Annotated in this window: 60 protein-coding genes (1 of these 60 only partly in view); 25 read left to right on the forward strand and 35 right to left on the reverse strand. The window is 43.9% G+C overall.

All coding sequences use genetic code 11. The features are described from left to right. Nucleotides 1-686 precede the first annotated feature (686 nt). The 7 genes from hscB to P2W76_RS12355 form a co-directional block, all read right to left on the reverse strand. Nucleotides 687-1,229 carry a Fe-S protein assembly co-chaperone HscB gene (gene hscB, locus P2W76_RS12325; protein WP_276348129.1) on the reverse strand — a complete coding sequence of 181 codons (543 nt, stop codon included), beginning with the start codon at nt 1,227-1,229 and terminating at the stop codon, nt 687-689. Nucleotides 1,230-1,374: 145 nt separating this feature from the next. Further along, complete coding sequence (gene rseP, locus P2W76_RS12330) at nt 1,375-2,703, reverse strand: RIP metalloprotease RseP (protein WP_276348130.1); 1,329 nt, start codon at nt 2,701-2,703, stop codon at nt 1,375-1,377. A gap of 30 nt (nt 2,704-2,733) precedes the next feature. After that, on the reverse strand, nt 2,734-3,912 hold the full coding sequence (locus P2W76_RS12335; RefSeq protein WP_276348131.1) for a 1-deoxy-D-xylulose-5-phosphate reductoisomerase: 1,179 nt from the start codon (nt 3,910-3,912) through the stop codon (nt 2,734-2,736). Nucleotides 3,913-3,914: 2 nt separating this feature from the next. Beyond that, nucleotides 3,915-5,435: a GH3 auxin-responsive promoter family protein gene (locus P2W76_RS12340; RefSeq protein ID WP_276348376.1), complete on the reverse strand. Its 1,521-nt coding sequence runs from the start codon at nt 5,433-5,435 to the stop codon at nt 3,915-3,917. Beyond that, entirely contained in the window at nt 5,425-6,180 is a 756-nt protein-coding gene (locus P2W76_RS12345; RefSeq protein ID WP_276348132.1) for a DUF975 family protein, read from the reverse strand. Before P2W76_RS12345 ends, P2W76_RS12340 begins: the two co-directional genes overlap by 11 nt. 2 nt (nt 6,181-6,182) lie before the next feature. Next, the gene (locus P2W76_RS12350; RefSeq protein ID WP_276348133.1) at nt 6,183-7,151 is read right to left on the reverse strand and encodes a glycosyltransferase; all 969 of its coding nucleotides are present in this window, start codon (nt 7,149-7,151) and stop codon (nt 6,183-6,185) included. A gap of 15 nt (nt 7,152-7,166) precedes the next feature. Beyond that, a complete protein-coding gene (locus P2W76_RS12355; RefSeq protein ID WP_276348134.1) occupies nt 7,167-8,120 on the reverse strand; it encodes a glycosyltransferase family 2 protein in 954 nt (317 codons plus the stop codon). Between the two features lie 230 nt (nt 8,121-8,350). Here P2W76_RS12355 and P2W76_RS12360 point away from each other — a divergent pair, with 230 nt between their 5' ends. After that, nucleotides 8,351-8,761: a response regulator gene (locus tag P2W76_RS12360; RefSeq protein WP_276348135.1), complete on the forward strand. Its 411-nt coding sequence runs from the start codon at nt 8,351-8,353 to the stop codon at nt 8,759-8,761. A gap of 100 nt (nt 8,762-8,861) precedes the next feature. Here P2W76_RS12360 and P2W76_RS12365 read toward each other — a convergent pair whose 3' ends face one another. Genes P2W76_RS12365 through P2W76_RS12380 form a run of 4 tightly spaced genes read right to left on the reverse strand, consistent with a single transcriptional unit; the run spans nt 8,862 to nt 13,457 of the window. Continuing rightward, nucleotides 8,862-9,434, reverse strand: a complete 573-nt coding sequence (locus P2W76_RS12365) for a DUF4199 domain-containing protein (RefSeq protein ID WP_276348136.1) — start codon at nt 9,432-9,434, stop codon at nt 8,862-8,864. Between the two features lie 26 nt (nt 9,435-9,460). Further along, entirely contained in the window at nt 9,461-10,132 is a 672-nt protein-coding gene (locus tag P2W76_RS12370; RefSeq protein WP_276348137.1) for a hypothetical protein, read from the reverse strand. A gap of 9 nt (nt 10,133-10,141) precedes the next feature. After that, the gene (locus P2W76_RS12375) at nt 10,142-11,407 is read right to left on the reverse strand and encodes a dihydroorotase (protein WP_276348138.1); all 1,266 of its coding nucleotides are present in this window, start codon (nt 11,405-11,407) and stop codon (nt 10,142-10,144) included. Beyond that, on the reverse strand, nt 11,400-13,457 hold the full coding sequence (locus P2W76_RS12380) for a VWA domain-containing protein (RefSeq protein WP_276348139.1): 2,058 nt from the start codon (nt 13,455-13,457) through the stop codon (nt 11,400-11,402). The genes P2W76_RS12375 and P2W76_RS12380 overlap by 8 nt, the downstream gene beginning before the upstream one ends. Nucleotides 13,458-13,863: 406 nt before the next feature. On the opposite strand from P2W76_RS12380, the gene hisG reads away from it, so the two are divergent. The 9 genes from hisG to P2W76_RS12425 all read left to right on the forward strand — a co-directional run bounded on the left by hisG (nt 13,864) and on the right by P2W76_RS12425 (nt 22,040). Beyond that, nucleotides 13,864-14,715 carry an ATP phosphoribosyltransferase gene (gene hisG / locus P2W76_RS12385; RefSeq protein ID WP_276348140.1) on the forward strand — a complete coding sequence of 284 codons (852 nt, stop codon included), beginning with the start codon at nt 13,864-13,866 and terminating at the stop codon, nt 14,713-14,715. 19 nt (nt 14,716-14,734) lie between these two features. After that, nucleotides 14,735-16,021: a histidinol dehydrogenase gene (gene hisD, locus P2W76_RS12390; RefSeq protein ID WP_276348141.1), complete on the forward strand. Its 1,287-nt coding sequence runs from the start codon at nt 14,735-14,737 to the stop codon at nt 16,019-16,021. 80 nt (nt 16,022-16,101) lie between these two features. After that, nucleotides 16,102-17,157: a histidinol-phosphate transaminase gene (gene hisC, locus P2W76_RS12395; RefSeq protein WP_276348142.1), complete on the forward strand. Its 1,056-nt coding sequence runs from the start codon at nt 16,102-16,104 to the stop codon at nt 17,155-17,157. Next, nucleotides 17,154-18,245 carry a bifunctional histidinol-phosphatase/imidazoleglycerol-phosphate dehydratase HisB gene (hisB, locus tag P2W76_RS12400; protein ID WP_276348143.1) on the forward strand — a complete coding sequence of 364 codons (1,092 nt, stop codon included), beginning with the start codon at nt 17,154-17,156 and terminating at the stop codon, nt 18,243-18,245. The genes hisC and hisB overlap by 4 nt, the downstream gene beginning before the upstream one ends. Further along, nucleotides 18,242-18,835 carry an imidazole glycerol phosphate synthase subunit HisH gene (hisH, locus tag P2W76_RS12405; RefSeq protein WP_276348144.1) on the forward strand — a complete coding sequence of 198 codons (594 nt, stop codon included), beginning with the start codon at nt 18,242-18,244 and terminating at the stop codon, nt 18,833-18,835. Before hisB ends, hisH begins: the two co-directional genes overlap by 4 nt. 4 nt (nt 18,836-18,839) lie before the next feature. Further along, entirely contained in the window at nt 18,840-19,589 is a 750-nt protein-coding gene (gene hisA, locus P2W76_RS12410; RefSeq protein ID WP_276348145.1) for a 1-(5-phosphoribosyl)-5-[(5-phosphoribosylamino)methylideneamino]imidazole-4-carboxamide isomerase, read from the forward strand. Between the two features lie 15 nt (nt 19,590-19,604). After that, the gene (gene hisF, locus P2W76_RS12415; RefSeq protein ID WP_276348146.1) at nt 19,605-20,405 is read left to right on the forward strand and encodes an imidazole glycerol phosphate synthase subunit HisF; all 801 of its coding nucleotides are present in this window, start codon (nt 19,605-19,607) and stop codon (nt 20,403-20,405) included. Between the two features lie 6 nt (nt 20,406-20,411). Beyond that, the gene (hisIE, locus tag P2W76_RS12420) at nt 20,412-20,999 is read left to right on the forward strand and encodes a bifunctional phosphoribosyl-AMP cyclohydrolase/phosphoribosyl-ATP diphosphatase HisIE (protein ID WP_276348147.1); all 588 of its coding nucleotides are present in this window, start codon (nt 20,412-20,414) and stop codon (nt 20,997-20,999) included. Nucleotides 21,000-21,131: 132 nt separating this feature from the next. After that, the gene (locus P2W76_RS12425; protein WP_276348148.1) at nt 21,132-22,040 is read left to right on the forward strand and encodes a WD40 repeat domain-containing protein; all 909 of its coding nucleotides are present in this window, start codon (nt 21,132-21,134) and stop codon (nt 22,038-22,040) included. 106 nt (nt 22,041-22,146) lie between these two features. Here the strand turns inward: P2W76_RS12425 and P2W76_RS12430 are convergent, their stop codons facing one another. Continuing rightward, a complete protein-coding gene (locus P2W76_RS12430; protein WP_276348149.1) occupies nt 22,147-22,929 on the reverse strand; it encodes a C40 family peptidase in 783 nt (260 codons plus the stop codon). Between the two features lie 127 nt (nt 22,930-23,056). Here P2W76_RS12430 and P2W76_RS12435 point away from each other — a divergent pair, with 127 nt between their 5' ends. Further along, the gene (locus tag P2W76_RS12435) at nt 23,057-23,527 is read left to right on the forward strand and encodes a universal stress protein (protein WP_276348150.1); all 471 of its coding nucleotides are present in this window, start codon (nt 23,057-23,059) and stop codon (nt 23,525-23,527) included. A gap of 145 nt (nt 23,528-23,672) precedes the next feature. Here P2W76_RS12435 and P2W76_RS12440 read toward each other — a convergent pair whose 3' ends face one another. Then, entirely contained in the window at nt 23,673-24,023 is a 351-nt protein-coding gene (locus P2W76_RS12440; RefSeq protein WP_276348151.1) for a 4Fe-4S dicluster domain-containing protein, read from the reverse strand. Between the two features lie 100 nt (nt 24,024-24,123). Here P2W76_RS12440 and P2W76_RS12445 point away from each other — a divergent pair, with 100 nt between their 5' ends. From P2W76_RS12445 to P2W76_RS12490, 10 genes are all read left to right on the forward strand, one after another. After that, on the forward strand, nt 24,124-25,149 hold the full coding sequence (locus tag P2W76_RS12445) for an acyl-CoA reductase (RefSeq protein WP_276348152.1): 1,026 nt from the start codon (nt 24,124-24,126) through the stop codon (nt 25,147-25,149). Nucleotides 25,150-25,239: 90 nt separating this feature from the next. After that, entirely contained in the window at nt 25,240-25,443 is a 204-nt protein-coding gene (locus tag P2W76_RS12450; RefSeq protein WP_276348153.1) for a fructose-6-phosphate aldolase, read from the forward strand. A gap of 2 nt (nt 25,444-25,445) precedes the next feature. Further along, nucleotides 25,446-26,132, forward strand: coding sequence for an ATP-binding cassette domain-containing protein (locus P2W76_RS12455; protein ID WP_276348154.1), 687 nt, complete (start codon nt 25,446-25,448; stop codon nt 26,130-26,132). Nucleotides 26,133-26,174: 42 nt separating this feature from the next. Next, nucleotides 26,175-26,801, forward strand: a complete 627-nt coding sequence (locus tag P2W76_RS12460) for a nucleotide exchange factor GrpE (protein WP_276348155.1) — start codon at nt 26,175-26,177, stop codon at nt 26,799-26,801. A gap of 67 nt (nt 26,802-26,868) precedes the next feature. Beyond that, nucleotides 26,869-28,035: a molecular chaperone DnaJ gene (dnaJ, locus tag P2W76_RS12465; protein ID WP_276348156.1), complete on the forward strand. Its 1,167-nt coding sequence runs from the start codon at nt 26,869-26,871 to the stop codon at nt 28,033-28,035. Nucleotides 28,036-28,249: 214 nt separating this feature from the next. Continuing rightward, nucleotides 28,250-30,337, forward strand: a complete 2,088-nt coding sequence (locus P2W76_RS12470; RefSeq protein ID WP_276348157.1) for a TonB-dependent receptor — start codon at nt 28,250-28,252, stop codon at nt 30,335-30,337. A 166-nt stretch (nt 30,338-30,503) separates the two neighbouring features. Then, nucleotides 30,504-31,613 (forward strand): AI-2E family transporter, encoded by a 1,110-nt coding sequence (locus tag P2W76_RS12475; protein WP_276348158.1) that lies wholly within the window; start codon nt 30,504-30,506, stop codon nt 31,611-31,613. A gap of 118 nt (nt 31,614-31,731) precedes the next feature. Next, complete coding sequence (locus P2W76_RS12480; RefSeq protein WP_276348159.1) at nt 31,732-32,628, forward strand: ABC transporter ATP-binding protein; 897 nt, start codon at nt 31,732-31,734, stop codon at nt 32,626-32,628. Between the two features lie 3 nt (nt 32,629-32,631). Beyond that, nucleotides 32,632-33,930, forward strand: a complete 1,299-nt coding sequence (locus tag P2W76_RS12485; RefSeq protein ID WP_276348160.1) for an ABC transporter permease — start codon at nt 32,632-32,634, stop codon at nt 33,928-33,930. A gap of 5 nt (nt 33,931-33,935) precedes the next feature. Beyond that, nucleotides 33,936-34,850: an exopolyphosphatase gene (locus tag P2W76_RS12490; RefSeq protein WP_276348161.1), complete on the forward strand. Its 915-nt coding sequence runs from the start codon at nt 33,936-33,938 to the stop codon at nt 34,848-34,850. On the opposite strand, the gene P2W76_RS12495 is transcribed toward P2W76_RS12490, so the two are convergent. From P2W76_RS12495 to P2W76_RS12580, 18 genes are all read right to left on the reverse strand, one after another. Continuing rightward, nucleotides 34,808-35,527 (reverse strand): hypothetical protein, encoded by a 720-nt coding sequence (locus tag P2W76_RS12495; protein ID WP_276348162.1) that lies wholly within the window; start codon nt 35,525-35,527, stop codon nt 34,808-34,810. The two genes, P2W76_RS12490 and P2W76_RS12495, sit on opposite strands and share 43 nt — an antisense overlap. Nucleotides 35,528-35,605: 78 nt before the next feature. Continuing rightward, on the reverse strand, nt 35,606-36,178 hold the full coding sequence (locus tag P2W76_RS12500) for a Maf family nucleotide pyrophosphatase (RefSeq protein ID WP_276348163.1): 573 nt from the start codon (nt 36,176-36,178) through the stop codon (nt 35,606-35,608). 70 nt (nt 36,179-36,248) lie between these two features. Continuing rightward, complete coding sequence (locus tag P2W76_RS12505; protein ID WP_276348164.1) at nt 36,249-36,614, reverse strand: hypothetical protein; 366 nt, start codon at nt 36,612-36,614, stop codon at nt 36,249-36,251. 61 nt (nt 36,615-36,675) lie between these two features. Further along, nucleotides 36,676-37,206, reverse strand: a complete 531-nt coding sequence (locus P2W76_RS12510; RefSeq protein WP_276348165.1) for an HAD hydrolase family protein — start codon at nt 37,204-37,206, stop codon at nt 36,676-36,678. Nucleotides 37,207-37,286: 80 nt separating this feature from the next. Beyond that, entirely contained in the window at nt 37,287-37,529 is a 243-nt protein-coding gene (iscX, locus tag P2W76_RS12515; protein ID WP_276348166.1) for a Fe-S cluster assembly protein IscX, read from the reverse strand. A 19-nt stretch (nt 37,530-37,548) separates the two neighbouring features. Next, nucleotides 37,549-37,881, reverse strand: coding sequence for a 2Fe-2S iron-sulfur cluster-binding protein (locus P2W76_RS12520; RefSeq protein ID WP_276348167.1), 333 nt, complete (start codon nt 37,879-37,881; stop codon nt 37,549-37,551). A gap of 24 nt (nt 37,882-37,905) precedes the next feature. Beyond that, a complete protein-coding gene (locus tag P2W76_RS12525) occupies nt 37,906-38,682 on the reverse strand; it encodes a Rossmann-like and DUF2520 domain-containing protein (RefSeq protein WP_276348168.1) in 777 nt (258 codons plus the stop codon). Next, a complete protein-coding gene (gene ccsA, locus P2W76_RS12530; protein WP_276348169.1) occupies nt 38,679-41,144 on the reverse strand; it encodes a cytochrome c biogenesis protein CcsA in 2,466 nt (821 codons plus the stop codon). The genes P2W76_RS12525 and ccsA (P2W76_RS12530) overlap by 4 nt, the downstream gene beginning before the upstream one ends. 7 nt (nt 41,145-41,151) lie before the next feature. Then, nucleotides 41,152-41,562: a cytochrome c maturation protein CcmE gene (locus P2W76_RS12535; protein ID WP_276348170.1), complete on the reverse strand. Its 411-nt coding sequence runs from the start codon at nt 41,560-41,562 to the stop codon at nt 41,152-41,154. A 402-nt stretch (nt 41,563-41,964) separates the two neighbouring features. Continuing rightward, nucleotides 41,965-43,401, reverse strand: coding sequence for a Glu/Leu/Phe/Val dehydrogenase (locus P2W76_RS12540; protein WP_276348171.1), 1,437 nt, complete (start codon nt 43,399-43,401; stop codon nt 41,965-41,967). A gap of 145 nt (nt 43,402-43,546) precedes the next feature. After that, complete coding sequence (locus P2W76_RS12545) at nt 43,547-43,762, reverse strand: CcmD family protein (protein WP_276348172.1); 216 nt, start codon at nt 43,760-43,762, stop codon at nt 43,547-43,549. A 116-nt stretch (nt 43,763-43,878) separates the two neighbouring features. Further along, nucleotides 43,879-44,535 carry a cytochrome c biogenesis protein CcsA gene (gene ccsA, locus P2W76_RS12550; RefSeq protein ID WP_276348173.1) on the reverse strand — a complete coding sequence of 219 codons (657 nt, stop codon included), beginning with the start codon at nt 44,533-44,535 and terminating at the stop codon, nt 43,879-43,881. A 69-nt stretch (nt 44,536-44,604) separates the two neighbouring features. Next, nucleotides 44,605-45,267 (reverse strand): heme exporter protein CcmB, encoded by a 663-nt coding sequence (locus tag P2W76_RS12555; protein ID WP_276348174.1) that lies wholly within the window; start codon nt 45,265-45,267, stop codon nt 44,605-44,607. Between the two features lie 14 nt (nt 45,268-45,281). Then, complete coding sequence (locus tag P2W76_RS12560) at nt 45,282-45,716, reverse strand: hypothetical protein (RefSeq protein ID WP_276348175.1); 435 nt, start codon at nt 45,714-45,716, stop codon at nt 45,282-45,284. A gap of 8 nt (nt 45,717-45,724) precedes the next feature. Further along, complete coding sequence (gldC, locus tag P2W76_RS12565; RefSeq protein ID WP_276348176.1) at nt 45,725-46,084, reverse strand: gliding motility protein GldC; 360 nt, start codon at nt 46,082-46,084, stop codon at nt 45,725-45,727. A 63-nt stretch (nt 46,085-46,147) separates the two neighbouring features. Further along, nucleotides 46,148-46,408: a hypothetical protein gene (locus P2W76_RS12570; RefSeq protein WP_276348177.1), complete on the reverse strand. Its 261-nt coding sequence runs from the start codon at nt 46,406-46,408 to the stop codon at nt 46,148-46,150. Next, complete coding sequence (locus tag P2W76_RS12575; RefSeq protein WP_276348178.1) at nt 46,409-47,788, reverse strand: DEAD/DEAH box helicase; 1,380 nt, start codon at nt 47,786-47,788, stop codon at nt 46,409-46,411. Between the two features lie 125 nt (nt 47,789-47,913). Further along, complete coding sequence (locus tag P2W76_RS12580) at nt 47,914-48,531, reverse strand: outer membrane beta-barrel protein (RefSeq protein ID WP_276348179.1); 618 nt, start codon at nt 48,529-48,531, stop codon at nt 47,914-47,916. Between the two features lie 311 nt (nt 48,532-48,842). Here P2W76_RS12580 and P2W76_RS12585 point away from each other — a divergent pair, with 311 nt between their 5' ends. From P2W76_RS12585 to hscA, 3 genes are all read left to right on the forward strand, one after another. After that, a complete protein-coding gene (locus tag P2W76_RS12585; protein WP_276348180.1) occupies nt 48,843-49,442 on the forward strand; it encodes a TetR/AcrR family transcriptional regulator in 600 nt (199 codons plus the stop codon). Between the two features lie 54 nt (nt 49,443-49,496). Then, complete coding sequence (locus tag P2W76_RS12590) at nt 49,497-50,831, forward strand: dihydroorotase (protein WP_276348181.1); 1,335 nt, start codon at nt 49,497-49,499, stop codon at nt 50,829-50,831. A gap of 166 nt (nt 50,832-50,997) precedes the next feature. Next, complete coding sequence (gene hscA / locus P2W76_RS12595; RefSeq protein WP_276348182.1) at nt 50,998-52,848, forward strand: Fe-S protein assembly chaperone HscA; 1,851 nt, start codon at nt 50,998-51,000, stop codon at nt 52,846-52,848. A gap of 215 nt (nt 52,849-53,063) precedes the next feature. Here hscA and P2W76_RS12600 read toward each other — a convergent pair whose 3' ends face one another. The 4 genes from P2W76_RS12600 to P2W76_RS12615 all read right to left on the reverse strand — a co-directional run bounded on the left by P2W76_RS12600 (nt 53,064) and on the right by P2W76_RS12615 (nt 56,592). Further along, a complete protein-coding gene (locus P2W76_RS12600; RefSeq protein ID WP_276348183.1) occupies nt 53,064-53,360 on the reverse strand; it encodes a hypothetical protein in 297 nt (98 codons plus the stop codon). Between the two features lie 71 nt (nt 53,361-53,431). Then, entirely contained in the window at nt 53,432-54,016 is a 585-nt protein-coding gene (locus P2W76_RS12605; protein ID WP_276348184.1) for a riboflavin synthase, read from the reverse strand. Nucleotides 54,017-54,025: 9 nt separating this feature from the next. Then, entirely contained in the window at nt 54,026-55,510 is a 1,485-nt protein-coding gene (gene accC / locus P2W76_RS12610; RefSeq protein WP_276348185.1) for an acetyl-CoA carboxylase biotin carboxylase subunit, read from the reverse strand. Nucleotides 55,511-55,557: 47 nt separating this feature from the next. After that, nucleotides 55,558-56,592 (reverse strand): GntG family PLP-dependent aldolase, encoded by a 1,035-nt coding sequence (locus P2W76_RS12615; protein WP_276348186.1) that lies wholly within the window; start codon nt 56,590-56,592, stop codon nt 55,558-55,560. A gap of 195 nt (nt 56,593-56,787) precedes the next feature. Between P2W76_RS12615 and P2W76_RS12620 the strand changes: the two genes are divergently transcribed. Further along, nucleotides 56,788-57,671 carry the 5' end (the start) of a bifunctional alpha,alpha-trehalose-phosphate synthase (UDP-forming)/trehalose-phosphatase gene (locus P2W76_RS12620; protein WP_276348187.1) on the forward strand. 1,351 nt of this gene lie beyond the right edge of the window, so 884 of the gene's 2,235 nt are visible here — the first part of the coding sequence; its start codon is at nt 56,788-56,790; its stop codon lies beyond the right edge, outside the window.

A 57,671-nucleotide genomic window follows, 5' to 3' on the forward strand; every position in this document is an offset into this window, starting at 1 on the left:
GTAATCCCGGATTACCTGCTCAGGTCTAAAAATTTAGTGTTTGAGACCGACACGTCCACCATCCCGATAGCTATCGGGACCGCCAGCTGGGCATTTAATTGGTCATACTCATATATTACAGATAAGCCCAACGAGCTACAAACATCATAAAATTTTAACTATTAATAACCTCCGGATATTTCTGAGTGACCCGCAAATTTACCGTATTGCCTCCCGGTGGCTCAGGAATAATCCACGGATTACCTGCTCAGGTCTAAAAATTTAGTGTTTGAGACCGACGCGTCCACCATCCCGATAGCTATCGGGACCGCCAGCTGGGCATTTAATTGGTCATACTCACATATTACAGATAAGCCCAACGAGCTACAAACATCATAAAATTTTAACTATTAATAACCCCGGATATTTCTGAGTGACCCGCAAATTTACCGTATTGCCTCCCGGTGGCTCAGGAATAATCCCGGATTACCTGCTCAGGTCTAAAAATTTAGTGTTTGAGACCGACGCGTCTACCATCCCGATAGCTATCGGGACCGCCAGCTGGGCTTTTTGAGTTGTAAGTTATAAGTATTACGTTATAAGTTACTAACCAGTCGTTGACTGTTTAACGGGATGCAAACTTATATATTTTTTTGAAATAATTGAAGCTCGAAGCAAGATTATTATTGGCTGAGCTCGCTAAATTCTTAATTCTTATTCCTCAATTTATCAATGCTGGTTCGGATACGCTGCAGGTACTTCTGACGGTACCAGATGTCCTTGATTTTTAGCAGGATGCCGTTGGGGTCGGAGTTGTTTTTTGCATCAAACTCGTCAGTTAATTTTTTTAGCTCATCGAAGAGGGAGGCTTCCAACTGGTCTACTTCGGAAGTTAATTCCATCAAACGGGCAGGGTCTGGATCGAATTCCATATCCATCAAGGCTTCATTCACATCCATCATATCCATTAAAAATTCCTGCGGCAAGGTGTATTTATCTCCTTCCGTAAGCATCTCATGAAGCTCGAGCACATATTCAATGCGCTTTAACGGATCAGACAGGACTTTGTATGCCTTATTGTTAAGCGTGGATAATTCCATCACCTCATCCTGCTTCTCCTGCGACTCGTTCGCATAGAAATCCGGGTGATACTCTTTGCTGAAAGCATAGAATTTCTTCTTCAACTGGGATTCATCAAGCTGAAAAGTGACCGGAAGATCGTAAAACTCAAAATAGGATTTTTCTAACATCTGATTGAAACAGGATTTATAGGATTGTAGAACTCATAGGATCAGATCGGACAAACCGGCGTGTTCAGTTTCAGTTTTCAGTTCTCCGCTCTCAACTTTCAACTTTCAACTTTCAACCCGATAGCTATCCGATCTCAACTTTCCCCTAATTAATCACATGCTTAATAATATCATTCCCAAACACAAACACCATCAACGTGATCAATATTACGAATCCCACCATTTGTGCCCGTTCCATGAATTTGTCTCCAAGCGGCTTGCCCTTTATCATTTCGATAAGCAGAAAGATTGCGTGGCCGCCATCAAGAGCTGGTATAGGAAGGAGATTCATCAAGGCCAGCGCCATTGAAAGAAGACCTACAAGACTCCAGAATTTAATCCAGTTAACTTCCGACCCGAACATGGTAGCAATGCCTATAGGGCCTGTAAATGCCTTATTTGCCTTTACCTGTCCGGATGCTACCTTGCCCAGGCCTTTAGCATTGTCCATAAATGACCCCCAGGCACGTGAGGCTCCAACCGGAAGGGACTCAAAGAATCCATACTTCACAGTTTCAACAGGAATATTGAAGTACATAGGGATATATACACCGACAGTTCCTTCAGGTGAAACGTTGGTTGGTATCTTAATGGTTTCATTGTTTCGCACCACAGTAAGCTCAACCTTCTTACCCGAGTTAGCAACTACCTGCGATTTGAATTCATCGTAAAAAGCAACCGGCTTATTATTTACTGCGATTATGCTATCGCCCTTATTCACCCCTGCCTTAGCTGCATTGCCTCCAGGTTCAATCAGCGAGATGCCTGATATTTTCACGCGAGGCTCGACAAACTGCCCGATACCTAGATCGGATACCCTCTCCAGCACATCGCCGGGAACATGGATATGCTTGGTTTCCCCGTTACGGTCTACGGTAAGTTCCGTATTTCCCAGCAGTACTTTAGAACTGGTCAATTCCTCAAAGCGCACAACCGGTTTGCCGTTTACCGCCGTGATCCTGTCGCCGTTCTGAAGGCCTATTTCACGCCCTATTATTCCCGGGGCAATTCCGTCCGGAATCTTTGCATTTGGCACAAAGGTCTCTCCATTGTTTAGGGTGAGCATCCAGAAAATAAATATACCCAGCACAATATTCACGGCAACACCGCCAAGCATGACAATTAGTCGCTGCCAGGCTGGTTTAGCGCGGAACTCCCAGGGCTGCGGCGGACCAGCGAGCTGCTCGGTATCCATCGACTCATCGATCATACCGGAGATCTTTACATAGCCTCCCAGTGGAAGCCATCCGATGCCGTATTCACAACCTTTATAATTGAAACTAACCAGCTTAAAACCCCAGGCATCGAAAAACAGGTAGAACTTCTCTACCCTTATGCCGAAAGCGCGGGCAGCAAAAAAGTGCCCTGCTTCGTGTAAAATAATTAAAATCGATAACCCAAGTAACAGCTGACCTGTCATTACTAATCCATCCATGCCTTATTCTCTGTTTTTATTTTTTAGATATTAATACTTCCTGTTTGTTACTAATTCCAGCGCATATACACGTGCCTGCCTATCGGTTTCGATATAATCGTCAAGAGTAGGCTGTTCAATAAACATAACTTCTGACATGCATTGTTCTATGATGTCACTCATGTCCAGAAATCCCAGACGATCGTTCAAAAACTCAGCCACAACGACTTCATTGGCAGCGTTGATCACGCATGGCATATTCCCGCCGCTGCGTAACGCATTAAATGCAAAATCAAGGTTCCTGAACGTCTTTTTGTCAGCCTTTTCAAAACTCAGGCCCGGAAAGTCTATGAAATCGAATCTCGGGAAATTATTCGGAATTCTTTCGGGGTATGCCATGGCGTATTGAATGGGCAGTTTCATATCCGGCAAGCCCATCTGAGCCTTCATCGACCCGTCGTGAAACTGAACGATGGAATGAATGATTGACTGCGGATGTACTATCACATCGATCTGTGAAACATCCAGTTTAAAGAGCCATTTCGCCTCTATAACTTCCAGTCCCTTGTTCATCAGTGAAGCCGAATCTATCGTGATCTTCTCGCCCATCACCCAATTGGGATGTTTTAAAGCTTCTTTTTTTGTGATCGTAGAGAGGAACTCCGAAGTTTTCCCACGAAAAGGCCCTCCCGAAGCGGTCAGGTATATTTTCTCGATCGCTGCCATATTCTCTCCTTCAAGGCATTGGAAAATGGCAGAATGTTCCGAGTCTACAGGAAGGATCTTAACTTTATGCTTTTCTGCCAGGCTTGTAACCAGTTCACCGGCAACCACGAGGGTTTCTTTATTCGCCAGGGCAATATCTTTACCAGCTTTTATTGCTGCCAGTGTGGGCTTTAAACCGGCGAATCCTACCATAGCCGTAAGAACAAGTGATATATCGGAGTGAGTAACTATCTCACACATATCATCTATGCCACAAAGCACCGTTATTCCATGCGGGTGCAAAACGACCTGAAGTTCTTCGAACTTTTCACGGGTACCTATAACCACGTATTGCGGCTTAAACTCTATAGCCTGGGCGATGAGCCGTTCCGCATTGTTCTGCGCTGTCAGCACAAATGCACGGAAGCGATCCGGATTCCGACGTATCACTTCCAGAGCCTGCGTACCAATGCTTCCGGTTGAGCCAAGAATGGCTATATTTTTAAGATTATTATCTTCTTTCACTACTATTTCTTTGAGCTTACAAACTTGTGCAGTTCGTCAGCTATAAGCCGGTCGTTCGATAATCTCGGCACTTTATTCTGCCCCCCCAGTTTCCCCTGGGCCTTCATGTAATCCCTGAATGCATCCCGTCGAAGCGCATGCATTACCAGTGGCTGCAAAACCTTTCCCTCGACCAGGTCATAATAATATGAATTACGTTCCTGTAATGACCTGTCTACCTTCAGGCTGAATGCCTTCAGGTCTTCCGGTGGTTTCACAAACTCTACATACCATTCATGATAAGGTAACTGATACCCTTCGTTTGTAGTTTCAGGATTAACCTGCGGGGCTACTGTAAATTCGGTGATCTCAAGATTCTCTTCCTTTGCCGCGGACAAAATTGCAGATTCCACTTCTTCTCCGATAACATGCTCACCAAAAGCTGAAATATAATGTTTAATTCTGCCGCTTACAATTATCCGGTAGGGATCTTTCGAAACAAATTTAATGGTATCACCAATGCTGTATCCCCAAAGACCTGCATTAGTACTCATTATTAAGGCATAATTCTTATCCAATTCGACATCTCTTAGAGATAAGCGTGCAGGGTTTTCATTGAAGTATTCGTCTGCCGGAATAAATTCGAAAAAAATACCTGAATCTACGGCCAGGAGAAGGCCCCTGTCGCGCTGCGAGTCCTGGAAAGCGATAAAACCTTCGGATGCCGGATAAGTTTCGATAGAGTCGATGCGTCTGCCGATGCTTTCTTCAAGCCGGGCCCTGTAGGGCTCAAAGTTTACACCCCCGTATACAAAAAGCGAGAAGTTCTTAAAAATATCCTTGATCTTCTTTCCATCAGCGCGAGCAGAGAGGCGGTCGAAATACATCTGCACCCAGGGCGGGATACCTGAAATAAGCCGCATGTCCTCGTTGATAGTTTCATCGACTATCGCCTCGACCTTTTCTTCCCAATCCTCAATACTATTTATTTTGAACGACGGCAGGCGGTTGGTCTGAAGATAAGCAGGAACGTGATTTGCGACGATACCCGAAAGCCTTCCGACTGCAATTCCATTTTTATGTTCCAGCACAGGGCTCCCCTGCAGAAAAATTATCCGGCCGTCCAGGAATTTTGCTTTCCCTGTTTCGTGAATATAACAGAACATGGCGTTCTGCGCTGCCCAGATATGTTCGGGCATGGAAGCATGGGAAATAGGAATATATTTGGTACCCGAGGTTGTACCTGATGTTTTAGCCAGGTACTTAGGCTTACCCGGCCAAAGTACATCAGTTTCACCGTTGACTACACGTTCAATATAAGGCCTGAGGCCCTCATAGTCGCGAACGGGGACATTCTTCTTGAAATCTTCGTATGAATTGATGCTTGAAAAAAGATGATCGTGGCCGAAAGCTGTCTGCCTTGCATCTTTTATCAGCTTCGCAAAAACCCTGTCCTGGGCAGCAAGCGCATTATTTTTCCATTTATTTATGCGCATCACTGCAAATGCAGCCAGGGGTTTCGCCAGCAGAGACTTAATTCCCATCATTCTTCTCTACATTGTCAAGCAATATCTCTTCTTCTTCCATATACCTGTTCGCCATGTGACGGTAGGCGATAATGAGAATAATACTTGAAAACGGCACAGTAAATAATAGCCCGATGAATATCACCATTGCACCCAGGATATTAACTCCCAGCATGCATAAATAAAGTACAAATACAAACCAAAAATGACCTTTGGTAAGAGCCCAGCTCTGGCTGATCGCTTCCGACGACCCGGATTCCTGATCAACTATAAAACAAGTGACAAAACTAGTTCTGACGGTTACGAAGGTAATTCCGACAGCTGCCAGGATGTATACCGGGAGCAGCTCCCAGGCGAAGGGGCTGTTCTCATCGATCTGCACATCGGGCGCGAAAGCAGTGTAATAAAGATTTATCAAAAGCGCGCTGGCAAATGCCAGGCCCAGTCCTACGATAAGTTTAACAATGAGAAAGTTGAGCGCTTTGACCATATTGGGAATGAAGTCAGGAAATTCCGCATCACCCGGTTGATCTATGAGTTTGAAGAATACCTGATAGAAGGCAACGGTAAAGAAAGCATCAAAAAGCGTCAGAAGCCCTAATCCGAAGGTACTTGCCTCACCGAATACGAGCGTGACCAAAGATCCTATGATAAGCAGTGACACGAACTGGGTGACTGTAAAGCCAATCAGTATCCAAAAATTGTTTTTTGCAAGATCCCAGGAGTCCGACAAAACATCCCTCACGCTAATTCCTCTATCCATATTTAATATTGTTTTAAAATTATGCGCTTCCAAAAATCCTGAATGAACCCAAGGCCATAGGCCACCAGTTGAACCAATGAAGCAATAACGCTCAAAAATGCAACTTTTACCGATTTGTTTACCGTTAGGGAATGGAAAAATATCAACAAAACATACAAAACCAGTATAGTATTACAAAATGCTGCCAGAGGATGTTTTAGCAGGTTGAAAACTATACCTGCCAGAATGAAAATAGTAAAGCAGGCCGGAAAGAAATGAACCATCTTGAGTTCTGCAGGAAAGTGCTTATAAATATTGATTCTGGCCCGGCCAAAAAAATGCAGTTGTTTGTAAAACTGGCTAAAACTGGTTCGCCTTTTATGGTACACCATAGCGCCCGGGATTAACCCTATCTTGAATCCTTTTGAAGCTGCGCGGATACTGAATTCGATATCTTCGCCAAGTCGGGTGAGGATAAATCCGCCTGTTGATTCCCATACCTCGCGCGACAATCCCATATTAAAGCTTCGCGGATGAAATGTTCCGATATGTTTTTTATTCCCCCGGATCCCTCCTGTCGTAAACGGGGAGGTCATGGAATAACTGATTGCCTTTTGCACCGATGTGAATGAGGTGTGCGCGCCATCGGGTCCGCCGTATACGTCAAGCCGGTGTTCCAGCAAGAAATCCTTCACTGTCTCCAGGTAATCTTCGGGGATGAGGCAATCCGAATCGAACACGACGAAGTAATCTCCGCGGGCACGTTCGAAGCCATAGTTCCGGGCAAAACCCTGGCCGCCGTTTTCCTTAAAATAATAAGAGATATCAAGCTTTTCAGCGTAGCCATCAACAATATCCTTTGCATCTTTTACTGAGCCGTCCTCGATCACTATTACTTCAAACTGCGTGTAAGTCTGCCTGGTCAGGGTAGCAAGCAACTCATCTATCTCCTGCGGACGGTTGTATAATGGAATTATTATCGAAAAGAACATGAAAGGTAAAGCGGGCTATACGGTTTTTTCAATATGATAGGTATTCCGTTCCGGGGAGTTACGTGAAACAAGCTCGGCTATAAATCCCGTAAGGAAAAGCTGAAATCCAACTACGATCGCCACCAATGCTATGTAGAATAATGGCTGATCGGTAACATCACGATTGTTGTGAATGTGCATTGAAATATTATACAGTTTATTGCCTATGATCCAAACTGTTATCCCGAGACCGGCAACAAAACTCAAGGCTCCCATTGTGCCGAAAAAATGCATAGGGCGTTTAGAGAACTTGCCAACAAAAAATATCGACAGGAGATCAAGAAAGCCGTTAACAAAGCGGCTTAAGCCAAATTTTGTGGTGCCATATTTCCGGGCGCGATGTTCAACCACCTGTTCACCGATCCTCGTGAATCCTGCCCATTTGGCTATAACAGGTATATAACGATGCATTTCTCCATAAACTTCAATGTTTTTCACTACATCCTTCTTGTAGGCCTTTAAACCGCAGTTAAAGTCATGGAGGTTGTGAATACCTGACATCTTGCGGGTAAAGAAATTGAAGACTTTGGTTGGGATTGTTTTACTAAGCGGATCGTGTCGTTTCTGTTTCCATCCGGACACCAGGTGAAATTTATCTTCAGTAATCTTCCTGTACAGCTCCGGGATCTCATCCGGACTATCCTGTAAATCGGCATCCATAGTAATTACAACATCTCCCTGGCTTGCTTCAAAGCCAACATTCAGGGCTGCTGATTTACCATAATTCCTACGAAACTTTATTCCTACAATGTTGGATAATTGCTGTTTTAAAGATTCTATCACTTCCCAGGATCCGTCGTTGCTTCCATCATCTACAAGAATAATCTCGTAGGAAAAGTCGTTTGCATCCATCACACGGCTTATCCAACCGGTAAGCTCGGGCAGTGATTCTGCTTCGTTGAACAAGGGAACGACAACTGAAATATTCATTAACTAGAAAATTGAAAGTGGAAACCCGGTAGCTATCGGGTTGAAAGCGGCCAACGTCCCACCCGACAATTAAGGTGCAAATTTCATTAATAAAAGTCAAAATATATAGTTTTCTTTCGGATTCTAAAAAGGTCTTCCGGAAATGGGAGCCGGAAAAAATATAATTGATAACTTTTTCAGGCAGATAAATACAGATTTTACATTAAATTTGTTGTTATCTACTCTATCCTATGATTTCTGTACTTTGTATTAACGATAGCGATATCAACTTGTTCCTTCAAAAGCGCCTGCTTTTATTATCGGGGATAACCAATAAGGTTATAACTGTTAACGATGGGAAGAAAGCCTTGGATTTTTATGCCCGGCTGAAAAAAGAAGGGGGTGAAGACTACCCGGCACTGGTAGTTTTAGATATTCACATGCCCAACATTGACGGATGGGGATTTCTTGACTATTTCACTGAAAGGTATTTACCGGATTTTAAAAACACCAGGGTAATAATCAACTCCTTTACAGTTGATCAGAACGAAATAAACAGGGCTAAAAACTACCCCCTGGTGGTCGATTTCGTGACTACACAATTAACGGTCGAATACTTTAGGAATATTCAATTACCCCACACACTCCGCATGCAACCTTGAACCTTCCCGGGCGGACGCCTGCGTGAAAGAGGCCAAATATGGCGGCACTGAAGATATGTGACTAACTTCAGCACCACCGAAAATCTCTGTCTGATTGTTTTTAAGCTTCGTCGTTTTCCGACGGTGCAAAAATGGGTGCTTCTTTTTTGAATATAGCCGCGAAGATGAGTGACAATACAAACTCCACTACGATAGCAATACCCAGATTGGTAAAGAAATCCTTAATGGTGGGATCGAACTGCGACCTCATCTGTTCGATCTGCTTGGCAACGGTCTGATCGGCTGCATCTTCATCCATTCCCATGTTTTCGAAGGTAGATCTCAAGCCTTCTTCCACGTGGCCTGAGATTGTTGCAAAAGCGCCCGGTTCAATGAACTTATAGAATATGAAATTGAATACGGCAACTATTAGGCCCGCAACAAAGGCCATAAGAAAGATACCTTTTAAGGCCTGGCGAAAATTCCAGTAACCCCCAATCTTCTTGCGGAGATCCAATGTAAAATAAATATAAACCAGCAGAAGAAACACCATATTACCGATTCCAAATCCCATCGAACCAAATAAGGCTGGCGCGGTGTAAAAGATCACGATACCCAGGATAGCCGACAGTATCCCGATAATAACGCCGTTATTAACAGCGGCTTTGTTTAAGTTTTGTAACGACAGTTCCATTTTGAATTAATTAAGTTAGGTTTTAGTTAGCGTTGATTATACGAAATTAACAATGAATATACTGCAGAATCGAAATCCGCATTAGTGCTGTATTTAACAAAATCTTCAAATTCTTCGTTGTCGGGGCTCTGGTCACGGAAAAATCCCATCATGGGATAAAATAATTCTTTTAATTCCGAGTCTTCCGGAAGTTCTTTTACTACCCTGGCCACTTCTTTCAGATCGCTGTCGACCAGGATCTGGTTCGTTATAACATCCTCATAGATGCGGTGCTCGTCCTGAAATTCGTCTTCATCAACGAGAAGAAATTCCTTCAGGAAGTCGCCCAATTCAGGTTCGATATCCTCGTCCTCACATTCCTTCAGATATAGCATCAGGTTCAAGAGTTCAGTTCCCCTGTCAAGGGTTTTCTCTTCTATTGCTTCCCATTCGGATGACTCCAGATAATCTTCTTCCAATTTTCGCACATCTTCGTTGAAGAAGTTAATCAGTAACAGGTCGAAGAATATCTCTCTCAACGACTCATATGCAGGGTTGTCGTCAAACAGTGTGTCCATGGCTTCCACCTTTTCAAGGTAGTCGCCATCACCGCCAAATACCTCCACAAGCTTATCGAAGAACGGTTTACTATCCTCCCTGCTAACCGCAGCATATTGTCTCAACGCTGCGAGCATTGCCTTTTTTACACCTGCATCCATAAGATCGATTTAATACGTGAGATATTGGGCATTATTATATACTAACTTAACCTTTCCTGTTAGATTTTCATTCATAAAAGGTGAATTTTCTGATTTCGAATAATTGGTTTGCTCATCGAATGTCCACTTTTCGGCCGGATCAAATAAAATAAAGTTAGCAGAAATCCCCTTTTCAAAATGCGGATTCGGCAATCCGAGTATTTTTCGCGGATTTACAGCTATCTTCTCAATGATCAGTTCTGGCGACAGCCCGGCTTTCAAAGCCAGAGGCAGAACGGTCTGCAGACCGATCATCCCATAAGAAGCGATCTCAAACTCAACGTTCTTAAACTCGATCTCATGAGGAGTATGCTGAGAAACAATTGCATCGATGGTGCCATCTTTCAGACCTGCGATAAGGGCCTTTTGATCTGCTTTTGTACGTAAGGGAGGTTTCACCTTATAATTGCTATCAAAACCTTCCAATTGGTCTTCGGTAAGCACAAGGGCATGAGCCGCAACATCACAGGTTACTTTTACTCCCGATCTCTTTGCCTTCCTGATCAGGTCGACGCTCCTAGCCGTGCTGACCGTGCTGAAATGTATCCGTGCATCATTATACTCCGCAAGATAAAGGTCGCGCGAGATCATCAACTCTTCAGCCAGCGAAGGGTTTCCTTTCATCCCAAGGTACGTGCTCATAACGCCTTCGTTCATCTTCGCTTTACCGGCGATATCTGGGTCTTCAGCATAGGAGAAGATCAGACCGTTAAACGATTTTGAATACAAAAGAGCCCGGCTCATCAATCCGGCATTGCTAATCGGCTTCTTCCCGTCGGTAAAGCCGACAGCGCCTGATTCCCGCATATCGAACATTTCAGAAAGCTCCTTCCCTTCGCAATTATGGCTAACACATCCCAAAGGATGAATATCCACTATATTCCCCTTAGCCCGGTTTACCAGGTACGATACTTCAGCTTTAGAATGAATTGGCGGCTGTGTATTGGGAAGCAGGGCCAGGCCGGTATATCCTCCTGCAGCAGCGGCTCTGCTTCCGCTACCTACATCTTCCCTGGTTTCAAGCCCCGGATCACCGAAACTTGCGTTAAGATCGAAAAAACCGGCTGAGAGATACTGCCCCCTGGCATTTATGGTCGTGAGGTTCTTATCAGGAGATTTAATGCCCTTACCAATTTCTGATATTTTGCCATCTGCGACAAGAACATCGAAAACCTTCCCGCTGTATTTACTTTGAGGATCAAGGATCGTGGCTGACTGAATTAATAAGTTATTCAAGTTTTATTGCTTTAGTTTGTGATTTTTTATAGAATCGGATAAGGAATATCTCAACCGCCAGGAATAATAATGAAAGTATGATACATAATTTCCAAAGAGATGTCCCTTGGTTGATAGCCTTAACAGCGCCCTGCATAGAGCCTGCTGCCGGCGTTATCAGGTCAATTTTATGACCCGGGAATTTGGCCTCTATGGTACGGTCGCCAGCATAGCTCAAGTCTGATTCCGGGCCTGGGTCGTTGAAAGAAAGAATCGCAAGTAAACTGTCATTCTTTAGCAACTCGTAGTTACCGGTTTGCCTGATCTGATCGGCTACATATATCTGGGAGGCATTTTCATTCTGGCGCAGATCAGGAATAGCTTCAAATTTATCTCTTCGCAGCTTCAATGTCTGGTTTGAGCTGAGCGTAAGTTTAGGAAGCTCGACAACCTGATCTATGTTCAGCTTATGATATAAATTTTGATCCTGGAGGGACAAGAGTGCCGTTTGGTACATGATCGGTACAAATACAGAATGTCTGGCAAAATTACTCGTTTCCGGGTTCAAAGGCACAGCCGAAAGATAAATTTTACCTTTTCCCATCCGGTAGTCGCTAAAAAATGTCATTCTTCCCGGAAAATCCAGCACACTTTGCCTCGTTGTATTGTTCTGAATTGTATAACGGAGGTATTTTTTAGCTACCGGGAGATCAAGCTTCTGCGGTATATTTTCAAACACGCCTTTAAATACGGGATGCTGAAGGTTTATAGCTGTAACCTTTGTTTCTGCGTTTACAATTTCCGCAGGCAAATCCGTTCGAAGGGCTTGCAATAAGCTCTTTAGCCCTTCCTGATTGCTTTGGAGCTCCGGAAAAACCATCAGGCTGCCGCCCCTGCTGACATATTCCTTCAACTGCTGAATAAGCCCGTCGCTGATCTCAGCAAGCTCGTTTAATATTACGAGCGGATAGTTACCAAGGCTGGAGTAATTTATGCTACCAGAGCTAACGTTGGTCACATTAAAGAACAGATCCGATTTATAAACCGAGTTAAGATATTCATTTTCCAGGCCGCCGTTTATGATGAGCAGAGGAATAGAAGGCTGTACCTTAAAACTAAAATAGAAGCGGTCATCAAACACAACCGGAAAATCAGTGATCACGATCTCACCTTCCTGCCAGCCCGCTTTAAGTCCGCTGAATGATAGTGTATCGGTTGACGTAGTGCGGGGCTGAATGGTCAGGCTACCGATAGCTTTTTGCTGCCTGTTTAGAGCAACTTTAATAGGAATACTTTCAGCTTCCTCATCCGAATTGTTTCTAAGTCTTACAACCAGCTGTTCAGAATCACCGGGCTTATGAATAGCCGAAACAAACCACACCGAGTCTATTGAAATATTGGGCTGCGAATTCGCTTTTAACCTAACAAGCCTAACTAAAACAGCACTATCAGCCTGTACCGATGATTGAGGAAGTATATTTTCCTGGAAGTCTGAGATAACATAAACTGTCTTCCTGGCGTTAGGTTCGCCCAAAAACACATCCTCCTGCCGGCGAATGATCTGGCTTAAATCGCGGTTGGCGGCGCTGATCTGAACTTCATCCACCGCTCTTTGAAATTCATCGTAATTCAGTAAACGCTGAAACCGGCCTTCAAAGTCGTTAGTAAGCAGCTGAAATTTGTCATTCAAACTATATGCTGATGCTATTTCCTTCGCTCTCCGCTTGGCTTCATCCAACAATGTCCCTTCTTTGTTCACAGCTTCCATGCTGTAAGAGTTGTCAATAAAAATACTTACTACCTGTGACTGATAGGCATTTTTGTCGTTTGAATTAGGAATGTATGGTCTGGAAAAAGCAAAAACCAGGAACGAAAGTGCAAGCAGTCGGGACGCCAGTATCAGCCGGTCTTTCAAATGTTGTCGTGATGAGGTCTGAATTTGAACAGACTTCAAAAACCGAACATTGCTGAAATATACTTTCTTGAACTTCCGGAAATTAAAAAGATGTATAATGATGGGAATGGCTAATGCCAGAAGAGCAAACAAAAATCCGGGGGACAGGAATCTCATTAAGTATCAAAAATAGGAAAAAAGTTATACGTTGTACGTTATAAGTTTTAAGTTCACGGAAATCGATTTAGCTTTTTTAGCGTGCATCAGCCCATTTTGATTTCCCGGGAAAATTCATTTCACCTGGATTTTCGATCAGAACCGGGTTTTAACGTAGAACGTATTACGTAAAACGTATAACTATTCATATGGATCCGGCGAAACCCGAACTTATTTATTTTTGTAAATCAACATCCTATCACTATATTTGCTCGCCTCCCAAGCAGATTTGGGCCAAATATTATGAAAAAAGTTTTCACACATGACGTACATTTCCATCATCGCTTTGCGGCGATGATAAAATAATATACGTTTCTACGTGAAACTCTTTCTTAATAATTTTTTTGGTCTGATTAAAACATAAAATTTGAAAACTCTTAAAATTGCTATCCAGAAATCTGGTAGACTAAACGAAAAATCGGTTGAACTTTTAAAAAACTGTGGCTTAAGTTTCGAAAATTATAAAAGCTCTCTGATTTCCACCGTATCGAACTTCCCTTTAGAAATTCTATTCCTGCGAGATGATGATATCCCTGAATATGTGCAGGATGGCATTGCCGATCTTGGCATTGTAGGCGAAAACGTTATCAGCGAAACTGAAGTCGAAGTAAGCTACTTACAAAAGCTTGGATTCGGAAAATGCACTTTAAAACTTGCTGTTCAGAATAACAGCGATATCCGGAATATTGCTGATCTTAACGGAAAAGCCATCGCAACATCGTACCCGGTGATCCTGCGAAGGTTTCTCGAAAAGAATAATATCAGCGCAGACATTCGTACAATTTCTGGTTCTGTCGAGATATCTCCGGGCCTCGGCCTGAGCGATGCAATTTTTGACATAGTATCTACGGGAGGGACGTTAAAAAGCAATGGTCTTAAACCTTTTGCAGATGTACTTTCGTCAGAAGCTGTACTAATTGGAAGAAAAGGAGAAGAGTCCAATCCCCTGGTCATCGAACTGATCCAGAGGGTCCAGTCTGTTCTTCGCGCAAAAGAAACAAAATACGTAGTGCTGAATGCTGAGTCTAAAAACCTGGACACGATTGTAAAGCTCCTGCCAGGTGTAAAGAGCCCTACAGTAGTGCCTTTGGCTGAAGAAGGCTGGGTTGCTGTTCATACTGTGATCCCGGAGCGCGATTTCTGGGAAAAGATCAGCCTGCTTAAAAATGCGGGGGCTCAGGGTATTGTAGTGATGCCAATAGAAAAGATCATATTGTAAACCCGGTTAATCAGAGGCCATGCTAAAAGTTTATAAACTGTGTGATCTTGATCCTGGAAATATCAAAAAACTTTGCACACGGAATACAGACGTAAACAACGATATCCGGAAAACCGTGGACGATATTATCCAAAGGGTTAAAACCGGGGGCGACGCCGCACTAAAAGAATTTTCCGAAAAATTCGACGGTATAACGCTGGACGAGCTCTATATCGGCAAAAAAGAGATTGACGCACTTGCTTTTAAGGTAGGTAATTCCGAAAAACAAGCGATTCAGCTTGCCTATAACAATATCTGGAAATTTCACGAAGCTCAGCTCGTTAAAGAGGGCAAGATTGAAACGACTGCAGGAGTTACCTGCTGGCGGGAAACGCGGGCCATTGAAAAAGTAGGCTTGTACATCCCCGGGGGCACAGCTGTGTTGCCAAGCACCTTTCTTATGCTAGGCATTCCTGCAAAAATTGCCGGATGTGAACAAATAATTGTGTGTTCCCCCCCTCAAAAAGATGGAAAGGTAAACGCGTATCTGGCTTATTGCGCACAACTCTTAGGGATTGAAAGGATCTACCTTATAGGCGGAGCGCAGGCCATCGCTGCTATGGCCTATGGAACAGAGAGCGTTGAAAAGGTTGATAAGATATTCGGGCCCGGAAATCAATATGTAACCAAAGCAAAAACCATTATACAATCTGAGAGCCAGACCGCTATTGATATGCCTGCCGGCCCCTCTGAGGTATTGGTAATTGCCGACGAAACTGCAAATCCGGTTTATGTTGCTGCAGATCTTTTGGCGCAGGCTGAACATGGTGCCGATAGTCAGGCTGTGCTGATCGCAGATTCACAATTAATTATCGATCAAACCATCAAAGAACTTGACAAACAACTGCCTGCACTGCCGCGTCACACTATTGCCGCTAAGGCAATAGCAAATTCATATGCCGTACTGACTGCCAGCCTGGATGAAAGTATGACGTTCAGTAATGCTTATGCACCGGAACATCTTATTCTCGCGACCGACAAATGGGAGTCTTTACTCGATAAGATAATCAATGCGGGCTCTGTATTTCTCGGTCATTTAACTCCGGAAAGCGCTGGCGATTATGCGTCCGGCACAAATCATACCCTGCCTACCAGTTCTTACGCCAGGGCATATTCCGGCGTATCCGTCGACTCGTTTGTAAAAAAGATAACTTTTCAGCATATCAGCCGTGCCGGAATCGAAAACCTGGGGCCGGCAGTAGAGGTTTTAGCTTCGTTAGAGGGCTTAGATGCGCATAAGAATGCTATAACCGTGCGATTAAAATAATATAAGACAGCAGAGATTAGCAGGATCATAGCGGAGAATTAAGGTAAAAGATCCTGTTTCAATAATAACGATAGAAATACATGTTTAATCTTCAAAATATACTCAGAGAAAATATTAAAAACCTCGTTCCTTACTCATCTGCCCGCGATGAATTTAAGGGAGAGGCATCGGTGTTCCTGGATGCGAATGAGAATAGTTTCGGATCGCCACTGGCGACCAGTTACAACCGTTATCCTGATCCTATGCAGTTCAAAGTTAAGACCAGACTTAGTGAAATTAAAGGCGTACCACCACGTAATATTTTTTTAGGAAACGGAAGCGATGAGGCTATCGACATTCTTTTCAGGGCTTTTTGCCGTCCCGGTGTCGACAATGTCGTAATCGTCCCTCCCACTTATGGAATGTATGAGGTATCTGCCGGTATTAACGATATTCAGATCCGTAAAGTTAAACTGACGGCGGATTATCAGCTTGACCTGGAGGGCATCGCAGAAGCCATAGACAATAACACGAAGCTCATTTTTATTTGCTCGCCGAATAATCCGACGGGAAATTCAATAAACAGGGCGGATATCGAGACTGTTCTCACTAATTTCAGCGGTCTGGTGGTTATTGATGAGGCTTATATCAATTATTCGAGACAAAAAACGTTTATCCAGGAGCTGACTGAATATGCCAACCTGGTTGTGTTGCATACCCTGTCAAAAGCTTGGGGTTTAGCCGGGTTAAGGCTCGGAATGGCCTTTGCCAGCGAAGAGATTATCGAAGTATTCAACAAGGTTAAACCTCCCTATAACATAAATGAGGCCTCGCAGGAGCTTGCTCTTGAAGCGCTACAAAATGTAGAGCAGGTCAATGCCTGGATCAAACAAACCGTTAGCGAACGCGAGAAGCTTGCAGCCGAACTTGAAAAGCTGGAAATAATTAAAAAAGTTTATCCTTCGGATGCGAACTTTATCCTGGTGAAAACTACAGACGCAAAAGGGATCTACAATTACCTTGTGGAAAAAGGTATAATCGTCCGCGACCGGTCAAAGGTTGAGCTTTGCGAAGATTCGCTGCGCATAACTATCGGCACGCCTGCAGAAAATGAAAGCCTGATCGTAAACTTGAAAAATTTCCTATCCCAGAGATGAAAAAAGTATTATTTATAGACCGCGATGGTACTATGATCGTTGAACCACCGGTTGATATGCAGGTGGATAGCCTCGAAAAGCTGGAGTTCCTTCCTTATGCGATATCATCGCTTAAGAAATTGCAGGATCATGGCTACGAGCTGGTGATGGTAACAAATCAGGACGGACGGGGTACAAGCAGTTTCCCTGAAGAGGATTTTCAGAAACCTCATCAGAAAATGCTTGATATACTGCGTAATGAGGGCATTACTTTTGCTGAGATCTTCATAGATGACTCATTTGCAGAAGCAAACAGCCCAAACAGAAAACCAAATACCGGCATGCTGACCAGCTACCTTATATCGAATTTAATAGATCTTCGTAATTCTTACACTATCGGTGACAGGGCAACTGACGTGCAACTGGCTAAGAACCTCGGATGCCGCTCTATTTTTTACGGAGAGCAGGGCCATGAAGCCGATCTGAACAGCAGGGACTGGATCGAGATCACTAAATTTCTGACCAAAAGAACAGACCGGAAAGTCGATATCGAGCGAAATACCAATGAAACCAGGATCAGGCTCAGTTTGAACCTGGATGGTAATGGAGAGCATCAAATCGATACCGGCCTCAAATTCTATGATCACATGCTTGATCAGCTGGCTAAACACTCAGGAATAGATCTTGTGCTAAACGTTCAGGGTGATCTTGAAATTGATGAACATCACACCATTGAAGACAGCGCCATTGCGCTCGGCAAAGCATTCAAGCAGGCTTTGGGAGATAAACGCGGCATTGAGCGGTACGGCTTTCTGCTGCCCATGGACGAAGCTTTGGTTCAGTGCGCAATAGATTTTTCGGATCGTTCCTATTTCATTTATGAAGGCAAATTCGACCGCGAATATGTCGGCGATTTTCCTACTGAGATGTTCGAACATTGGATGAAATCATTCTCAGAACATGCGGGCATGAACCTCAACTTAAAGATAATTGATGGTAATAACACACACCACATGATAGAAGCGAGCTTTAAGGCTCTCGCGAAAAGCATAAAACAGGCCATAAAGGTGACGGGTACCGAACTGCCAACTACCAAGGGGGTTATATGATCGGAATTGTATATTACGGAGCGGGAAATATTTTTTCATTAACAGCTGCGCTGGACAGACTGGGGTTTGAATATGGAATGATCCGTACCGCCGGCGATTTCGACAAATACGACCGGTACATCATTCCGGGCGTAGGCCATGCCGGGTCTGCAATGAAAAAACTTGAAGAAACCGGGCTTATCCCATCGATACTTAAGCTCGACAAGCCGGTGCTTGGAATATGTGTAGGTATGCAGCTGCTAACCGAATTTTCGGAAGAAGGGGATTCTACCCTCACCGGGATCGTCCCGCTGAAAACCAGACTCTTTAATCAGGACTTGCAGATTAAAGTTCCGCACACCGGGTGGAACCGGGTTAGCGCCCTGACACCAAGTGCCCTGCTCGACGGAATATTGCCGGAGGCTCATTTTTATTTCGTTCACTCTTATTTTATAGAATTTAATTCTAATTTTACTATTGCGTTAGCAGAATACGGAATAAAATTTTCTGCAGTTATTCAAAAAGATAACTTTTATGGAGTTCAGTTTCACCCTGAAAAATCCGGACTTGCCGGCGAACAACTATTAAAAAATTTCTCACAATTAACTTAATCCCATGTATATAATCCCAGCCATTGATATTTTAAACGGAAAGGTTGTCCGCCTTCGCGAAGGAGATTACGAGCAAGCTACCTTTTATGATGTTACTCTCGAAGAAATGATCGAGAAGTATCAATCAAACGGCACCGAGTTCATTCACATCATAGACCTGAATGGAGCGAAAGGTGATTTTAGCAATCAGAAATTTCTGTTTGATATAATTAACAAAACTGACATTAAAGTTCAGTATGGAGGCGGCGTACGTAGTATTGATAAGGTAAAGGAGCTTATCGACTCAGGTATACACCGCATAATTGTGGGAACTCAAGCCCTTACAAACGCGGAATTCCTGCCTGAGCTGAGCAGCGAGATCTGCGGGAAATATAAATCACAAGATCAGATAGTGGTGGCTATCGATGTTTTGGACGAGGTGATTAAGTATTCCGGCTGGATGGAGAGCTCGCCTATTAAGATGATGGACTATGTTGACAAGTGCCTGAACCTCGGCTTTTTCAGGTTTCTTTGCACAGATATTGATAAAGACGGCAAACTGGGAGGTGCAGGGGTAGAACTGTATAAAAAGCTGCTTGATCATTCCCCCTTTATTAAGCTTATTGCATCAGGCGGTATTAGCTCAATGGACGATATTGAAAAACTTCATAAGATTAAGGTCGAGTCCTGCGTGGTTGGAAAAGCTATCTACGAAGGCCGCATCACGATAGAAGAAATAAAGGACTGGAACCTAAGAGCCTTGATCAGCTTTTAAATGTGATCAGGAGTTTTGAATAAAATAATACATACTCTTCCTGGTGAGTTAAGAGAAACCGGCCTGGCTAAAAGGATTATCCCTTGTCTTGACGTAAAGGATGGCCGCACCGTCAAGGGTGTCAATTTCGTCGCTTTGCGCGATGCTGGTGACCCCGTAGAACTGGCATATCAATATTCTCAACAGGGTGCTGATGAACTCGTATTCCTGGATATAACCGCTACTCATGAACGGCGTAAAACGCTGGTCGAGCTGGTCAGGTCGGTTGCTACGCAAGTTAACATTCCCTTTACTATCGGTGGGGGGATCAATGAAATTACTGACGCCGATATCTTATTAAATTCGGGAGCAGATAAAATTTCGGTTAATTCGGCGGTTGTAAGAAACCCGGGATTTATCGATGAACTGGCGCTTGCGTTTGGAAAGCAGTTTGTTGTGGTTGCCATCGACACAAAATATGTCGACGGTAAAAACTATGTCCATCTGAACGGCGGCCGTATAAAAACTGATATTGAAACAGAAGCCTGGATCAAAGAAGCAGAAGAACGCGGCGCAGGCGAAATACTGTTAACTTCGATGGACCAGGATGGCACTAAAGCGGGGTTCGACAATGCCTTACTTAAGAAAGTAAATACTACAATGGGCATTCCGCTAATTGCATCCGGCGGCGCAGGAAATAAGCAGCATTTTGTAGATGTCTTTAAATATGCCAACGTCGACGCGGCATTAGCGGCCTCAGTGTTTCACTATGGCGAAATCCTTATCCCCGACCTGAAAACGCTTCTAAGACAGAATAATATTGAAGTAAGAATATAGAAGGAAATGAAAATTGATTTTAACAAGGGTAATGGCCTGGTCCCGGTAATTATACAAGATAACAAAACCCTGGAGGTTTTGATGCTGGGGTACATGAACGAGGAGGCTTACCAAAAAACCTTATCAGAAAACAGGGTCACTTTTTTTTCGCGCACAAAAAACCGCCTGTGGACAAAAGGTGAAGAGAGTGGAAATTTCCTGACAGTAACTTCTATAAGCGAAGATTGCGACCACGATACCTTGCTGATAAAAGTAGAGGCCGCAGGACCCACTTGCCATACTGGTTCACGGAGCTGCTTCAATACCGAGTATAATCAGAACTTCATTTTCGAACTTGAGAATATAATTGCCGATCGTTATGAAAACCCTGTTGAGAATTCATATATCAATAAATTACGTGGTAAGGGATTAAATAAGATCGCACAAAAGGTTGGTGAAGAGGGAGTGGAAACTGTCATCGCAGCGCTAAACGAAACTGAAGGCGATTTCATTAATGAATCGTCGGATCTTGTTTTCCACCTGTTGGTTCTCATGAAAGAAAAAGGAATTAGCCTTGAAACAATAGCGAAAAATTTGGCGGGCAGACACCGGTGAAGAAAGTGGAAAGTGGAAAGTGAAAGCTGAAAACTGAAAACTGAAAGTGGAGAGTGGAAAGTTGGGAATGGGCAGCTGACCGCCATGGTAGATTTGAATTTCCTGCTCCTTGTCAAAATATAATTCCGCACTATGATCGAAATTAAGCTTCAGGCAACTTTATCCGGCCACCAAAATCCGATATTCACGGCAGAAAACTCGCAGAAGAAGGGAATTCTGTTTACCGCGGGGAACGACCGGGGTATAGTGGAATGGAGCCTGAAAACAATGGCTTTTATCAAAGTCATGTTTCCTGTACGATCTTCGGTGTATGCTCTGCATTGTCCGAAAAGCGAGCCTGTTCTTCTTTCCGCAGAGCGGAGCGGGCAAGTGAACGTGTTTAATTTTATAGAACAAAAGATCACTCACGTTCTTAACTTTCATAAGCTGCCGGTGTTCGACATTAAATCAGTGACCTCCAAGGGCGAGCTGCTTCTCTCCTCTGAAGACGGATCGGTATCTGTGTGGGATTTGAAAAGCATGCAGATGCTTTATAGATTCCAGGTTTCTTCGACTACGGTTCGTACCATAACTATAAGTCCTGATGAAACAACAGTTGCATTCGGGTGCAAAGATAACATCATCCGGATCTATAATCTCGGCGACTATAGCCTGATTGCAGAGCTCGGTGAGCACGTCATGCCGGTAACTGCATTGCAATACTCACCGGATGGCCAGAGGTTATTGTCTGGCGGCAGGGACGCGCAGTTGAAGATATGGGATACAACGGACTATGCACTTTTAAAAAACGTCCCCGCACATTTATTTACTATTTACAGCATTGCTTACCATCCCGCGCTGCCGTTTTTTGCTACCGCAAGCCGTGACAAGACGATCAAAATATGGGATACGGAAAATTACGACCTTAAAAAAACCCTGAGCTCTGAAAAAGGCTACGATATGCACAGACTATCTGTTAATAAGATCGTTTGGGATTCCGAAAACAGACTTATCTCGGTAGGTGACGATAAGTTGTTGAAAGTCTGGGATATTCAGTTTTAAGTTATACGTAGTACGTTCTACGTTTGATTGGTCGTAACTAAGAAATTTCAAGCAGAAGAGTGGTGCGCTGTGCAAACGTACCACGTACCACGTACCACGTAAAACGCTAAAAGCGCTTGACGATCCTCAACTTGTGCGTATACTTTTTAAGCTCGTTGGAGTAAATCCCCTGATTATCTATCGGATCTATTTTCACACGACCGGAAGCGTGGATAATACGCTCACTATCCAGCATAATCCCGACATGTGTAATCCGTCCCTCTTCATTATCGAAAAATGCAAGATCACCGCCCTTCGCTTCTTGTAAAAAGCCAACCAGTTCCCCCTGCTCAGCCTGCTGGTAAGCATCCCGCTTAATCTTAATTCCAAACTGCCGGAATACCATCTGAGTGAAGCCCGAACAATCTATCCCGAAAACCGATTTCCCACCCCAGAGGTACGGGGCGTTCAAATAGAACATCGCAGCCTCACGAATCCCGCTTCTGAAATTTTCTTTCCCCGGCTTAACCGTTTCGCCCTCGAGCTTATACCTGGTATCGCGCAGGTAGAAAAAATTATCAAGCCTTCCAGGAATATTCGATCCCGCGACCAGGTTCAGGATTTCATTGCTCGATGTCTTTACGATACGGTGGTTGATCGATAATCCTAATATAGAATTCAGGTCGTGCAAAGCTACGAAAGCCGCATGCTCGATTTCCGCAAATTGCTTCTTATCGATCCATCCTTCATAATCGTCGTATGCAGTTGAGATTCGAACCCACTTTTCTGTTGCTTCCAACAAGGTGAAGTGATCTCCAAATAATAATTGTGAGCACATTTCACTGCGGTCGGACGGTTCCGTCCGCACAGGCACCAGAGATAGGTTGCAAACGCCAAACTGTTGATTCATAATTGCAAATAAACCAATTTTAGGTTAAATTGGATAAAATTGATCCGATTAATGTATCAGCCTGCTCAAACAGCTGTCGATCAGTTTGTCGCAGAAACAGAAACCTTTAAACCGTGTTATAAATTATATGAAGAGTCCGGAGAATATAAACAGAATTCTGATCGCAGTTGAAGACAGTCCATATTCAGATCAGGCCATTCAGTATGGAGTAATGCTTGCCAAAAAGCTAGGGTCTAAAATTGCACTTGTTCATGCAGATGATATTCCGGTCAGCACCCCTTATATCGCCGACCCGCTTTTGAGTGAAACGCCGCTGATGATCCCCGAAATTATGGAAATTCAGGAAGAAGCAAGTAAAAACTTGTTTAAGCGAATCCATGAACAATATGGAAGCGACGTAGAAATTGCAAATTACATTAAGGTTGGTCGCGCGCAGGACGAAATTCTCGCTGTAGCAGACGACTTCAAGGCTGATCTGATCATCCTTGGCACGCATGGCAGGACCGGGCTTGATCACTTTATATCGGGAAGCGTCTCTGAAAGTGTGGCGAGAAAAGCTAAATGCCCGGTGTTGATTATTCCGAAACCGGGGGTCTGAAGCCGGAGCTCTGATCTTGGCGGAGAAGCACAACGGATATTAAATGCCGGAAATCCATCAGACTTCAGACCTCCAACCCTGATCACATAAAAAAAGCGGCTGCTCCTAAAAGTAACCGCTTTTCTATTAATAATAAATATGTGGCTTACTCCGCGTGTAACCAGGCTTTCTTAGCAAGTAACTCCTCGCGGCTTTCGCGAATATCCTCATCATCAACACAACAGTCTACCGGACAAACCGCAGCACATTGAGGTTCATCATGGAATCCAACACATTCGGTACATTTATCAGGCACGATATAATAAACTTCGTCTGAAATTGCTGATTGCGTTTCACCGGCATCCAGGGTTGTTCCATCACCGAAATCAATTACCCCGCTTAAGCCTGTGCCATCTGAAAATCTCCAGGCAGCTCCCGCATCGTAAATTGCATTGTTCGGGCATTCTGGTTCACATGCCCCGCAGTTAATACACTCATCGGTGATTTTAATTGCCATCTCTGTCTAAAAATCTATTAGTTAAGTTAATTTTGCACCTAAAATAAGGCGACTATTTAAAAACGATACAAATATACATTATTTGAAGTAAATTTTTCCGATGAGTGAGAATTTGACAACCAGACAACGATTGGCAGCTTTTGCCAGGCTGGGCGAGGTATTGCACACGCCTGATGGGCAATTAACAGAGCTGATAAACTCGGCAAAACAATTCAATGCCTGGTTTACTCCGGAAAGCGTTAAAAATGCTTTAAAGGCGATAGCTGCAATGCTGAATACAGCTGATTTGGAAAAATGGATACCAGGTAATGACGATGAGAATCCTGGCAGCGGCAAATCAGTTGGACTAATCCTCGCTGGCAACATCCCTCTCGTTGGATTTCACGACATACTTTGTGTAATTGCTACAGGCAATAAGGCGCTTGTGAAGCTTTCCTCCCAGGACAAAGTGCTCATTCCATATATCATTAACAAGCTAGTTGAGATTGAGCCGGGCTTCAACGATAAAGTAGAATTTATTGAAAAGCTAACCGGCTTTGACGCGGTTATAGCTACCGGCAGTAATAATACGTCCCGGTATTTTGAATATTATTTTAACCGGGTACCTCATATTATCCGGAAGAACAGAAATAGTGTTGCTATTCTGAAAGGCGACGAAAGTGCTGAAGAGCTGCTCGGTCTGGGTCATGACATATTCGATTATTTTGGTCTGGGATGCCGCAATGTATCCAAACTCTATGTCCCGCGTGGATATGATTTTAAACATTTTTTTGAGGGAATTGAAAGCTTCAAACCAGTAATTGATCATCACAAATACAACAACAATTACGACTACAATAAATCCATTTATCTCGTAAATCTGGATAAACACCTCGACAATGGTTTTCTTTTGGTAAAGGAGGATGAAAGACTGGCCTCTCCCCTGGCCGTATTATATTACCAGGAATATGATGATATACGGGTGCTGGAAAAAGATATTACCGAGCGTTCTGACGAGATCCAATGCGTTATTTCCGGTGATGACTCATCACTAAGAACTGTCAAATTCGGCGCAAGCCAGTCGCCTGAATTATGGGACTATGCAGATGGTGTCGATACCATCGCTTTTTTGACGAGTATTAAGTAAGGTATATCTAAGACCATCAGAACTAAGCGTTTTAACAGTGAATGCATCCCGATTGTTGATACTGAATACTAATTATTAACTTTACGGCTCATGTATGTTATTAAAGTAAAAGGCGTTGCAAAGATTCCCGATTATGTCCAGCTGAGGGATGAAAAGTTCACTTTACTAGCCTACTTTCGATTAGACAGGCCTGAAAAAGCACTCGACAAAGCCGGATTAGCAGACCATGCAGACCGCATAATGAACATTATTAAAGACCTGCCTTTTGGGCAAATATTAAAATTAGAGATCTGATTATGATTGGCAATTCCGTTATTAAGCTGCAGGGGGTGGATGTGTATCAACAAAAACACCTGGTATTAAGCAATGTAAATCTCCACGTTGACAAAGGGGAGTTTGTTTTTCTTATCGGACAAACGGGCTCGGGAAAAAGCAGTTTGCTGAAAATAATTTATGGTGATCTTCATATTGGAAACGGCGAAGGACATGTTGCCGGCTTTGACCTTAAAAAACTTGCTGAGAAGGACGTGCCTTTCCTTCGTCGTAAGCTTGGCATCGTCTTCCAGGATTTTCAGCTGCTCACCGATCGCAGCATCGAACAAAACCTCGAGTTTGTTATGAAGGCAACAGGATGGAAAGATAAAAAGCTTATCTCTGAGCGAATTCTTGATGTTCTTGAAAAGGTCGGCTTACGTTCTAAAATAAAAAAAATGCCTCATGAGCTTTCCGGAGGCGAACAGCAACGTGTGGTTATCGCCCGCGCTCTTCTTAATGACCCCGAATTAATCCTGGCCGATGAGCCGACCGGTAATCTTGATCCCGACACCTCCGAGGAAATCGTAACCCTGTTGAAACAGATCAGCTTATCAGGCACGTCGGTATTAATGGCATCCCACGATTACCATATTATGCGCACTTTCCCGTCAAGAATAATTAAATGTGAAGGCGGAGAGGTACATGAGGATGTCTCCCTGCCACTCTGACGCATTTAAGCTTTTGGCAAAAGAATTGTCATAGCCATAGTTATGAGTCTTTCAGATGTGTTTAATAAAAAGAAGAAGAATAAAATGGATGAGAATAGCAAACCTGAAGATCAGGAACTGAATGAATTGCAGGAAGAGAATGTATTGCCTGAAGACGAGAGCAAGCTAGATACCGAAAACAATATTGAGAATAATCCGGAAACCGCAGAGGAAGCTTTAACTGAAGAAGAACGCTTAAAAGCCGAGGTAGCAGAATGGCAGAATAAACACCTGCGTTTATACGCAGAATTTGACAATTTCAAACGCCGCACAAGTAAAGAACGCCTTGAATTACTCCAGATGGCAGGAAAAGACGTGATCGTTGACCTGTTGCCTGTTCTTGACGACTTCGAAAGAGCCCTTAAATCTATGGAGACCGCAACCGACGTTGAGGCAGTTAGAGAAGGTGTGAAACTTGTGCATCACAAATTAAAAAATATACTTTCACAAAAAGGGTTAAAAGAAATGGAAGCGCGGGGCGCCGAGTTTAACGCTGACATTCATGAGGGGATCACTAATATTCCGGCACCTTCGGATGAACTGAAGGGAAAGGTTGTTGATGAACTGGAAAAAGGCTATTATCTGAATGATAAAGTGATCCGTTTCGCTAAAGTTGTAATTGGATCATAAGAAAAATATAATGACCAGTAAAAGGGGATCAACTGGTTTTTGCTTAAGAGCATTTCTGTAAAATAAAATGGGGAAGAGAGATTACTACGATGTCCTGGGTGTCACCCGCAGTTCAAGCGCGGATGATATTAAGAAGGCATATCGCAAAATGGCTATCAAGTATCACCCGGATAAAAATCCGGGTGATAAGAAATCTGAGGATAACTTTAAGGAAGCTGCCGAGGCCTACGAGGTCTTAAGCAATGCTGAGAAAAAGAAACGCTATGACCAGTTCGGCCATGCCGGCGGGGCTGCTAGCGCTAACGGCGGCGGCTATGGCGGCGGCAATATGAACATGGAAGATATCTTCAGCCAGTTTGGAGACATCTTTGGCGGCGGCGGCGGTAGCCCTTTTGACAGCTTTTTTGGCGGCCAGCAGCAATCACGGGGCGGACGCAGGGTATCGAGGGGCAGTAATTTAAGGATCAAGGTAAAACTCAACCTTGAAGAGATCGCCAAGGGAGTAGAGAAAAAAGTAAAAGTTAATAAACAGGTTGTTTGCGATACCTGCGACGGCAGCGGTGCCAAAGACAAATCATCGTTTCACACCTGTCATACCTGCAACGGCAGCGGCTCCGTGCGGCGCGTTACAAATACCATCCTCGGCCAGATGCAAACCACCAGCACATGTCCTACATGTAACGGCGAAGGATCTGAGATAACTGCCAAATGTACAGTTTGCCATGGTGAAGGGCTGACAAGAGGTGAAGAAACCATCACCATAAACATTCCGGCTGGTGTAAGCGAAGGTATGCAGCTGTCCATGAGCGGCAAAGGAAATGCCGCGCCGCGGGGCGGTGTTCCTGGTGACCTGATCATCCTGATCGAAGAATTACCACATGAATTCCTAAAAAGAGAAGGAAATAATATAATTTATGATCTTCATATTAGCTTCATTGATGCCGCTATAGGCTCAAGTGTAGAAATTCCTACGATCGATGGTAAGGCTAAAATTAAAATAGAACCGGGTACACAGGGCGGAAAAATTCTTCGTCTGAAATCGAAAGGTATCCCCGAGGTCAATTCATATCATCGCGGGGATCAGCTTATTTATGTTAATATATGGACGCCAAAAGCATTGTCCAAGGACGAACGTGAGATGCTCGACAGACTGAAGGATTCTCCAAACTTCAAGCCTCAGCCCGGAAAAAATGAAAAAAGTTTCTTTGATAAGATGAAAGAATATTTTGAATAAGAAAGCAGCGCGAGAATTGAGATTCGAGCCTCCTGCCGACAAAACAAAAAGCCCATTCTCCTCGGATGGGCTTTTTTTGGCGCTTATTTTTAAACAGTGTCTCACTCAATAATTTTACACAAAAGCCACTTTTCATCGCTTATTGATCGGGTAAATGGCAAGAACTTTTAATAATTTAGCAATGCCTTAGAAAATATAAAAAACTCAGATTCAGATGAATACTTTTCCGGAATATAGCCGTTCCCTGTTAACCTGCGCACTGACGCTATTATTTTATTTTAATTCTGCTTTTGCTCAGAGCAAAATAGACTCCGTTCAAAAAATGAATGAAGTTGTGATACGCGCGTACCTCTCTGATCAGCCGATCCTGAAAATACCAGCATCTGTAAGCTACATTGGCAGTAAAGCTCTTAACGACCAACCAGGCATATCAATGCTTCCGGCCCTTAACAGCCTACCCGGTATTCGCATGGAAGAACGGTCACCTGGCAGCTATCGTCTCTCTATCCGCGGAAGTTTGCTCCGTTCACCATTTGGCGTCAGGAATGTTAAAGTATATATTGATGATTTCCCGCTGACGGATGCCGGTGGTAACACTTACCTGAACTCCCTTGATGTGGGTAGTATCAATAACATTGAAGTCCTGAGAGGACCGGATGGAAGTCTCTTCGGCGCTAATTCCGGAGGGGTGGTGCTGCTAAATCCTTTTGACAAGCGCTCCGACAGCAGCTGGGCATCTGCAAATATTACCAGCGGCTCGTATGGATTATTTCAGGAGAAAATTGCCGTTCAAAAAAAATGGAACAACAATTACCTCAACATCAACCATTCCTACCAAACCTCCCAGGGTTATCGTGAGCATAGCTCCATGCAACGTCACTACGGCCAGGTTGGTTACAGGTGGAATTACTCCAAGATCAGCCAGGTACGTTTCCTCGCCCTATATTCAGATCTCGACTATCAAACACCAGGTGGCCTAACTCCTGCCCAGTATGCAGCAAATCCTAAACTGGCGCGTCCTTCTACTCCTGCCGTTGCCGGACCTGTCGCTCAAAAGGCCAGGATCGACAATAAGACATTCTTTGGTGGTGTGGCTCATGAGACCAATTTGTTCAGAAACTTTCGCCATGTCCTGGCCCTTTACGGCTCTCATACCAATTTCCTGAATCCATTCATAACAAATTATGAGGTACGTGATGAAGGCACGCTTGGCCTTCGAACCTATTTCGAACTGTCGGGCAATTCAAACAGTAACATTAGCTGGAAATGGAATGCCGGTCTTGAATTACAGGGGACGAGTGCTGACATTGCAAACTATGATAATAACCGGGGTACCAGGGGTGACCTTCAGGCACAGGACGATATAAATTCCCGTCAATTCTTTTATTTTACTCGTTTTTCGGCTAATATAGGCGAACGCCTTACTGCCGAAGTTGCAGCCAGCTTCAATTATTACAAGTACGAATTTGATAAAAATATACAGACCCCGACTTCAAATGCTGTCAGGAAATTTGACCCTCAATTAATGCCCCGCTTTGCTTTAGCTTACCAGATAACAGATGGATTTGCATTGAGAACATCCGTAAGCCGTGGTTACTCGACGCCGACAATTGCAGAAGTCAGGGCGTCAGACAATAAGATCAATACAACCCTTGAATCCGAAACAGGGTGGAATTATGAGGGCGGTATACGCTTAAGAGACCGGACAGACCGGTTCTGGCTGGACGCATCTTTGTTCAATTACCGGCTCGAAAGCGCTATCGTTCGTCGTGTAAATGCTGACGATACCGAATTTTACCTGAACGCGGGGGGCACCAAACAATCAGGCTTCGAAACGCAGGCTTCGTACTGGCTGATTCGCCCTGGAACAAAGGGACTTATCAGTGGGCTCCAGTTGCAAAACAGCTATACCCTCAGCAAGTATTATTTTAGAAATTATTTAAATGGTACGGCTAATTACTCAGGTAATCGGCTGACCGGTGTACCGAGAGGCGTGGTAGTGACTGGTGTTGATCTTCGTATCGACAAACATTTTTACCTGTTCGGCCAACATAATTACACATCTAAGATTCCATTAAATGATGCCAATAGTTTATATGCCGGCGATTACCACCTGGTTCACTTTAAGGCAGGATGGAGAAAAACTGCATCGAAAAAACCATCTCTGGACGTTTTTGTAGGAGTAGATAACCTCCTCGACAAAAAATACAGCCTTGGAAATGACCTTAACGCATTTGGAAACCGCTATTTTAACGCAGCGCCGCTAAGAAATTTCTTCGGAGGGATGAAACTGACGCTTTAAAGAGCTAACGGCTTTTTTCAACCCGGATTAAAATGAATGAGCAAACAGCGTGTTTGCTCATTTTTTGTTGCCATAAATTGAAACTTATGGTATATTGATTGTTAGTAGATTATTTTCTGAAGCAAATACACGAACGTATTACATTAACATCAGACCTGAAAACCGCATGTTTACTGCTACCCCTTCCCTCTCCAAAAGCATTTCCATCCTTTTCTTTGCTTTCCTGGTGATCAGCGGGATGTATTTCGGACGCGAATTCCTGATTCCAATTGCTATTGCATCGCTCCTGGCGATGCTTTTCGTGCCCCTTTCACGATGGTTTGAACTCAGGGGAATAGGGCGCACTCTGGCAAGCCTGCTGTGTGTACTGACATTGTTAGCCGGCATAGCCGGAGTAATTACCCTTTTATCATGGCAAGCCTCCGATATTTCAAACGATCTTTCTCAAATCGGCGAACGGCTTAGTCAAATTGGAAATGATCTGCGACAATTTATCGCAAGAAATGTTGGTATTTCTGCTGAAAAACAGAAAGAATGGATGGATAAACAGTCCGTAGCGGGGTCGGGGCCATCCATGGGCACAGCCGGGACAATTTTAAGCTCTGCGATGAGTATCCTTGTAGATTGTATTTTGGTGCTTGTCTATTTATTTCTGTTTATCTGTTCAAGAGCTCATTTGAAAAAATTCGTACTTACAATAGTCCCCTCATCGGAAGCCAAAGAAGCGGATCAAATCATTAATGATGCTGGTAAAATGGCTCAGAGGTACATTTCTGGCATGAGCATGATGATCGTTATGCTGTGGATCCTTTACGGGATCGGATTCAGTATCGCGGGAGTCGAAAACGCGCTGTTTTTTGCTGTACTCTGCGGAATCCTGGAGATAATTCCATTTATCGGAAATATAACCGGAACGGCTCTAACAATACTAATGGTTATCTCACAGGGAGGCGACAACTCAATGATACTTGCTGTTCTGGGCACCTACGCGATAATACAATTTATGCAGACCTATATACTTGAACCGCTGGTAGTCGGCTCAGAGGTAAACATCAGTCCGCTATTTACCATCCTGGCCCTCGTTTTCTTTGAGCTCGTGTGGAGCATACCGGGAATGATCCTTGCCATCCCTATGCTTGGTATCGTAAAGATATTGTGTGATCACATTAAGCCTCTAAAACCTTATGGTTTATTAATCGGCAGGGAAAAGAATCGCGACCCACGGATCTTCATGGCGGTTAAAAGCTGGTTTGGCCCGGCGGCGAAGAAAAAATAGGGCCTAAAACCTCGCGTTATGTAATATTTTGATAATTTACGCGACTAATCATCGGCGAAAGTAAGCGTACGAAAAAAACCTGCTGAGCTCCGCTGAAATCGTTAAATAAAAACCCAAGATGCTAAGTATAAGAAATATTGTTAAACAATACGCAAACCACCGGGCGCTGGACGATGTGTCTATCGAAGTCGAAAAAGGAAGTGTTTTTGGGCTCCTCGGGCCAAACGGTGCCGGTAAAACCTCCCTTATACGAATTATAAACCAGATCACTGCGCCTGATAGCGGAGAGATTTATCTGAACGGGGAAAAATTAAATCCCTCTCACATCTCAAAAATAGGATACCTGCCGGAAGAACGCGGCTTATATAAAAAGATGGAGATCGGAGAGCAAATGCTTTATCTGGCACAATTAAAGGGGCTTAGCCGACACGATGCTACCGAGCGGATCAAATACTGGTTCGAAAAAATGGAAATTGTAAGCTGGTGGAAAAAAAAAGTTGAAGACCTGAGCAAGGGAATGCAGCAGAAAGTCCAGTTTATTGCTACTGTTGTGCATGATCCTGAATTAATCATCCTCGATGAACCGTTCTCCGGCTTTGATCCCCTAAATGCACAGGTGATCACAAACGAGATCCTGGAACTCAATAGCAAGGGAGCGACGATCATATTTTCGACCCACCGGATGGAATCTGTAGAGCAACTCTGCGACAGCATCGCCCTTATTCACAGATCAAAGAAGATTCTGGAGGGAAAAGTGAAAGAGGTAAAAAACAGGTATCGCAGCAATACATACAGGGTAGGCTTCACCGGCCAGCTGACTTCCTCAGAGAATTCAATGTTCACCATCCTCAGCAGTACCTCTGATAACAACGACACGCATTTAACAATTAAAGTTGGCGAAAAATATGCAGCTAATGATGTGCTGAAGTTCTTAATCCCGCAGGTGGAGGTAAACGAATTCATGGAAGTAATTCCCAGCATGAACGATATTTTTATTCAGAACGTAAAGAACTAGACCATGAACAAAACATTACTTGTTATAAAACGGGAATACTTTACCAGGGTTAAGAAGAAGTCGTTCCTGTTGATGACATTCCTCGTGCCTATGTTAATTATAGGTATGTACGCACTCATGATAGGATTGGCTATAAAGGGCGGCGACAATGTGCCGACTGTAGAAGTTGTTGATGATAGCGGCATATTTACACGAGGTTTTAAAGACAAGAAATCGGTTAAATTCCAAAACTCAGTGAAAACTCTTGACCAGGCAAGGAAAAAAGTGGTAAATAATGAAGACGCATTCGTGCTCCATATTCCGAAAGATATAGCTGCCGGCGGGAAACTACAACTCTTCTCTCAAAAAAAAGCCGGGATCTCGGTTATAAGCACTATTGAAGATCAGATTAACGAGCAGATGCGAAATAAAATGCTCGAAGACGCAGGGATAGACGCAGAGACACTCGACAATATTAAACCGAGCTTTTCAGTAGTTTCAAAAGAGTTAACTGCTGAGGGTGAAAAAGACAGCAGCTCCGGAGCAGCCATGGGAGTAGCTTTTGCCGCTGCTATTCTGATATACATGTCTCTTTTCATCTACGGTGTTCAGGTAATGCGTGGCATTATAGAAGAGAAAACAAGCCGGATCGTTGAAGTTGTAATTTCGTCAGTTAAACCGTTTCAGCTGATGCTGGGCAAAATTGTCGGAATAGGGCTTGTTGGTCTTACCCAATTTTTACTTTGGATTATTCTTTCTGCCTCACTGGCAGCTGTTGCTACGAACATGATCTTTAAAGACAAGATTGAAGCGGTAAAGTCTAACATGCCCGGGCAGGCGGCAGCCGTAGCAGAATCCAATAAAGGGGTAGACTTACTGAATGCGCTTGGAACGGTAGAATGGGGCTACATCCTCCCCTTATTCCTTATATTTTTTATCGGCGGTTATATGTTATACAGCGCTTTATTTGCTGCGGTCGGTTCTGCAGTAGATAGCGATACAGAAACGCAGCAGTTTATGCTTCCCATTACGCTCCCTCTGTTGTTTACCTATATCATGTCCTTTAGCTTCATTGTTAATAACCCCGACAGTTCTTTATCATTCTGGCTGAGTATTATTCCCTTTACTTCTCCTATCGCTATGATGGTCAGGCTGCCTTTTGGGGTACCGTTCTGGCAATTGAGCTTATCGATCGCGTTACTTATCGGTGGTTTCATTTTAACGACTTGGGTTGCTGCCCGGATCTACCGAGTTGGAATTTTAATGTATGGCAAGAAGGTGAGCTTTAAAGAGCTGGGGAAATGGTTTATGTATAAGGGATGAGATAAATGGATACACGTGTAGCCGTATTGGACCTCGGGACGAATACTTTTCACCTGCTGATCGCTGATATTGCCGCCGGTACGCCACAGATCCTCTATACCGGTACTATAGCAGTTAAATTGGGCGAAGGAGGGATCACAGACGGTACGATTTCGCATGAGGCATGCCGCAGGGGGCTCGGTGCCCTGAGTGAATTCAGAAAACAAATAGATTACCATCAGGTTACCCGGATAACAGGCGTTGCTACATCAGCGATCAGAAGCGCATCTAATGGCGCTGACTTCCTTGCAAGAGTTAAGTCCGGGACGGGAATTGAAGTTAAAACAATTGACGGCGAACAGGAAGCTTTACTTATTTATGAAGGGGTAAGGAACGCCTTTCGTCTGGAGCAGAATAACCTGATCATTGACATTGGCGGGGGCAGCGTTGAGTTTATAATCTGTAGTAGCGATAAAATTCATTTCAAGCAAAGCTACCCGATCGGAGCTGCCAGGCTAATGGATCAATTTCATCACTCAGATCCCATAACCATTCATGACATTAGCCGCCTTACTGCTTATCTTGACAGTACCTTATATGAGCTTAAACAGCAGCTCGAAATCCATAGACCAACAGTTATCGTGGGGGCAGCAGGTGCCTTTGAAACTTTCGCAGTTTTTCAGGAACCGGGTTTCAAGGCAAGCTTTTCCAAACCAGGCTTTGATTTCGATTATCGTCAATTCGGTAGTATTATAGATATGATTATTAACAGCTCCCATGCGGAAAGAACCAATATGCCTCAGATCATACCTGTCCGGGTGGATATGATCGTCGTAGCGGCAATACTGATCAGCTATATTTTAGAAATTTCAGGGATCAAAGTTCTTAAGCTATCTACTTATTCGGTGAAAGAAGGCATTCTTTTCGGAATGCTGAAATAAGTATTTGGCCGGAAGCAACCACGTTTAACTAATGTAAGGTTCCATAACATCATAATGAAGAAGCAGATACTGAAGAAAAGTTCTCCTATCTCCTCTTCGTGCCCGGTTTGAAAGTCAAGCATCAAAATAGCTGCGATTGTAAACCCACCCCTCAGGAACATCGGTGGAAATATAAAATGCCTTAAAGGCAAAGTGTCGGATATAGACTGCCTGTTACGCATCAGGCCGGGAAGCAGGCTACCATAGACAAATAGCACCAGTAAAGCTATATGTTTGGTCTTTATTTGAAATATTCCCTGGAAGGTATTGTGAAGATTAATTTCATTCTGATCACTATACTCTCTAAATACGCCTGTCGTTTCAATATTAAAAACCCGCTGCCCCCAACTTATTTCTTCAAGCCCGGCGAGAAAATTGAAACCGACGAACAGAATAAAGAACCAGTGAAAATAATTATACCTTAATTTGATCCGGGAGGCTACAAACAGGGATAGCATGCCGGCGGCGATCAAAAACGCAAAGGTCATCCATTCCACGACACCGTCTTCCCGGATTATCTGGCGGTACAGACCTTTATCTATAAGATAAAATGCAATGAAGATCAGCGTTAAGACTGGAAAAAGATATAATCCCAATCTGGGAATCCAGCCGGTCTCGCTTTTGTGAATGAGTACCATACCACGGATACCACAACATTCGTACTAAATGTAAAATAGCCCGTTACCGGTAGTTGTAAACAATTTATTAAAAGAACATTAAATAAAAGTGCACAATTCCTGGTACAGTCGGTGTGTAGGAAGACCGACAACATTGGTATACGATCCGTTTATTCTTTCAATAGCAATCAGGCCGATCCACTCCTGGATACCGTATGCTCCGGCTTTATCTGAAGGATTACCATTCTTAATATAATATTGGATCTGCTCAGCACTTATTTCCCGGAAATATACCTCTGATACTTCACAGAAACTCCGGATCTGTCCATTTTTCACCAGGCTGACAGCAGTAATAACTTCATGCATTCTTCCCGACAGGGTCGAAAGAATTTTAAACGCATCATCATCATTTTCAGGCTTTCCAAGAATCCTTCCGTCGATCACGACGATCGTATCTGCCGTAATAACAACTTCATCATTGACGAGCTCGTCAAATGCCTTCGCCTTTTTCTCAGATATATAGGTAGCGATTTCCGCCGGGCTTAATCCTTCAGGGTATGATTCGTCAACTTCCTTTAGCACTATCCTGAAATCAATTCCCAACAGCTTTAAGAGTTCCTGTCTGCGTGGCGATTTGGAAGCAAGAATTATAGGCGGGAAACGATTATGCATATGGATCTGGTTTCTCCAAAAATAAGAAAAGCGGCCATGAGCCGCTTTAATAATTTAAGAGAAATAAAAATTAGTTATTCATCCTTGCTCTCCGTTCTGCTTCCATTGCTTCGTACGACTTCTTTTGTTCATCGTTCAGGATCGTCATTACTCTCTTAGATGTAGCGGCCTGGATAGGAGCAATTTTCTCACGCATTCCTTCAAAACCACCCCCACTGTTTGCCGCCCTTAAACTGTCAATCGATTTTCCCTGCGCAAGAAATACTTCGGTCAGCTTTGCTTTTTGATCAGCGGTAAGTTTTAGCGACTCCATACGGGCGATGGAACGTTCTGCTCTTTCAGCCGGAGTTCCCATTTGACGGCCACCGCCGCCCTGTGCATTGGCAAAAGTAGCTGCACACAAGACAAGCCCTAATGCGATAATTAATCTCTTCATTTTGATTGGGTTTTCCAGTTTGATAGTATTATTTCAAAATGGTTTAACCCTTACCGCAAAATTATCCGGATGTTCCGTCGTGTGCCGACGGGCTCTCATCGTACCAGTCGCCGCGGACTTTCAAGACCTTTTCTATAATATCCCTGACGCAGCCTTCTCCGCCCTTTTTTGGCGATATATAGTCGCATACAGATTTAATTTCTTCAGCAGCATCAGCAGGACAGACCTTCAGACCTGCCAGCTGCAGCGCGGGCAGGTCAGGAATATCATCTCCCATATACAGGGCGTGCCCCGGTTCAAGACCTTTACTTTGCAAAAAAATCCTGCAGGTCTCTATTTTTGAATCCAGGCCGAGGTAAACCTCTTTTATTCCTAAGCCTTTTAAACGTAGCTCGATACCTTTAGAACGGCCCCCGGAAACAGCTACAACATAATAACCCCGTTTTACCGCTAGTTGCAATGCGTAACCATCCTTTATATTGAACCGTCGTAACTGCTCTCCCGTCTCGGTAACAAGTACAGTTCCGTCAGTAAGAACACCGTCTACATCAAGGATGAAAGCTTTTATATGTTTGATTTTGTCGAGGAACACGGTGATAAGGTTGAAAATGGACAGTTGAAAGCGGCCAGGACTAACCGATCAGAAAAAAGCTGACAGCTGACAGCTCATAGCTATTGGTTATCCCTCCATTCATAGACCCAGGCCGACTGTATCTGCTCCAAATGCCCTTCGTTGCTCTCCTCGCGGGTACCGGCAAAGTTGGGAAGACTTAGCACCCAGTCGAGCAGTTCCGTGAAACGGATCCTGTAGATCTTTGATTCGCTGAAATCGTCCCCAAACTTCTCATAGAGTCCCATTGCAATGTCTTCGTAGTCGTTCCAGTGAATAGGAAGTTCAAATTTTTCGTTTGCCATAAATTATTCAGCGATAGTATTAATGACCTAAAAATTGGTTCTGGTCCGGTAATGTTACTTCTATATCCCCGTCGATGACTACACACTGGCAGCCCAAACGTGAATTAATCCTCGGATTAACAGCTCTGTCTATAAAATCCTCTTCTTTGTCTGAAATTTCCTGGATATTGTCCATACCCTTGTTCACATACACCTGGCAGGTGCTGCATCCGCAAACTCCCCCGCAATTGTGCTGTAGTTCTATCCCGTTATCCAGGCACACATCCAGAACCGATTCTCCCTCTGCAATAGGCAGTTCCACAGAAGCCCCGGAGGCGTCTTCAAAATTGATTTTTATCTTAAAAATGTTCATTAAAGCAAAAATAGCAATTTAAATTCAGCCCTGTGACCGCTTGTGTAAATTGACTATGCTTTGACTCAGCTTTTCATAGATCTCATAGACGTCAGGCTGATCCTTAAGCATTTCGAGATGGGATTTGATTATTCCCCTGTCATTTCTTATGGCGGGCCCTGTTTGAACCGCTTTAGGTTCATTCAGGTTAATCTTACCTGCTGTCTCTGCTATGAGAGGTCTGATAAGATCGAAATCTAAGTTATTAGCCTCCAATAACTCTTGTGAAAGTGCATATAAGTGATTAGTGAAGTTACATGCGAGTACAGCAGCCACATGCAGTGCCTTTCTCTGTGATGAATTTAATTCCTTTACCCTCTCAGACAAGCGATCGGCTATTGATCTGATAACAGCGAGATCCTCCGGAGTATTAGCTTCAATAGCAATAGGTATCTGACGGAAGTCGACAGCCTTATTTGATGAGAAAGTCTGCAGGGGATAGAAAACACCCGTATGTTCTGAAACTCCATCCAAGGCTTCCAATGGGGTCGAACCTGAAGTATGAACGATAAGCTTATCTCCAACCTTCAGTTGGCGGGCCACTGATCTGATGGCATCGTCACTAACAGCAATTATATAAAGATCGGCAGATGTATACAGATCATCAATATCTGAAACTGCTTCTGAGCCAATTGTGTCAGCAAGCTCTTTCGCATGATCGATATTACGGCTCCAAACCTGCACAATGCTCTGGCCTGCCATTTTGAAGGCACGCCCAAGGTGGGTGGCTACATTGCCACTCCCCAATATTACGATATTCATCGTGACTGTTTTAACTCCTTGTTTCTACGGAAAATAGAAAGTATAAATCCGACAACCATAATGATCGTTCCTCCCCAGAACAAATTAATATAAGGAAACTCGATCGCTTTAAGCACAACCCAGTTTCTCTCGACTTTGGGCTTCTGATAAACCATCAATTCCAGTTTATCTTTATCGGGAAATACGTTAGTAAACCGAAGCTTCAAACCAGCCTCATCAATCTTCTTACCAAAGTCGAATTTAGATCCGTCTTTCAGCAGATACACGGGTTCAGACTCATAGGTTTTACCTTTTGAATTTACTTCAAGCTGCATTCCTATAGCTATGTCCTGATCAGACAAAGGTATATTCTGAACTTTCGCATCGCGGTTTATAGCCTTAACAGTGATAAACCCTTCACGAAAACGAACAGTATCGCCAACATTAACCTCATGGTTAACAGGCTTCTCGTAATTCTCGTCATCAGAGTGGCCTTCATGGTCCTCGTGCTCCTCTTCCTTAAGCGGCACACTGCTCACGTGCGTATAAATGTCGTGGAACAAGTAGTGTCGGGTATCCGGCGAAGCAATGATCTGTCTCATTTTCACGTTCTGCTGTGCATTCGGATAAAGGTCAAAGTTCTCCTTTATCTCACCGCTTACCGTATCAATAACCCGGTAATTTATCTTGTAATAGGTATTTACACCTTCTGTCGAATCTCCTTTGTAAGTTACAGTATACCGGTCCATCTTCACGGGCTCATCCTGGTAAAGAATAATATTCTCACGGGGATTATTACTTTTGGCAAACTCATCGCCAAAACCGATACCGGTATTGTTAACAGAGATAACATTGTTGGTAGCTGCAGCGATCAGGGCGCCCACAAGCAAAAATGCAAATCCGATATGTGCTACTGCTGATCCTGCGAGTTTCCATTTGCCCTTAAACGCGTCACCGAGTATTTTGGCGTTTGCCAGGATAGAGAATACCGCTGCGTACGTAAGAATGATGTACATAAAATTAGTGTACACTTTGGTAATATAAACAGCTGCTGCAGTAATGAACACCGCTAAAACGAGCGATACCCCGATACTGATATAGAATTTCTTCGCATCCGTCCTTTTATATTTGAGATATTGGGAGAAAGCAGATATAAAAGCAACCACCACAGCGAACGGCACCTGCCATTTGTTGTAATGTTGGATTACATTAGGAGGCGGCGCTATTTCGGTACCGAAAACAGCATTGAAGACAGGGACTGATGTGGTGGCAAGAATCTGGATACAAGCGACTGACAATACCAGTGCACCAATAAACAACCAGAATTCCCGTGAATATGTTTCCTCATCCTTTTTAGTGATAGGCATGTCCTTCCAGCGTATCACCAGGAAAACGACCATCAAAATTAGAAACACCAGTATATATGAAACCAGGTGCCAGAACATCCCCAGATCGGTGAAAGCATGAACAGAAGTTTCACCTAGAATACCGCTGCGTGTAAGAAACGAAGCGTATAGGACAAGGACGAAACTAATCATCACCAGGAATGTGGCAGTGAAATAAGAATGCCCTGAATTCTTATAGGCAACTAATACGTGTACCCCCGCGATCAGTGTCAGCCATGGAATAATCGACGCATTTTCAACCGGGTCCCATGCCCAGAAACCACCGAAGTTAAGTGCTTCATAAGCCCAGAACGATCCCATGATGATTCCCGTTCCAAGGATCATCACCGCAAAAAGCGACCATGGCAATGCAGGCTTAACCCACTCGCTATACCGCTTTTCCCATAATCCCGCAATGGCATAAGCAAAAGGAACGACCATAGATGCGAATCCGAGGAACAACGTTGGTGGGTGGATAACCATCCAATAATTTTGTAAGAGTGGATTTAACCCGTTTCCGTCTGTGATCATCGTCAGGTAATCAGGACGCGCGAAAATAGGCCCTGGAACCGCATCTCTCAATAAGATAAACGGTGAGCTGCCGATCCGCTCTCCTAATACCTCGACCCCGACTAACATAGAGGCAATAAAAGCCTGGGAAAGCATAATAGTGGTCATTACAGAGTTTTCCCAGGTTCTGCCCCGGAGGACTATAATGATCCCCAGTAAGCCCTGCCAGAAGGTCCAAAGCCAGAAGCTCCCCTCCTGTCCTTCCCAGAATGAAGAAATTATATAATAAACAGGAAGAGTTTTAGACGAGTGTGCCCAGGCGTAATGGTACTCAAAAAGATGGTTATAGATAATATAGAACAAGCAGCTCCCAATCCCAATAACAGAAAGAATATTTAAGCTGAATGCTACCCTGGCTATTTTTTGCCAGCCTGCTACCGTCTGCTTCTGAAAACTATCCCCATGTGAACTAACTGTAGCAAAGTAATAACAGACCGTTGCCAGCAATGCCGAGCAGAACGATAAAATAATGAAGAATTGACCTAACTTACCAGGAAGAAGGTTTTCTCCGACGAATTGTATGTCCATTTAAGATTTAGATTTTTGCGGTGGTAGCAGATACTTCAGTAACTTCTACTTCGTCTTTGGTGTATTTGGATGGGCATTTCATAAGGATCTTGGAAGCATGAAACTCATTGCCAACCATTTTCCCGGTAAGCACGATCTGTTCTGAGCGCTCAAAATCTTGTGGCTTGGAGCCACCGAAAACTACTTTACACTCCTTACCCTCATTATCCTTAAGATAAAAAGCGAAGTAGTTTGCGTCCTGCTGGGGATTATAAAAAAGTTCTTTTTCCTTGTTAAGCTGGCCTACAACATGCAGCTCAGACTCAGTTTCGCGGGCATCACTAAATGACCCATAGGTACTCGAATCTGCATATGTGCTTATGATCACACAAATAGCAATTGCTATAATGATCAAACCTGCAATGGAGCTTTTCTTCATGATTAATTGTGTTAGAATCCTTTGAACGGCATTTACCACCACAAAAGTACTAAATGATAGACTTTTGAAGCAATTCTAACAATATTGTTTCCATATTAGAATCGTTCTAAATAAGTTGCACGTTGTAAGTTATACGTTGTACGTTTTCTAAACGCTGTGCTAGCCGCCCAGACGTAAAACGTATAACTTACAACGTACAACTCCCTAAGGCCGGTTTCCCATATTCATTTATACGCTGTACGTTTTCTAAACGCTGTACCCGGCGCCCAGACGTAAAACGTATAACTTAAAACGTACAACTCCCTAAGGCCGGTTTCCCATATTCATTTATACGCTGTACGTTTTCTAAACGCTGTACCCGGCGCCCAGACGTAAAACGTATAACTTAAAACGTACAACTCCCTAAGGCCAGATCCCCATATTCATGTATGACACCGCCACTTTATTGATAGAGCTAACAAAAGCCGCAGTCCTTAAGCTGTCGATTCTCGAATTTTCCATCCTTATATCGCGGATCTCGTGGTAAGACCGGATCATGGTATCTTCCAGACCTGAATTAACAAGCTCCAGTTCTGAGGCACCTTTAATGATCATACTGCGCTGTGCAGTATCCAGGGTAACACCCGTCGATTTCTCTACCATATTCACCAGGTTCAGGTTGGCGTTCTCTTCGTATCGCTTGTCCATACGGCCAAAAGCTACGTGAGAAAGATTCTTTAACCACTCGAAATATGAAACCGTTACACCGCCGGCATTACAGTACATATCAGGGATCAGTATACAGCCTCTCTGTATAAGCGCATCGGCCGCAGCTGGCGTTGTTGGCCCGTTTGCTGCTTCAGCGATAATTTTAGCCTTAATATTAGCTACATTCTGTTCGGTCAGCTGGTTTTCTAAAGCCGCGGGAACCAAGATGTCACAATCCTGCTCCAGGCCTTCGGCCGAGTTTTTAAACTCTTTCTGTGCTTTTGAAAAGCCAAGGATAGAACCTGTCGTTTTACGGTGATTGAATACCTCGTCGAGATCAAAACCCTCGGAACTATAGATCGCTCCCTCAAATTCGCAGATACCTACTATAGTAGCCCCGAACTCAATTAAGAATTTAACCGTAAAGTACCCGACATTTCCCAGGCCCTGCACAATAACCCTCTTCCCTGATAAGCCTGCACTCAGACCAAGCTTCTTCATATCCTCCTCAACGCCCACACACTCACGGATAGCGATGGCCACACCGCGGCCTGTAGCTTCCTTACGCCCGGCAATTCCATGAAGAGCAAGCGGCTTCCCCGTTACACATCCCAGCGCATCTAATTGGCCAGGATTCATTGTCTGGTAAGTATCAGCTATCCAACTCATCTCACGCTCACCAGATCCATAGTCAGGGGCCGGCACGTCGATCCCCGGACCAATAAAGTTTTTCTTGATAAGCTCAACTGTATAGCGGCGCGTGATATTCTCCAGTTCAGCTATCGTGTATTCTTTCGGATTGATCTTAACCCCTCCCTTGGCACCGCCGAACGGCACATTAACAATAGCACACTTATAGGTCATAAGTGCGGCCAGCGCCATTACTTCATCCTCGTTCACCATCTCGCTGTAACGAATCCCACCTTTCGTCGGCGATTTATGATGAGAGTGCTCAACACGCCATGCATCAATTACTTCAAAGCCATTTCCCCTGCGTATCGGGAAACGGAAGCGGTAAACACTGTTACATGATCTGATCTGGTCAAGCAGCCCCTCAGGATGTGATGTAAATTGCGCTGCGTGATCGAAAAATTGGCATACGTCTCCGAAAAACGATGTGTCGGAGTGCGCTGCGTCTATAGACTTAGCCATACTGTAAATAAATTTATTTAATAATTGGTTTATGCAAAGTTGAAAGAAATAAATTGATACCAAAAATGAAAATCACTTAGTGTATCAAGTACATCTTTTAAACCAATTCGAAAAACTTAACAGATGGAATTTAAAATGAGATTTTCTACTTCTGCAGCTTCTCGATTTTTTTTAACCTGTTGTCGATGAAGAACAAATAGAATGCCAGTCCGATGAAGATAGTTGCCAGAACAGCTACCACAACATAGATCTTTCCGGAGCTGCGAAGCTCGGTCGCCATCTCCACTCCGCCAGATCCCTGGGCGAATGTTGCGATGGAAGCTAAAATCAAAAAGCAGAAGGTAACGAGGATTTTTTTCATGATTATGGTATTAGGTATCAGGTGTGAGGTGTCAGGTATCAGGTCTGAGGTATCAGCTCTGGGCGGCTAATTTAATGATAGAGCATCTCAACTTTCCACCCGATAACTATCGGGTTTCAACTAATTAAATTTTCTTGCTTACGTATTCTATACCTCAGCGTTGTTATCCATGAAGCGATAAGTATCCATCCAAGGCAGGCCGGATAAAACACAGGTCTCAGTTCGGGGGCCATATCATTCGTATTGAAACCAGGATTACCTCCGTTACCCGGATGCAAAGAATCTGTCATGCGGGGCAATACGAACAGTAAAACTATCATTATCGGAAAAGCAAAAACATTATATACCGATGATATTTTACCTCTTTTCTGTTCTTCTTCCATCGAGTTCCGAAGCACCATGTAAGCCATATAGATCAGCAGGGCTATAGCAGAGCTGTTTTGCTTCGGGTCATTGCTCCATGGCTCTCCCCACGTGTATTTGGCCCATACCATCCCGGTAACCAATCCCAGGAGACCGAAAATTATCCCCACGTTCGCGCTTTCAACCGCCATCAGGTCATCGTTCTCATCGCCCTTGTTCAGGTATTTTATACTATAGATAAAAGACACCAGCAACATGACGATCATTGCAAACCACATCGGTACATGAAAATGGATGTTCCTGATTGATTCGTTAAGTATGGGTTTTGCCGGAACGGGGAATAGCAGTCCGCCGGTTATTGAGAAAAGTACAAGTACAATGGCCAGAATTTTCCACCAACTTTTGTTCATAATGAGAATATTGGTCAGCAAATGTAAGATAAATGGATTATTTGCCGATAAAATTTTTCAGCTACCCAATCACTCCCTCCACAAAAACGGGAACAGCAACAACGAAGTAGTAATCACGATAACGTTTATTGCGAGAAGAATAGCTATCTCATCTAAAGATACCGAACGATCCAGCCCGTCGAGAGCATTTTTTGACAACTTGATCAAAACGATCAATAACGGTATGACCAGCGGAAAGCTTAGGATAGCCATTAATGAGCCGCCTGCGCCTGATTTAGATGCTATACCAGAGATCATAGTAAAGACCGAAGCAAAGCTGATACTCCCTAATACGACTGAAAGCATATAGAATAACGGATCACCCACCGGGTTCTTAAAAACCAGCGAATAAAAACCTAGTGCAATAACTGAAAGCAGCAGCATCAGGAGGACGTTATAAATGATCTTGGAGATGATTATAGCTTGTGGACCCGTAATTGTATAATAATAAAGTTGCCTGCCCCGGCTCTCCTGGATAAAGCTTTTAGTGATCGCATTTACGGAGGCGAAAAGCATAATGATCCAAAAAAGCGCATTCCAGGTAGGAGGATTGCTTATTTCACGGAACGACAAATAGCACACAAAAACCGTTGAAACTACGTAAAGCAAGATCCCATTCAGCGCATACCGTGAACGCCATTCGAGCATAAGTTCTTTGCGGATTAAGAATTTGATCTGGTGAAAGAGGCTCATAAATCGACATCTGGTTATATGACCGGGGCGGGTGTCTTTTCCGTCGTCATCGCGACCTTATTCTTTCCTGAAAATAAGATTATTATGAAGGCACCCGCGAACATCAGGCCCCATCCCAGCCATTTGAACTTAATCATCCGGCTGGCGGCCGCAGCTAACTTCTTTAAAGGAATAAAGCTAAAATAATCGTTGACCTTAAAATAAACTGCCGCCAATGTAAATATTAACGTCAGAAGCAAAAACCACCCGGAGAACCGGAGAAGACCCTGTTTACCGGTTACGGCAGCAAGCAAGGCTAAAGCCGCCAGCGTGTAAACGATACTGGCCAGAACCGTGTCTATATCCCAGTAATTCCAGTTTCCCATGATGGGGACGCGCAGCATCGGGCACATTCCCCCCACAAGAACGAGTATTACACCCAAAAGGCTTGCATAGCTTTTTGCTGTCATGATTCAAGTTAGCCTTTCAACGCTGATTGCGGGCTATTACCTTCAGTCAGTTCCATCTTTTCGGCAAAGTGGGCACAATAATCCCGCAGATCTTCGACAATCGCCTCTTCACCGGTTGCACGTAAGAAGCTATCACCCATGGTCTGAAGTGTTTCGTAAAAAAACCTCTTCATTTCATCAACAGGCATATCTTTAGTCCATAGGTCGATACGCAAGGAATTTTTATAGTTGTGATCCCATAATGCCAGCATCATGGACTTAACCGGCAGTGCTTCTTTATTTTGAGAGTCGGTAGATTCCCAAAGAATACTTTCAGGTACGTTCTGATCGTCAAGTTCAACGGTCAGTTTTATTTCGGCTTTTTTCATGCGATGCGGAATATGAGAAACGAGAAGCGAGCCTTGCTCGTAGTTAACTATAAATTTTAAGTTTTAATCAAACTGGGTTCTGATCAATAAGATCAATATGACGACAAAGATGAGAAATAAGAGTTCAAATAACCAAATCCGTTTAAGGTTCCCTATGAGCCGTCTGAAAATGAGGTCTGATATTGAGCTCAATATAAAAAGAACAAAGAGCGGAATGATCCCCAGCTGGCGCCAGCCATTATCGTCGGGGAAAATCAACAGATAAGCGATGGCGACAAGTAAAATAGACGAAACGATGTTCAGCGGTGTTAAGCGCAAATTCATTTATTTTCTCTTTTTATCTTTTTTATGTACCGCATCGAATTTAGGGCCCTTCTTCTTTCTGGCTGCTCCTGGCTTATTATTTCTAATTTTTTTCGGATTGCCGGCTGCGGCAGTTTTTGTGCCCTTCGTGTTTTTTGCCTTTTTCTCGTGAAAAGCTCCCTTAAATTCCGGATCATCCCGTCGCTTCTGAAGATCGATTTCCCTCGCAATGTCCTGCCGCTCCTCATAAGGTGTTTCGTCTATAAATACCCCTTCGGGGATTACCGCACGAGGGATTTGCTGGCGAATAAGCTTTTCTATTTTCTGCACATAATATTCTTCGGAAGGACTACAAAAAGTTATTGCGTCGCCTGTTTGAAGTGCCCGGCCCGTTCTGCCAATCCGGTGAACATAGTCCTCAATGATTATAGGCACATCGAAGTTGATCACATGACTGACATTGCTGACGTCCAGCCCCCGTGATGCCACGTCTGTAGCAACGAGGATCCTGATATCTCCTTCTTTAAAGGCATTGATGGAATTTATCCTCGTATTCTGCCCTTTATTTGCATGAATGACCCTCACCTGCTCAGCCCCGTAACGACGCTCCAGGAAACGGAAGATATTATCTGCCACGGTCTTCGTCTTACAAAAAACGATAAGCCTGCTAAAATCCTCAGTATCTTTAAGCAGATGCTGAAGCAGGTTCAGTTTAGTTTTAAGGTTTGGAACGGTATACAGCACCTGGCTAACAGTATCTGCAGGTGTAGCCTGAGCGGCCACCTCTATAACAGTTGGATGTTTCAGGAAGTCGCCTGAAATTTTATGGACCAATTCACTCATTGTGGCCGAGAATAAAAGGTTCTGCCGCTTCCGGGGAACAACTTCCAGGATCCGGTGAATAGAACCTATAAATCCCATATCCATCATCTTATCGGCCTCGTCCATAACGAGGAACTTCAGGTATTGAGTATTAATATTTCCGGCCAGATATAGATCCAGGAACCTCCCAGGAGTTGAAATAATAATATCGACACCCCTTTTCAACTCAGCGATCTGAATCTTGGGACCAAGTCCACCATATAGCACTACTGTCCGAAGATCCGTGTATTTAGCGAATGTGCGAACATTCTCCTCGATCTGCATGGCAAGTTCGCGGGTCGGGACTATGATCAAAGCCCTTGCATCGTTTCCCTGGGCATATTTAAGCTTCATAAGTATAGGCAGCACGAACGCGGCAGTTTTTCCGGTACCCGTTTGAGCAATGCCCATGATATCCTGTCCTGATAGAATCGGCATGATCGCTTTTTCCTGAATGGGTGTGGGCAAGGTATAACCCGCATCCGAAACCGCGTTCAGGATCTGGCGGTTAAGCTTAAAGTCTTCAAAAGATTGTGACATAGGGCAAAGGTAAGGTTTAGCTTTGAGCTGTGAGCTATCAGCTATCAGCTATCAGCTTTTTGCAGACGCATAAAAAAAGGCACACCTTTCGGTGCACCTCTCTTTAATTATCAGTGTCGGTGATCTTAGAAGTGGAACTGAACTCCGATTTGCGGGGCAAAGAAACTTGTTCCAATTGAGAACCTGTCGTAACCTGCACCCGGTAATTCGTTACCACTTGCATCCTCAACACGGTAGTTGTTGTAAGAAATACCTCTGAATGCAAATTCAATACCGATCTTTTTAGTCGGGAAGTAAGCAAAGCCTGGAGAAACAGCTACGCCGATAGCGGTAGATGAACCTACTTTAGCGCCAGTGTCACCACTTGCATCAGTAGCTTTAACCGTACCGAATGCCAATGGCACTGCTGCCTGACCGAAGAATTTAAACTGATCGCTTAATCCAACGTAGTATCTACCGAATGGACTTACTACAAATGCTTCATTGTAACCTGTAGGGCTCGCGGTACCTACTTTGGCGTAGTTGTAGCCAACACCAGTTCCTAATGCGAAATTATCAGAAACGAAATAACCTACGTTAGGAACTAAAGACAAAGTCTCAGTTGCTTTTGCTCCGTCTGCATCAGATTTTTGTGAATCATAAGAAGCTGTACCACCCAGTATCCATTTTCCTTTTTCTGTTTGTGCATTTACATTTAATGCAAGTACTACTACTGCTGTTAACGATAAAATTAACTTTTTCATGATTGTATGTTTAAAATTTAAAGGGCCGTTATTTTTTCGACCACAGCACAAAATTAGTCGAATATTATGGTCTGCAAAAATATTTTAAGCCGAATTAAAATCGACTTTCGTAACCCCTTGATCTACTGTCTATATTATTTTAAGGTTACACAAACATTACCAAATTGTGACAAATACCTCATTTTAGCAGGCAATTAAAGAATTAGCGTCTCCTGGCTGTTTTTTCATGAGACGCAAAACTTTAATCCACAGGAAATTACATTTTCCAATTTTTTATTTGTATTTTAGAATAAATAGAAAAATTAGTCGAAATGAGCGCTCCAATTCAAAAAGACGAAAAAACCCTCCGGGAGATCCTGGAAGCTGCCAGAGATCTTTTTACAAAAAACGGCCTGAAAAAGACCACGATGGATGATGTTGCCAGGGCCGTGGGCAAGGGTAAGAGTTCCTTATATTATTATTTCACCGGCAAAACAGAACTGTTTCGGGCCGTTGTACTTTACGAGCTAAAGAAGATATTGAAAGACATTCGCTTTGCTATTAATGCCGAAACTAGTGCCAGTGGCAAATTAAAAGCATTCCTGCTCACCAGGCTGGATCTCAAGGAGAAGACCCACAATCTGGGGCAGGTGGTTTCCGAAGATATCTTTGACAACTTTAAAGAGATCTGCGAGCTTAAAGCAGATTTCGAATTAACCCAGGTTGAGATCATAAGGGAAATTGTAAAGGGCGGCATTCAGGCCGGCGAATTCAGAGACATGACTAAAGATGAAATTGGATTTTTCTCCTGCTGGACAGCCGCAGCATTTGGCGGCCTCGAGCTTTCGATAAGTACAAACTCTGATCTTATTGCAGATAAACGTTCAATCGATAAGATAGTTGAATTTATACTCTTCGGCATAAGCCGGTAAACCTGCCGCTTCTTATCGAATAATTTCTCAAATTTGTAAAAATCCAAACTCATCATGTCTTCTATCCTGATCCATTCTGCCACCCTTGTTAATGAAAACCGGACCTTCATTGCGGATGTGTATATTAAAAATGGGCTGATCGAACAAATCGCCGGGACGATTGACAGAAAAGCTGATAAGGTTATTGACGGCCGGGGTCTGCACTTGTTCCCCGGATGCATTGACGACCAGGTGCACTTCCGTGAACCAGGCTTAACGCATAAGGCTGATATCTTTACAGAAAGCAGGGCTGCAGTAGCTGGTGGTATTACATCCTTCATGGAAATGCCCAATACGGTTCCCAATACGCTCACACAGGAATTACTTGCCGGGAAATATGAAATTGCATCCAGAACATCCGCAGCTAATTATTCCTTTTTCATGGGTGCTGGCAATGATAACCTAGACGAGGTCCTTAAAACAGATCCAAAAACCGTGTGCGGAATAAAAGTTTTCATGGGCTCGTCCACTGGCAATATGCTGGTAGATAATGAAAAGACGCTCGAGGGGATCTTCAGCCAGGCCCCGATATTAGTTGCTGTGCATTGTGAAGATGAAGCGACGATACGCGAAAACACCGCAAATTTCAAGGCTTTGTATGGTGATAAATTGACGGCCGAGATGCATCCGCAGATCCGCAGTGCCGAGGCCTGTTATAAATCGTCTTCGTTTGCTATAGAACTGGCCAAAAAACACAATACAAGATTGCATATCCTGCATATCTCATCAGCTTTGGAAACGCATTTATTTGAGAACTCTATTCCCTTGTCTGAAAAACGAATAACTGCAGAGGCATGCATACACCATCTCTGGTTTTCTGATAAGGACTATGATAAAAAAGGTAACTGGATCAAATGGAACCCAGCCATAAAGTCCGGCGAAGACCGGGAGGCTATTTTCAATGCCGTACTGGATGGCCGAATTGATATTATAGCCACTGACCATGCGCCTCATACGATGGAAGAAAAGTCGCAGCCTTATATTAAAGCTCCTTCAGGCGGTCCGCTAGTGCAGCATGCTTTAATTGCCATGCTTCAGTTTTACGATCAGGGTAAAATAAGTCTTGAAAAGATCGCAGAAAAAATGGCACACCATCCTGCAATTTGTTTCCAAATAGAAAAAAGAGGTTTTATACGCGAGGGATTTTGGGCAGATCTGGTGTTAGTCGATTTGTCCAGACCTACAGAGGTAACCAGAGAAAACATCTTATCCAAATGTGGCTGGAGCCCTTTTGATGGACTGATCTTTAGTTCTTCCATCCATACAACGATCGTTTCAGGACGGGTAGCTTATGAAAATGGGAAAGTAATTGAGAATGGTGTTGGGGAGAGGCTAATGTTCAGCAGGTAATTAGCAAATGGGGGAAATGAGTAGGTTTAGTAATTAGTATGCTTGTTGGATGTGCTGTCGACCCGGAGGGGCCGCATTTGCTAATTCTCATGCCCGCGTAATAAACCCTCTAAAATCCCCTCTCTTACTTCCCATTTTCAGTAAACTACGTACCTTTACCCCTAATATGGCTACAGTATCAATCAATCTCGCTACAGGTTCGGTTCAAAAAGAAGAAATTATTGTTGGGATAGATCTTGGCACCACGAACAGCCTGGTTGCTTTTATTAATCCGGATGGGAATCCCCAGGTAATTAATGATACGGGAAAAGGAGTGCTCGTCCCTTCTGTTGTTCACTTTCAGCCTGATGGCAGCGTCATCGTAGGCAATGAGGCGAAAGAGCATTTAATTACTGATACCCAGAATACTATATTTTCTGTGAAACGTCTTTTGGGGCGTTCATTTGATGATATTAAAGCCCATAGCGAATTATTTTCATACAAGATTATCGACGACGATAGTGAAAGCATGGTTAAGATCAATGCCGGAGGCAGGTACTATACCCCTATCGAGCTGTCAGCTATGGTCCTGAAAGAATTGAAAGATCGTGCCGAACACGCCTTGAAAACCGCGGTAAACAGGGCTGTGATTACTGTCCCTGCATATTTTAATGACAGCCAGAGACAAGCTACCCGCGACGCCGGTAAACTTGCCGGGCTCGATGTGTTAAGGATAGTAAACGAACCGACGGCCGCCAGTCTGGCTTACGGTATCGGCCTGGATCCTGAAGAAGAAAAAACCATAGCTGTGTACGACCTTGGCGGCGGAACATTCGACGTCTCAGTTCTGAAGATCCAGAACGGCATATTTGAGGTTCTTGCAACAAATGGTGATACTTTCCTGGGCGGGGATGATTTCGACCAGGCAATCGTTAATTATTGGATTGAGGCAAATCAGCTTCAGAACAGGATGAACGATGATACCCTTCGCCAGGCCCTGCGCCTGAAAGCTGAGGAAGCAAAAAAAGCCTTAACTACCCAAAATCTCTTTAACGATTTCGTCGGCGAAATTCCCTGTGCAATAACCAGGATGAAGTTTGAAGAATTAATCTCTGCAAAAGTTGAGCAAACTATTCAATCCTGCAGGAATGCACTTGCTGATGCAAACCTGAATATCAGCGATATCCAGGAAGTGGTGATGGTGGGAGGCTCGACCCGTACTCCCCTCGTGAAGCGTAAGGTGTCAGAATTTTTCGCACAGGAAGTGCATGATAAGATCAACCCTGACGAGGTGGTTGCACTGGGCGCCGCCATACAGTCGGATATTCTGGCTGGTAACCGGAAGGATATCTTACTGCTGGACGTTACTCCGCTTTCACTTGGAATTGAAACTATGGGTGGCTTAATGGATGTCATCATTCCACGAAACGCAAAAGTACCGAGTAAAGCGGGCCGGCAATACACTACCTCGATAGACGGACAGGCGAATATGAAGATCTCTGTGTACCAGGGAGAGCGGGATCTTGTGAAGGAGAACCGTAAACTTGCTGAATTTGACCTTAAAGGTATCCCGGGAATGCCTGCAGGTTTCCCAAAGGTTGACATAAACTTCCGCCTGAACGCCGACGGCATTCTTACTGTAGAAGCTGTTGAACTGCGCTCAGGAGTAAAACAAAAAGTTGAAGTGAAACCTACCTACGGCCTGACTGACGAGGAGGTTGAAAAGATGCTCATCGATAGCATACAAAATGCAAAAGAAGACGTCAGTAGAAGAATGCTGATCGAATCACGCACCGAGGGTGAACAAATGGTCTACACTGTAGAACGTTTTCTTCAAAAGAACAAAGACCAGGTTTCGGAACAGGAAACACTGGACACTCAAAAACTCTTAGATGCCTTAAAAGCTGCTTTAGTTTCCGGCGATAAAGACTTGATCCATAAAAGCATTGACGAACTGAATGAATTTACCAGGCCTTTTGCAGAGCGGCTTATGAATGTGGCCATCGGTACGGCGATGAAGGGCAGACGGGTGGAGTAGTTATACGTTATAAGTTGTACGTTATAAGTTGTACGTGAATTTCTGGTAAAGACGACTTTTGTGTCCAAAAATAAAAGAGCCGGCGACCGAACATTGTTCCACTCCCCGGCTTTTTTCGCTTAGTGCGGTACGTTTCCAACTTATAACGTAAAACGTACAACGTATAACCTTTAGGCGTATTGCAACTTACAACGTAAAACGTACAACATATAACTCTAAAGCCCGGCTTCACGCATAGATTCCTGCTCTCTTAACCCTTCAATATTATTTTTCTTTTCATAGTCATCTTTCGCTTCTGCAAAACTACTGAGGATCTCGGCAATCTTATCCAGGTTATCTGATACGTTCTGATGCATTTCAGGAAGAACTTTCTCAAGTGTCTTATTACCAAGATCGAAATTGTCTATCTCTATTTTACCGATCTTTTGCACGATAGCAGTCTGGCTATTTTTTAGATCTTCCAGTTCATGCGTGATCTTTTCCATTAAGTCGAATTTTTTCAGCTTATCCATAGTGTTGCAAATTTGGTTCACATAAGTAATGCAATTATGTTGCCAGATTGGTCACACACAGGACTTCAATCTCATCCCTTCATCAACCTCGCGACATATTTCCCGATGATATCAAATTCAAGGTTAACACTATCGCCCTTTTTAAGATACTGCATATTGGTATGCTCAAAAGTGTATGGGATAATTGCAACTGAAAAGGAGCTTGCTTTAGAGTTTACTACCGTAAGGCTTATTCCGTTAACGCAGATCGAGCCTTTTTCTACTGTGACATTGCCTGCCGAAGGGTCATAGCTGAATGTATATTCCCAGCTGCCGGCAAGTTCTTTTACATCTGTGCAAGTAGCGATCTGATCTACGTGCCCCTGTACAATGTGCCCGTCAAGACGTCCATTCATTTGCATGCAGCGTTCAATGTTGACCAGGTCTCCAGTCTTGAGACTACCGAGGTTAGATTTAAGCAGCGTTTCCTGTACTGCGGTTACCCTGTGACTGCCGTCAATAACCTCAACAACGGTCAGGCATACGCCATTGTGGGACACTGACTGGTCAACCTTCAATTCATTAGAAATTTCCGATCGTACAATAAAATGCAAATTGCCGTTTTCAGCTTTTATGTCCGTAAGCTTGCCTAAGGTTTCTATTATCCCGGTAAACATCTTATAAGATTAGTATTCTGTTCTATTTTTCTTCCAGGATGAGCTCGAGGCTACATCATTTGAGGGAGCTGCAGGATTACTCCGAGATTTCAAAAAGTTTGCGGCGATAATAGCCGCGATCATGGCTTCTTCCTCATTCGCGTTTACCAGCGCCGCCGGCGTAAAATATTTACTTACGAAATGAGTATCGAAGTCGCCTGATACAAATGCCGGATGCTGCATAACATACTTGCCAAATCCCAGCGTTGTTTGAATCCCCGTTATCGTATATTCGTCAATAGCCCTTATCATTCTCTCGATGGCCTCCCTGCGATCTTTTCCATGGGTGATTAACTTGGCGATCATAGGATCGTAATAGATCGGAATTTCCATACCTTGTTCGAAACCATCATCTACCCGTACCCCGGGGCCCTTTGGTGTTTTATATGTTTGGAGTGTGCCTATATCAGGAAGGAAGTTATTAGCCGGATCTTCAGCATACACTCTCACCTCAATCGCATGCCCGTTGATTTCAATGTCTTCCTGTGTGAAGCTTAGTTTCTCTCCTCTTGCTATCCTGATCTGCTCTTTTACCAGGTCGATCCCCGTGATCATTTCAGTAACAGGATGCTCAACCTGCAGCCTGGTGTTCATTTCGAGAAAGAAGAAGTCCAGATTTTCATCAAGGATAAATTCGACGGTTCCGGCACCTGTGTAGTTGCAAGCCCGCGCAGCATCCACAGCGCTGCGTCCCATCTTTTCCCTTAGTTCGGGGCTTAGTACAGACGATGGAGCTTCCTCAACAACTTTCTGATGGCGCCTTTGGACAGAACAATCACGTTCAAAGAGATGCACTATATTTCCATGACTGTCACCGATCACCTGGATTTCGATGTGGCGCGGCGATGAAACGTAACGCTCTATAAAAACCGACCCATCTCCAAATGCTGAAGTAGCTTCAGAGACTGCAAGATTCATCTGCTCAATAAAATCACCGGCCTTTTCAACGATCCGCATTCCTTTTCCTCCCCCGCCAGCGGCTGCCTTTATAAGTATGGGAAAGCCGATCTCAACAGCCCTTTTCTGGGCTAAAGGAATATCTTTGATTGCTTCATCAGTACCCGGGACCATAGGGATATTAAATTTCAGGGCCGCCGCTTTCGCAGACAGCTTATTCCCCATGATCTCCATCGCTTCGGGGGAAGGTCCGATCAGCACTAACCCGGCTTGTTTAACCTGCCGTGCAAAAGCAGCGTTCTCCGAAAGGAAACCATAGCCCGGATGAACTCCTTCGGCGCCGGTAAGCTTGCACGCGTCAATGATCTTGTCGCCCAGAAGGTAGGATTGGGAAGATGCAGCAGGTCCGATACAAACTGCTTCATCAGCATATCGCACGTGCAATGCATTGCGATCCGCCTCCGAATAAACCGCAACAGTATTAATTCCCATCTCGCGTGCCGAGCGCATAATACGTAGAGCAATTTCACCGCGGTTAGCAACGAGGATTTTCTTCATTTACAAATGTAAGGCTTTTAACAGGTGAGTATTGGCAGATAGTCATATTAATGGATCTTTTTCAAAGCCTCAACGGTATATTCAAGCATTGAATCATCGAAGTCAAGGTGTGTTACAAAGCGGACCATCTGTTTTCCAAACGTATTACATTTAATGCCGGCATGGCTTAGTTTCTCAACAAAATCATCGGACTTGTGATGTGAATCAAGTTCAAATATGACAATATTCGTGTCAACCGGCATAACATTTTTAACATACGGAAGGCTTTTCACCGCATCGCCTAAGATCCTGGCACGTTCGTGGTCTTCTTTCAGGCGCTGAATGTTATTATCAAGTGCGTAAATACCGGCCGCCGCCAGGAAACCTGCCTGCCGCCATCCCCCACCCAATACCTTGCGTATCCTGGTTGCCTTTGCAATAATTTCCTTACTGGCAAGCAGTACCGATCCTACCGGGGCCCCGAGTCCCTTTGAGAGGCAAACCGATACACCATCGAACATATCCCCGTAATCCTTCGGATCATCATTAGTTTCAATAAGCGCGTTAAAGATCCGCGCACCATCAAGATGTAAGTAAAGTCCTTTCATTCTGCACAGATGATAAATCGGTGCAATCTTTTCAGTTGTATAATAACTTCCCCCACCTCTGTTCACCGTGTTTTCAAGAACCACCAGGCTGCTTTTGGGATAATGGATATTATCCGGATTAATATGCGACTCTATAAGATCTGGGCTCAGGCGCCCGCGGTCGCCGTACAACAGCCGCACGGATGCCGATGAATTAAACGCAATTCCGCCGCCTTCGTACCGGTAAACATGCGCGGTTTCGTCACAGATAACCTCATCCATAGGATTAGTAAAGCACTTGATCGCTATTTGGTTTGTCATGGTACCTGAGGGGCAAAACAATCCGGCTTCCATGCCAAATATGTCAGCTGTTTTCTTCTCAAGAGCCTTCACAGTTTCATCATCACCGAAAACGTCATCGCCAACTTCTGCGCTCATCATCGCATCAAGCATACCCGGAGTCGGGCGTGTTACCGTATCACTTCGGAGATCAACGGTTTGTCTTTTTTGGTCCATGGTTAAAAATAGCAAGAAAAGAGAGAACACGAAGAGCAAATGTAACATCAACCACTTATTTAAGACAGAAACGAACTTTTCCCGGTATTTTTTGTTATAATACGATGTCCGTTGCGAAGCGAACATTCCAGGTTTATTCCAACCTCCATTCGTTCACATCAAAATTTCATACAAGCAGATACTATTCATACAATTATGGGAAAGACAATTATCGTTTCAAACAGGCTACCAGTTAAAATTTCAGAAGAAAATGGTTCATATACTTTTTTTCCAAGCGAAGGGGGATTGGCGACCGGCCTGGGCTCAATCTACCAGAACGGAGAGAATATCTGGATCGGCTGGCCGGGGCTTGAGGTTTCGGACGAAGCGCGTCAGACGGATGTAACCGAAAACCTTAAAACGATGAAGCTTCAGCCGGTTTTCTTAACTCAAAAAGAAATTACTGAGTACTACGAAGGCTTTTCCAATGAGATATTATGGCCGGTGTTTCACTATTACGCATCCACTTATGCTAACTACCAGCAGTCTAACTGGGATTATTATCAATCCGTTAATAAAAAATTCCGGGACGTGGTCCTCAGCGCCGCTGAACCGGGCGACACCATTTGGATCCACGATTACCAGTTGCTGTTGCTTCCCGGCCTGATACGGGCGGAGAGGCCAGATCTTACTATCGGCTTTTTTCTTCATATACCCTTCCCTTCTTATGAAATGTTCCGGCTGATCCCGTGGAGGGCAGAGTTGCTCGAAGGAATAACAGGCGCTGACCTGGTGGGTTTTCATACTTATGACGATGTACAGCACTTTCTTAGCGCGGCCACCCGGATCCTGCCTCTGAACTCCTCTTCAAATATCCTGACAGTAGACGACCGCCCCGTTGTCGCCGAAGCATTTCCTATGGGGATTGACTTTGAAAAGTACTCAGATCTCACGCGTGAGAAAGAGGTTCGTGAACAGATGGAGCATCTCAAAAGCACCTTCAACGGAAACAAGATCATCTTATCTGTAGACCGCCTTGATTACAGCAAAGGTATTTTACAGCGTCTGCAGGCATTTGAACTTTTAATGGAACTTCACCC

The sequence above is a fragment of the Daejeonella sp. JGW-45 genome (assembly GCF_029360805.1).
Classification (GTDB): Bacteria; Bacteroidota; Bacteroidia; order Sphingobacteriales; family Sphingobacteriaceae; genus Daejeonella.

Bases quoted from the DNA above. Each gene is read 5' to 3' on its own strand.
- P2W76_RS12520 (WP_276348167.1), bottom strand. From the start codon at position 37,881: ATGAACATTTTTAAGATAAAAATCAATTTTGAAGACGCCTCCGGGGCT.
- P2W76_RS12560 (WP_276348175.1), bottom strand. From the start codon at position 45,716: ATGACAGCAAAAAGCTATGCAAGCCTTTTGGGTGTAATACTCGTTCTT.
- P2W76_RS12445 (WP_276348152.1), top strand. From the start codon at position 24,124: ATGAGTGAGAATTTGACAACCAGACAACGATTGGCAGCTTTTGCCAGG.
- P2W76_RS12545 (WP_276348172.1), bottom strand. From the start codon at position 43,762: ATGAAAAAAATCCTCGTTACCTTCTGCTTTTTGATTTTAGCTTCCATC.
- P2W76_RS12570 (WP_276348177.1), bottom strand. From the start codon at position 46,408: ATGAATTTGCGCTTAACACCGCTGAACATCGTTTCGTCTATTTTACTT.
- hisIE (WP_276348147.1), top strand. From the start codon at position 20,412: ATGAAAATTGATTTTAACAAGGGTAATGGCCTGGTCCCGGTAATTATA.
- P2W76_RS12525 (WP_276348168.1), bottom strand. From the start codon at position 38,682: ATGAATATCGTAATATTGGGGAGTGGCAATGTAGCCACCCACCTTGGG.
- P2W76_RS12480 (WP_276348159.1), top strand. From the start codon at position 31,732: ATGCTAAGTATAAGAAATATTGTTAAACAATACGCAAACCACCGGGCG.
- P2W76_RS12555 (WP_276348174.1), bottom strand. From the start codon at position 45,267: ATGAGCCTCTTTCACCAGATCAAATTCTTAATCCGCAAAGAACTTATG.
- P2W76_RS12540 (WP_276348171.1), bottom strand. From the start codon at position 43,401: ATGGCTAAGTCTATAGACGCAGCGCACTCCGACACATCGTTTTTCGGA.
- hisD (WP_276348141.1), top strand. From the start codon at position 14,735: ATGCTAAAAGTTTATAAACTGTGTGATCTTGATCCTGGAAATATCAAA.
- P2W76_RS12490 (WP_276348161.1), top strand. From the start codon at position 33,936: ATGGATACACGTGTAGCCGTATTGGACCTCGGGACGAATACTTTTCAC.
- iscX (WP_276348166.1), bottom strand. From the start codon at position 37,529: ATGGCAAACGAAAAATTTGAACTTCCTATTCACTGGAACGACTACGAA.
- P2W76_RS12475 (WP_276348158.1), top strand. From the start codon at position 30,504: ATGTTTACTGCTACCCCTTCCCTCTCCAAAAGCATTTCCATCCTTTTC.
- P2W76_RS12355 (WP_276348134.1), bottom strand. From the start codon at position 8,120: ATGAATATTTCAGTTGTCGTTCCCTTGTTCAACGAAGCAGAATCACTG.
- P2W76_RS12500 (WP_276348163.1), bottom strand. From the start codon at position 36,178: ATGCATAATCGTTTCCCGCCTATAATTCTTGCTTCCAAATCGCCACGC.
- hisH (WP_276348144.1), top strand. From the start codon at position 18,242: ATGATCGGAATTGTATATTACGGAGCGGGAAATATTTTTTCATTAACA.
- hisA (WP_276348145.1), top strand. From the start codon at position 18,840: ATGTATATAATCCCAGCCATTGATATTTTAAACGGAAAGGTTGTCCGC.
- ccsA (WP_276348169.1), bottom strand. From the start codon at position 41,144: ATGGACATACAATTCGTCGGAGAAAACCTTCTTCCTGGTAAGTTAGGT.
- P2W76_RS12425 (WP_276348148.1), top strand. From the start codon at position 21,132: ATGATCGAAATTAAGCTTCAGGCAACTTTATCCGGCCACCAAAATCCG.
- dnaJ (WP_276348156.1), top strand. From the start codon at position 26,869: ATGGGGAAGAGAGATTACTACGATGTCCTGGGTGTCACCCGCAGTTCA.
- P2W76_RS12430 (WP_276348149.1), bottom strand. From the start codon at position 22,929: ATGAATCAACAGTTTGGCGTTTGCAACCTATCTCTGGTGCCTGTGCGG.
- P2W76_RS12455 (WP_276348154.1), top strand. From the start codon at position 25,446: ATGATTGGCAATTCCGTTATTAAGCTGCAGGGGGTGGATGTGTATCAA.
- P2W76_RS12495 (WP_276348162.1), bottom strand. From the start codon at position 35,527: ATGGTACTCATTCACAAAAGCGAGACCGGCTGGATTCCCAGATTGGGA.
- hisB (WP_276348143.1), top strand. From the start codon at position 17,154: ATGAAAAAAGTATTATTTATAGACCGCGATGGTACTATGATCGTTGAA.
- hisC (WP_276348142.1), top strand. From the start codon at position 16,102: ATGTTTAATCTTCAAAATATACTCAGAGAAAATATTAAAAACCTCGTT.
- P2W76_RS12605 (WP_276348184.1), bottom strand. From the start codon at position 54,016: ATGTTTACCGGGATAATAGAAACCTTAGGCAAGCTTACGGACATAAAA.
- gldC (WP_276348176.1), bottom strand. From the start codon at position 46,084: ATGAAAAAAGCCGAAATAAAACTGACCGTTGAACTTGACGATCAGAAC.
- hscB (WP_276348129.1), bottom strand. From the start codon at position 1,229: ATGTTAGAAAAATCCTATTTTGAGTTTTACGATCTTCCGGTCACTTTT.
- P2W76_RS12440 (WP_276348151.1), bottom strand. From the start codon at position 24,023: ATGGCAATTAAAATCACCGATGAGTGTATTAACTGCGGGGCATGTGAA.
- P2W76_RS12585 (WP_276348180.1), top strand. From the start codon at position 48,843: ATGAGCGCTCCAATTCAAAAAGACGAAAAAACCCTCCGGGAGATCCTG.
- P2W76_RS12345 (WP_276348132.1), bottom strand. From the start codon at position 6,180: ATGGATAGAGGAATTAGCGTGAGGGATGTTTTGTCGGACTCCTGGGAT.
- hscA (WP_276348182.1), top strand. From the start codon at position 50,998: ATGGCTACAGTATCAATCAATCTCGCTACAGGTTCGGTTCAAAAAGAA.
- P2W76_RS12615 (WP_276348186.1), bottom strand. From the start codon at position 56,592: ATGGACCAAAAAAGACAAACCGTTGATCTCCGAAGTGATACGGTAACA.
- P2W76_RS12535 (WP_276348170.1), bottom strand. From the start codon at position 41,562: ATGAAGAAAAGCTCCATTGCAGGTTTGATCATTATAGCAATTGCTATT.
- rseP (WP_276348130.1), bottom strand. From the start codon at position 2,703: ATGGATGGATTAGTAATGACAGGTCAGCTGTTACTTGGGTTATCGATT.
- P2W76_RS12365 (WP_276348136.1), bottom strand. From the start codon at position 9,434: ATGGAACTGTCGTTACAAAACTTAAACAAAGCCGCTGTTAATAACGGC.
- P2W76_RS12450 (WP_276348153.1), top strand. From the start codon at position 25,240: ATGTATGTTATTAAAGTAAAAGGCGTTGCAAAGATTCCCGATTATGTC.
- accC (WP_276348185.1), bottom strand. From the start codon at position 55,510: ATGAAGAAAATCCTCGTTGCTAACCGCGGTGAAATTGCTCTACGTATT.
- P2W76_RS12370 (WP_276348137.1), bottom strand. From the start codon at position 10,132: ATGGATGCAGGTGTAAAAAAGGCAATGCTCGCAGCGTTGAGACAATAT.
- P2W76_RS12575 (WP_276348178.1), bottom strand. From the start codon at position 47,788: ATGTCACAATCTTTTGAAGACTTTAAGCTTAACCGCCAGATCCTGAAC.
- P2W76_RS12435 (WP_276348150.1), top strand. From the start codon at position 23,057: ATGAAGAGTCCGGAGAATATAAACAGAATTCTGATCGCAGTTGAAGAC.
- P2W76_RS12470 (WP_276348157.1), top strand. From the start codon at position 28,250: ATGAATACTTTTCCGGAATATAGCCGTTCCCTGTTAACCTGCGCACTG.
- P2W76_RS12485 (WP_276348160.1), top strand. From the start codon at position 32,632: ATGAACAAAACATTACTTGTTATAAAACGGGAATACTTTACCAGGGTT.
- P2W76_RS12505 (WP_276348164.1), bottom strand. From the start codon at position 36,614: ATGAAGAGATTAATTATCGCATTAGGGCTTGTCTTGTGTGCAGCTACT.
- P2W76_RS12580 (WP_276348179.1), bottom strand. From the start codon at position 48,531: ATGAAAAAGTTAATTTTATCGTTAACAGCAGTAGTAGTACTTGCATTA.
- P2W76_RS12360 (WP_276348135.1), top strand. From the start codon at position 8,351: ATGATTTCTGTACTTTGTATTAACGATAGCGATATCAACTTGTTCCTT.
- P2W76_RS12590 (WP_276348181.1), top strand. From the start codon at position 49,497: ATGTCTTCTATCCTGATCCATTCTGCCACCCTTGTTAATGAAAACCGG.
- P2W76_RS12380 (WP_276348139.1), bottom strand. From the start codon at position 13,457: ATGAGATTCCTGTCCCCCGGATTTTTGTTTGCTCTTCTGGCATTAGCC.
- P2W76_RS12460 (WP_276348155.1), top strand. From the start codon at position 26,175: ATGAGTCTTTCAGATGTGTTTAATAAAAAGAAGAAGAATAAAATGGAT.
- P2W76_RS12600 (WP_276348183.1), bottom strand. From the start codon at position 53,360: ATGGATAAGCTGAAAAAATTCGACTTAATGGAAAAGATCACGCATGAA.
- P2W76_RS12350 (WP_276348133.1), bottom strand. From the start codon at position 7,151: ATGTTCTTTTCGATAATAATTCCATTATACAACCGTCCGCAGGAGATA.
- ccsA (WP_276348173.1), bottom strand. From the start codon at position 44,535: ATGAACAAAAGTTGGTGGAAAATTCTGGCCATTGTACTTGTACTTTTC.
- P2W76_RS12340 (WP_276348376.1), bottom strand. From the start codon at position 5,435: ATGGGAATTAAGTCTCTGCTGGCGAAACCCCTGGCTGCATTTGCAGTG.